Below are 57,671 nucleotides of genomic sequence, written 5' to 3' on the forward strand. Positions count from 1 at the left end.
ATTACTGCGACTTATTGCATTATACTCCAAAATTCCGTTTTCTAGTAATTAGTCTAGTTCCAATTTCTGGCAAAATTCCACAAAATTCAGGTAATCAACTGGTTCCCCCTTGAGGAAGTTCTTGATGGTTGACTCAGAACGCCCCATTTCTGTGGCGAAAGCTTTTTGGCTGGGATAGCCAGAACGCTGGAGAGATGATTTAACTTTTTGAATGTACTCTTGGGCAACTCTAAGCGATCGCGCCATCACTCATCATCGCAAAACTGCTTAGAGTATAGCGGGTTTTACACTAATGTAGAGTGCGAAGTGCGTAACCCAAAAGCACCAATGCACCCCAATACGGTACGGGAACGCCATGTTCATCCCTCAAAGATCCCCCCTAGCCCCCCTTAAAAAGGGGGGAAACTATACCAAATCCGGATCTAATACCCCCTTTATAATTTAGTCCGCGTAGGGGGACGAGCGTTTGTGTGCCCGTAAACTCCCCGATTACGAACATCGCCTGGGCTAAAAGGGGGTTAGAAAAGCGGATTTGGTATTAGCCCCCCTTTTTAAGGGGGGTTGGGGGGATCAAGTCTTATCCGAACCGTATTGCAACGCACTCTACAAAGACTAGCCATCCTGATCTCAACCTAAAATCAACGATAAGTCGTCTCATGCTGAACTGTTGCCCAACTCAGTACTCAACCAACGCCAAATTTCAATAAGAGTGTTGAGTTAAAAGTCCTCAAAATGAAACGCAACTTAGAAATTTGGCAATTTACCTTACCACTTTGTGCAGTGCTCATGTTTACCACAGGAGCTTATACTACCATTCACATGGTTGATGGTCGCTACCGCGTGGAAGTAGCAATCAATATGAAGGGACTGAGGATAAAAACTGATGTGGACAAAAAAGAATGCAAACCTGCGGAAGATAAGATTCAACCGCAGGAAAATCAGCATTCTCAACAGTGATGCAACGAAGTGCCTTAGCGTACCCGAAGGGGGCGCTTTGCGCTCAGCCTGTCCGTAGGGCATATAGCGGTTCTCGTTTGGATGTAGTACGCGTTGTTCACCCCACCCCGCTTTTGGCTTGCGCCAAAGTTCCCCTCCCCGCATGCGGGGAGGGGTTAGGGGCGGGGTTCTGACTGTATTGCAACCAAGAGAGAACCGCCAAGAACGCCAAGATATCTTTGCATCTTAGCGTCTTGGCGCGAAACTCCTACACTGCACAATTCAACGCGCCGGCTTTTTGCGAAAAGCGCGTATTCTCCCGGTAATCAACAGGACAATCTATCACTGCTGGAACATCCTGTGCTAAAGCCTCTTTCAGGATGGGAACAAAATCAGTAGCAGATTCAACGCGGTAGCCTTTGAGACCCATGCTTTCGGCAAATTTGACAAAATCAGGGTTGCCAAAATGCACAAAAGATGACCTCCCTTTGCCAAAGTAATTTTCTTGCTTCCACTCAACTAAGCCGTAGCCACCATCATTGAAAATGAGGGTAACAAAGGGTGTACCAACGCGCAAAGCTGTTTCTAATTCCTGGCAATTCATCATGAAGCCACCATCACCGGTTGCAGCAACAACTTTACGGTTGGGATGCACAAGTTTTGCCGCTACAGCACCAGGAATGGCAATACCCATTGCGGCGAAGCCATTGGAAATGATGCAAGTATTCGGGCTATGGCAGTGATAATGACGGGCAATCCACATTTTATGTGCGCCTACGTCTGAGATGACGATATCTTCTGGTCCCATCACCTGCCGCAAGTCATAAATTAACTTTTGTGGCTTAATCGGAAACCCGTCATCATTGGCATACTCTTCGTAGTCAGCACGGATATTTGTCCTTAAGTTGATAGCGTAAGGATTGGGCTTACCTTCGCGATCTGCAAATTTTAAGATTTCAGAGAGGGAATCAGTAATATCTCCGACAACTTCAACGTTAGGAATATAACTACTATCAATTTCCGCAGGAGTGACTCCAATATGAACAATGGGGATTCTCCCATCGGGATTCCATTTTTTTGGAGAAAACTCAATCAAATCATAGCCGATCGCAATCACTAAATCTGTGTTATCGAAGCCACAGGTGATAAAATCTCGCTGTTGCAATCCCACTGACCACAATGCTAAGGAATGAGTATAAGGAATCACGCCTTTGCCCATGAAAGTGTTGGCAACAGGAATATTCATCTGGTTGGCGAATTGTGTGACAGCATCGCTTGCGCGATCGCGGATAGCCCCATTACCAACTAAAATTATCGGGTTCACTGCTTGGGAAATTGCTGCTGCTGCTGCCCTGATACTGGCAAAAGAAGCGAAGGTTTTTTCAATGTTGTCCTTACGCAAGGGGTAGCCTTCTGCGGGCATGGCGGCAATATTTTCTGGTAAATCGATGTGAACTGCGCCTGGTTTTTCACTTTGTGCCCGTTTAAAGGCTTTGCGCACAAGTTCTGGTGTAATACTAGGGCGCACAATCTGTTTATTCCATTTTGTTACCGGGGCAAACATCGCCACCAAATCTAAATATTGATGCGATTCGATGTGCATTCTATCTGTGCCCACCTGCCCGGTAATTGCCACTAAAGGCGCACCATCGAGGTTAGCATCTGCTACCCCAGTCATCAAGTTCGTCGCGCCTGGACCAAGAGTTGAAAGACAAACTCCGGCTTTTCCTGTCAAACGTCCGTAGACATCTGCCATGAATGCCGCGCCTTGTTCGTGGCGTGTGGTAATAAATTGAATGGAAGAATGTTTCAGCGCTTCTAAAACATGCAGGTTTTCTTCCCCAGGGAGTCCGAAAACGTATTGCACTCCTTCATTTTCTAAGCACTGTACGAGTAATTCAGCTGTATTCATATTTACTATTCCTCTGGGTTGATTGCACCTGATGTGGTTAATTATTTTACCCACACAGTTTTAACATTGACGAACTCATGTATGCCCTGGATACTCAACTCCCTGCCATATCCAGAACGCTTGATACCGCCGAAGGGCAAGCGGGGGTCGGATTTGACCATACCGTTGATAAATACCGAACCTGCTTCGATTTCCTCTACGAGGCGATCGCGTTCTTCGGCGTTTGTTGTCCAAGCACTAGCACCTAAACCAAAAGGTGTAGCATTTGCTAGTTTTATCGCTGCGTCAATATCTGGTACACGGAATAACATCGCTACCGGACCAAAAAACTCTTCCTGTGCCACTGGATTGTCTGGCGAAATATCTGTGAGAATGGTTGGTGGATAAAAGTTTCCCGGACGATCTGATAAAGGATGTCCACCCGTCAAAACTCTTGCCCCACTCTTGACACCAGCTTGCACTTGCTGGTCTAAATCTTTAAGAATATCAGGAGTTGCTAGTGGTCCTAAATCAGTCTCGCTTTGCATCGGATCGCCAATTTTCAGCGCGTGGAATTTCTCTAGGAGTCGTTTTTCAAACTTGTCTGCTATTGTCTCAGCGACGATGAAGCGTTTCGCTGCAATACATGATTGCCCGTTATTCAACATTCTGGCTGTTGTTGCCGTGGTAACTGCTGCTTCTAAATCAGCACTTTCCAATACAATAAACGGGTCGCTTCCTCCCAATTCCAAGACAGTTTTTTTAATTTGTTTTCCCGATGCGGCGGCTAAACTTGCGCCTGCTGGTTCGCTTCCTGTCAACGTCGCTGCTTTGACGCGATCGTCACTCATCAAGTCAGCAACTTTTGCAGCACCTATCAATAGAGTTTGAAATACGCCTTTTGGAAAACCTGCTTTTTGTATAATTTCTTCTATTGCCAAAGCACACTGTGGCACGTTGGAAGCGTGTTTGAGCAATCCCACATTGCCTGCCATCAGCGCTGGTGCGACAAAACGGAACACTTGCCAAAAGGGAAAATTCCACGGCATGACTGCCAAGATTATACCTAATGGCTGGTATTTTACGAAACTTTGGCTTGCATCAGTTTTTACGGTCACATCAGCAAGGAATTCCGCAGCGTGTTCAGCGTAGTAACGACAGACGACAGCGCATTTTTCCACTTCCGCGATCGCCGCTTTAAAAGGTTTGCCCATTTCCAGCGTCATGATCTTGGCAAAATCTTCTTTTTCTTGCTCTAAAATGTCAGCAGCGTTTTGCATCCAGTGCGATCGCTCTGAAAAACTCGTTTTGTGGTACTTTTCAAAAGCCTGTTGTGCCAAATCTAGTTTTTCAGCGATTTCTGCATCGCTTAATGGTTCAAAAGTTTTCAGCAACTCCCCAGTTGCAGGATTAATTGTGGCGATCGCCATACCCTGACCTCCCCGTTAAAAAATTACCAGAGGTAGCATCCATATGTTATATACATCTATTGCGGAAGCTACTTCGCTCATTGTAGTCTTTCAAAAAATGCTAACTCTACTTATATTAAATTTTTGCAATCAAAATTGAAACAAAATATACATAAACCATATGTACTTATGCCTACAATCCCCCCTTGCAAAGTGTGCTTTTCATCAACTCTGCTTGATTTTAGCAGGATGTAGTTGTGTTATTAAAAATAAATTTTACAATTTGATATCTTTTTTTGACTTTTAATTATGAAATTACAGCAAAATCGCGCTTTTGTGTGGACTTATAACCTTCGGACGGCTGTTATCTTAGGTTTGTACACAAAAGCTTTGACTAGGAATGCCGGAGTGTAAGTGAGTCCACCGTGAATTTTGAACAGAGAATTTCCAGATTCCATGACACCCGTACCGAATCTCTCCTTAGTACAGCATTTCATTAATTCGTAATGTTTTTAAACGCACCAGGTAGCGGAGGAACGCGCAAAGGGACGCAGAGTATTGCCAACTTTAATGGTCTACCAGTTAATGAAATGCTTACTTAGTGCATTTTTGTCTGATAAACTTTGACTAATCGATTGATACCTTTGAAGCGATAATCTCCCATTTCTAGGAAGGATGAGGGTTGAGAAAGCATTTGATAAGTGGCTTCACTGACAACGCATTCCCCTGGAGGACAAATTGCTTCCATACGCGCAGCTAAATTAATAGTGGCTCCTAATGCGGTATAATCTACCCTTTGGGAACTGCCGACATCTCCAACGACAGCTTTACCACTGTTAATGGCAATTCGCAATTGCAATGGTTCGATCCAAAAATTTTTGGCGTTGAGAGTTTCCAGACGAGTTAACATACCCTTGGCAACAGTGACAGCGCGATCGGCATGATCCGGTTGTGGTTCAGGAGCGCCAAAAAATGCCATAATGCAATCGCCAATATACTTATCTAAAGTGCCACCACAGGCAAACACCTCTTGCAGCATCTCCTCAAATAAATTGTTAAGCAATTCCGCAACTTGAGTTGGCGTGAACCTTTCTGAAATTGCCGTAAAGCCAACCAAATCCGCAAATAAAATACTAATTTCAGTTTCTTGTGGAGGTAAACGTCCATTTGGCAATGCACCGACAGCAATCAACTGCTGTACAACTGCTGGGGAATGATAGCGTTCGAGTCTTTGGCGAATCACTTCTTCGCTTCTAAGTTTTTCGGCTAGCAGCCAACGTTGTACGCTAGAAGCTACAAGATTTGCTAAAGCCGAAAAAAAACTGAGTTCTTCCTCTCCTTTTTCTACCCAATGGTGAGAAGAGAAATGAGCATCAGCGTAGAGAACACCAACAACCTTATTTTCATCCCACAAAGGCACCGCCATTGCACTACGAATGTCTTTCACCAGAATACTGTTTTCTCCAGCAAACCTTTCATCATTTTGGGCATCAGCGGTTTGAATGGCAACTTTTTCGTCAAAGACTTTTTGGCAGATACTACGGCTAATCCAACTACCATCACTTGGGAGATGTTCTTGATCAGAGATCTTTCTCGTAGCAGCATTCAATAATTCCAGATTGCCACACCCAGAAACATCAATTAATAATGCTAAACGGTCAATACTGTTGAGGTAACGAAACACCACTTGCTGGACTTGGGAGAAAATCTCTTCTATGGAGGCTGCTGCGGAGAGATTCTTGGCTATGTCTACCAAGTCTTTCAGGCGAGCGATCGTTTTGTCTTTGATGCTGATATCACCATCGATGTTATCAGCGAAAATCCATTGCTCTTGCAATTGTTTAACATTGCGAAGAATTGTTTTTCCTGGAGAAACGACTCCTTGCTTAAACGTGGATGATTCAACAGGAGTCAACATGATAACCAGGCACATATCCCCCAGCCAAACAACATCACCGTCTTGCAACTCTTGGGGAGAGGAAATTAGGCGTTCGTTCAATTGAGTGCCGTTTTTGCTGCCCAAATCCTCAATAGTCCACAGACCCGAAGGAGTTTTCACAAGGCGGGCATGGTAACGTGAAACTCCCCCAGAAGGTAAGTATAAGTCGCATTGCGGCAAACGACCGATAGTGAAAACATCTTGATGCACCGTCACGGTTTTTTGGGAATTTCCTTCTTGTAGGCGCAGTTTCAGTTTAGTCATGACTTCTATAAATCCATTCGGGAAGCAGGGAGTGCCAGCATTGCTAACGTAAAGGATATGTTAAGGGTTAAGGCTTAATCCTTCACTGTTTCTTTATGGCACTGCTGATCCCATTCCGACAACTAGGAAAAAATAACATTTTAGCTAGATACAGATACGGAAGAAACATTAGCGGCGCTAGAGAGGCAGCAGCGAGCAGCATACAAGGGTGAAACCTCTGGATGGATGATAGGCACTCGTATTGCTGCTACTGACACAGTACAAGTAGACTGAATGCTGCCGATATGATTTAAATATGAAGTTATTGTCTTTGTTGCGATTTTTACGTTGTCATGGGTAGCTGCCATCACCTGATTGTTGTACATATATTTCTGTAGCAATTATTTCTACAGCAATCCGGGAAAAACTACTTTTTTTTGAAAAAGTCTATTGTGCTGAACATTTCACCTGAGGAAAGCTATACGATGATCGGTTCCTTACTAGACCAGCGTTACCAGGTGGTTGAACTCTTGGGTAAAGGCGGATTTGGTCATACTTACATAGCGCAAGATACTCGTCGTCCTGGGAATCCCACTTGCGTAGTCAAGCATCTCAAACCTGCGACTAACGACCCCGACTTTTTACAAACAGCGAGACGCTTGTTTAGTAGGGAAGCCGAAACCTTGGAAAAGCTAGGCAATCATGACCAAATTCCTCGGCTGTTAGCTTACTTTGAGGAAAACGAAGAATTCTTCTTGGTACAGGAGTTTATCGACGGACATCCGCTGTCTGCTGAGATGTTAAGCGGGAACCGTTGGGAAGAAAGCCAGGTCATTCAACTTCTATATGAAATTTTGCCTGTCCTAGACTTTATTCATAATAATAATGTTATCCATCGCGACCTCAAGCCCCAAAACATTATCCGCCGCCATTCCGACAACAAGCTGGTTCTGGTTGATTTCGGTGCTGTCAAACAGGTGCAGATGTACTCGCTGATGAGTCCAGAACAGCAGTTCAAAAACCAGACAATTGCTATTGGAACTCCAGGCTATATGCCAAGTGAGCAAGCACAAGGTAGACCTCGTCCTAATAGTGATATTTATGCTCTTGGCATGATTGCTATCCAAGCCCTCACAGGCTTGAGTCCCAAGCAACTGGCAGAAGACCCGACAAGCGGGGAAATTATCTGGCAACAATATGCTCAAGTCAGCGATCACTTGGCAGTTATCATCAGCAAAATGGTACGCCCATACTATAAATATCGCTTCCACTTCGCAGACGAAGCCCTGGAAGCACTCGCCTCAATCACCCATCCCAACACACCAACAGCTGTTGCTGGTACCGTCAAGCATGTCCTACGTAACTATTTACGAGAAGGGTATGTGTCAGCAAATAAAGTGATGCAATCACTCCAGAAACTAGCAAAACCTGGTTACACTCCACCAAATAACACAACAATTCCTGACGCCACTCTACCACCTGCATCCCCTGCACAGAGTACGGTGAGAATTGCTCCTGATTCACCCGCCTCACCAAACAGTTCTCCCTCAAGGCTTGGTTCTCTTGATAAATATCGTCGTAAACTGCCATTACTTATTGCCGCAGGCGGCGGTATTGTTTTAGTTGTGTTTAGCATAATTTCTGCAACTCCACCACAGCAGCAACAGCAGCAGCCCTCTCAAGAAACAGCAGATAATAAAATTCCAGAAACAATAGAAGAAAAAACTAAAGTCACAACACAGAACAATACAACTAATCAGAACACAACACAGAACAATACACCTGAAGAAAACAAAGAACAAAACAATTGTTTTGTTGTGACGCAACCTGCAAATCTACGCGCTGTTTCTGGGCGTAGGAGAACTGGAAAAGTTATAAAAGCTGGTACTCAGGTGACAGTTACTGGAAAACGCGATGGTGGCTGGATTGAAATTACTGCTCCCGAAGAGGGTTGGATTTGGGGGAGTCGGACAAAAAATACTTGCAAAGCAAAATGAGCAATTCAAAAGTCAAAAGTCAAAAATTATTCTCCCTCATCCCCCTGATCTCCCCCATCTCCCTCATCTCCCTCATCTCCCTCATCTGGGTTTATTCTGGTGGTAATTCTAAAGGAATTGGACCGAGTGAACCTTTACGAAAATCTGTGAGTAGTGTACGTGCAGTTTTTTCTACATCGCCTTTGTAACGATACTCTGCCAAAGCGTGCAAGTATGCTTCTCCTGTCAGAGGTGTGGGGTCGAGTGTGTAACGCGATCGCAAAGGATGTTCTGGTAAAAAATCAGGATCATTGGTCTGACCATCTTTGATTATATCTACTAATGCCGCTGCTACCTTTTGATTGTCGTAAGATGCTTCACCAATATCGTCACAAATGGCTAACTTCAATGCTGCTTCTTGATTTTCCAACTTAGCAGGGATGACACCTGGAGCATCCAGCAATTCCAGTTCCTCGGAAATTCGCACCCAACGCAATTGGCGAGTTACCCCAGGACGCGCTGCACTTTCCACTACTCGCCGTCCCAGCAAACGGTTGATTAAAGCTGATTTGCCAACATTCGGAAAGCCAATCACCACAGCACGGACTGCACGGGGTAACATCCCGCGACTTTTCCGACGTTCATTAATTGCCACCCCAGCAGCTTGTGCCGCTTTTGACACCGCAGCCACACCTTGACCTTGTTGAGCATTGGTAAAATAAGGCACTTCACCCTGACTCTTGAACCACTGTGTCCACACTTGTCGTACTTGCGGCAAAATTATATCTAATCGATTTACCACCAACACCCGTGTTTTGCTTCCCACCCACTCGCTCATTTTGGGGTGATGTGTTGCCAAGGGAATGCGGGCGTCGCGTACTTCCAATACGACATCGACAACTTTGAGATGTTCTTTTAGGTTTTTTTCAGCTTTAGCAATGTGTCCTGGATACCATTGAATGATGTTTAGTTTATAGTTTTGAGTTATTGACATTTGTTCTTTGTCCTTTGTCGTTTGTCCTTTGTCAAATGACTCAGGACTATTGATATTGTGTAGCGAACTGATAAAATAATATCTGTGGGCTGTGCTTGCAAATTGTAACCCAGCATTGGTAATGAGTAGGTTACAGTGCCCCTTTTGTCATTCCATTTCTTGCAAAAGTCATATAGAAATATTTAAAACCACAGATGCACACAGATTAACACAGATAAATCATCTGTGTGCATCTGTGTCCATCTGTGGTTTCATTTTCATTCTTCTTACAGCAGTTTTCACGTATTTGAACCACACTGTAAGGGCACAGCAATGCTGTGCCCCTACGGCAAATGTGGTCTATTTAAGTAAGTCGGCGCAAATAATCATCACTGGTTTGTAGTAGCGCTTTAGCGCTGTTCGCGCAGCGTGGCGTCAGCCATAGCGCTACTACGAGCCAAATACAGAAATTTTACTTTTCTTTACATAGTTTGGTTTTTTCTTGCCGACTTACTTACCCGAAAATAGCTGTAACTTTGGTAAGAGGCTTATTGTAGAACTTTAGCCATATAGTAGCGCAAACACACACCCTACTTTGATTGATGTAGAATTATCCGATTACCATCTGGGTCATAAGCGTATATTTCCCTACCGTGGGAAGCAGTGATAATTGCTCCTGGTGGCGGATAGCCCAATGCGGTAAGCTGAGCGATCGCACTTTCTAAGTTACTGACCTCTAAACACAAACTCATCTTACTTTTAGCCGAGTTTTCAAATTCCGAAAAGTCTGTCTGTTTTGGTTTAAAAATACCTAATTTCAAACTAGCAAATTGAAACTCAGCATAAACATTTGGGATGTAAGTAGTTGGCTCTATACTTAGGAAATGAGTATAGAAACCAACTAAGGTTTCAAGATGAAAAGTTGCCAGGGTAACGATAGCTTCAGTAAATTGAAAAGTCATCTGAACGATGAACTATGAATTAACGCTCTCAAATCATAACCATCAAAATCAAGTTATTTATCTTTTTCTGACAGCTGCCAGAGTTGGATTTCGTAACACAGATGCTGGTCAAAAATTGTGCGTGCTTCTAACCCCTCAACAATCAGCTTTTTAAGCCAGCGGTTAAACATCCAGCGCCCGATTGCATGCAACGGTGGGACAGCGATCGCCACCAAATCGGCAATATACTTGATAGTACTCAGCCCAAAAGTGCGGAAGGTTCCTATACCCAAGTCAATCGTTGGCGCAATCTGCGCTGAAATATCCTCAGCTTTAACTAAATTGAACCCAGCTTGCACCAATGCATCATGAAGAACACTGCCGACATGACAATTGGAAAAGATGCCCTCATGGTATTTGGCATCAACGCGGAGCATATCGGCAAGCAGCAGGTAGCCACCACGGTTAAGCAGACGAGCGGCACCTTGAGCAATGTCATCAGCAGCCATATACTGGCTACTTTCGCTGAAGAGGATGAGGTCGTAACAGTGGGTTCCCTGGAAATCTTCAAATCTCGTTAAGTGGAACGGTGCTTGACCGTTGGTCCGCTTCACAAACATCTCTTGCTGAAACGGATCGGGTGCCAATCCCTCAACAGTGAAGCCACGCTCTTGGAGGTAGGCAGCATTGCCACCAATGCCAGAGCCGACATCAAGCACGGTTTTTATTCCCTCTGGGATGAAACTTACAAGTTTGGCTGCATAAGCTTCCTGAGCGGTGCGTAGCTGCGCAATAGTCAGCTCCTCGCCAGAAGCAGGTACTGGCTCCCAATAGCCATAATGCAGATAGGGTGAACCTGAAAGTTCCAGATAATAATTGAGCGCAGCATTTTGGTAGCGCGTCGGTTTAGGAATATCAATTAACTTTGGTTGAGGCATGAGTGACTAGGGTGTGTTCAGCGGCAGACTCAAAACAGTGAACAGTTATCACTGATAACTGATAACTGGTTGAGCCAAGGTACGGGTATTAGCGTAGCATTTTGTTAGAAACGTCCACTAAATCTGCATTCCAATCGGACTGGAGCATACATCATGTTGATAGCAGTGTCATTGTACCCACCAGCAGGTGGCGGGTACAAAGGGGGGATGCGGACGCAGTGCCATAGTGGCACGGTACTAGTTTGTTGTGCTAACTGCTGTTGCCGGTTGATGTTGAATATCTCTGTCTGGATCACCCAACTCGCGCAAAGTGCTTGCAAACTCTAGCAGAATGCCATCAGGGTCGAAGAAATAAACAGAGGAAATAAATGTAGTTTCGTCAACTTCTGGAACATAACCACTCTTCACATCTGCGTGGTGTAAAATAGGTGTCACTTCGACACCTTTGGCAACGAGTTTTTCTCGGTACTCCTGAAGTTTTTCAAATGAAACTTTAAATGCCAAATGGTTTAATGAGCCGTGTGCTGTAGTTATATTACCAGTTCGCCAAGCATCTGGGCTAACGGACGCTATACCAGGAGCCGCTTGTGGTGCTTGTGGGAACCAGAAAAAAGCGATCGCCTCTCCATTGCCAATATCAAAGAAAAAGTGCTGTCCACCATCCGGTAGGGCGATCGTTTTGATTAACTTTAGACCTAGCGTATTGGTGTAAAAGTCCACAGTGCGTGCCATGTCCTTACACACCAAGGCAATATGATTTATTCCTTGCAGTTGAAACTCATTCATTGCTATCACCTGTTTTCAAAAAAGCTTATTCTTTCTAAACCAGTGTAGACATTGAACCGTTCCCCTCGCAAAAATCCAATTAAGGTAATCCCAAATTCCTTTGCTACAGACACTGCCAAACTGCTAGGCGCAGAAACAGAACAGACAATCGGAACACCCGCCGTTGTACACTTTTGCAAAATTTCAAAGCTTGAGCGCCCGCTGACCATCACTATATAATTACTTAATGGTAACTGCTCACTCAGCAAAGCGGAACCTATCAATTTATCTAAAGCATTGTGACGCCCTACATCCTCGTGTAAGTTCAGTAGGTGTCCTTGGCTGTCAAACAAAGCCGCTGCATGCAAACCCCCTGTAGCATGGAACACACCTTGATTCGCCCGAAGCTTATCTGGTAAGGTGTAAATCATCTCAGCAGTCACGATAAGTTCTGAAACAATAGCCGCACAACCCCCCAAACGCAAAGCTTCAAGACTCGCCTTACCACAAACTCCACAGGCACTACTGGTATAAAAGTGTCTTTCCAATGGCTGTAAATCTGGATTCAATCCCTCCCGAAGGCTAACATTTACAATGTTGTAGCGTTGCTCACCTTCTACCGACTTATCCACGCAGTAACTCATACGTTGGATATCTTCCCGGCAGCTAATAACTCCCTCACTGTAGAGAAAACCAGCAGCCAGTTCAAAATCTGCCCCTGGTGTGCGCATGGTAACGGCTATTGTCTTTTGGGAAGAGACAAGGCGAATTTCCAAGGGTTCCTCGGTAGTCAGTTGGTCTTGTCGAGAACGGATCTTGCCATTTTCCACCACCCAGGTGGTGGTTTTGGTTTTACTGCCAGTTCGCGTATTCATAAGCGGCGTCGCCCTTTAACTTGCATAAAATTTGAGAAACCCCTTGTGGAATGGGCCGCACAGCCCGTCCAGTTAGTGCAAATTAAATGCACATTAGCTTACTCCTATTAGGCATCTGCGAAAATTGCAAATTCTGGTTTCTGTGATCGTGCTGGCATTTCACGAGCCTAATATGCGTCAGTATACAGAGTTTGCAGCCAGTGGATAACACATCTGTGCTGTTACTCAAATAACACAGCACAGATGTTCTCAACGCTTAATTCCCTTAAACCGTTCTTTTGCTGACTCAAAGGCTTCTTGCATCACAGACTGAATTTTTTGGGGATCAGGTTTCTTGCCCCCCATTAAGTCACCAAAGTAAACACAGGACCCCTCGCCCAGTGCCCAGGTGTAGGCGGCTGCCCAGGAAGCAGCTATCACACTGCCGAAACCTGGCACGAATTTGAGTAATTCACGTCCGACTGCCCGTGCTAAGAAGCCACTGGCGATCGCACTGACAACACCCCCCGCCTGCGATGGAGTCAGCGTCTGTCCATACAATTTTCCCAGCACCCCTACCATCGAGACTTGCAATGCTGTGAGTGCTGGCATCGTTGCAAAGGGCAAGGGCACAGCTGCGAGCGTCGCTGATATGATGGCAAATACCAAAATGTAACGGCGTCCAACATCCCGGTAAAGATCACCGATTTGTCTGCCAGTGTCCTCATCTAATAACTGATAAATCGCCCGCGCTTCGGCTTCGGGGAGTAGATCTGCCAAGATATCCCTCAGCGCCTCTAAGCCATAAAACACAGGATTGTAGCCATCCTCTTCCAGGGTAAAGTCAATCAGGACAGAGCGATCGCACAGTCCTGCAAAAGCTTGCTGCATTGCAGCGAATGCTCGGTTGACTTCTTCATAATCTGGTGGATATGCCGGATGATCGGCTGTACCGGGAGGATACACCTCATGCAAGCAAGTCACTGCTAGCAGACAGGGAATATCTGGATATTTCTCACGCAGCCCAGCCGCAATTTGTCGCAGTGTGTCAGTCGCAAAATCATTAATTTTGACCGTCAGAATCAAGATTTTGGCGTGACGGTTCTTTTGTTGCAAATCGCCAACGAGTTCCTGAGTGATCACCTGAGTGTCCTGGTTCACATCTCCCAATCCAACCGTATCTGTAAAAATGAGTAACGGTAGGTCGCCCGAAGGGTAGGCGTAGCGCTGGGTGTGTTGTGTGTGGGGACGAAATCCCTGCCCCACAATCTCCGCAGAAACTCCTGTCAGTCCCCGCACAATTGAACTTTTTCCGGCTTGGGGCTTACCAATCAACAAAGCTTCTGTGGTTGGCAGTTCTGCTCGAACTCTCTCCAAAATCTCTGCAACCTGATCTTCGCTGACGCTAAACCATTTCACAACCGTCTGTGCCACTTGCTCTGTTGGTAGAAGTTGCGTCAAGCGTGCTGTTGCGTTATTCCAAACACCACCAATGCGGCTTGTCCAGGAATCATCGACCGACTTGAGCGTCACATCATCCGTCGGTTCACTAAACTCTTGAGAATCAGCCGACGATGAGTCAACATCACGTTGTTCAGTCATGGGCATCCAAAAGGTAGATCTTATTCTAACTAGACTTTGTCTATCATTCAGGACGTTTCATGGGGTTTACCATTGAGATTGTTATACCCAAAAGTTCCTCACACCCACGTCCCAAAGAACTTCCTATTCGCCAATCCCTTGACCAAGCATAAGCTTTCAAGCTCCTACACCGTCAGCTTATCTTTGGGCAACTTTTTGGCTCTACTCTCAAATTTTACCGCACGCTCCCTTCGGGTACGCCGAAGGGCGTAAGTTCCTCCGGAAGAGGTACGGACTTACAAACCAGGCTATGCCAACACAAATCAAATAGGATTGCTATACTCACTTACAAGAGCTATACAAAAAAATGCAAATTCCACTTTGAGCAAGTCTTGTTTGCTGAATATTTTGTTTATAACCTGAAAAAGGTAAGGCTATATCTTTACATTGGAAACTAATCCACGTTCCGCTGAAGTTTTGCCTAGAAGAATCCTGCTCAAACTCAAAAGTGAAACTTGAAAAGTCTTAAAAATCATTTATGATATTATGATAATAATATTATATTTTTTATATTTATTTTTCATAAAAGCTGGTACAAGCGAATGTATTTATTTGTTTATGAAGTGTATTTTTTTATGGAGAAAAGGAAAAGAAATACAACATTATTCAAGCAACCAAGTTCTATCTGTAGGGAAAATAGTTTTTAGTTATTCATTTTTAATTTTGAATTAAGCCTAAGCGCAAAGCGTGCCGCAGGCATACACGTAGCTTCTGCGTACGAGAAGGAACTTGAACGATAGGCATCAAGCGAGTCCTAAGCGAGTTGTGCTTACGCTACACTTCAGCTTTACTCTTGTGCAGGAGGCACGCAACGCTCCCGAATCAGAATTATTAAGAGAATTTGATATTAAGTGTGAGCAGTTACTTCTAAGTAGTTAAATTTTAGTAACATAATTTTACTTTCAGTTACAAAAACGAGTATATGGCAAAGATATATGTAAAAAAATGATGAGATTACAGAAGTCAAACGAGAGCAAAATTTAGGATCGATGCATTCATCCACCATTTCATGAAACCTACCTTGAAAATTAGAGCATTAGTCATCGGAATTTGCTTGAAGGGACCCTCGCTTATATGCCAGTAAAACAAACTGGGAGAGGAAAACAAAAGCTGGATATCAATTCACATCTTGCACGACCTTGCCAACAGATGCTACATTGAATAAGAAAATTTGTATGAGTGATTTGACTGAAAAAAGTGCCATTTTAATCGTTGATGACACTCCCACCAATTTAGAAATACTGTTCGATTTTTTAGCTGACTCTGGGTTTACAGTTTTAGTTGCAGAAGATGGCGAAAGTGCGATCGCACGAGCAGAATATGCGCCACCCGACCTGATTCTGTTGGATGTACTCATGCCGGGGATAGACGGTTTTGAAACTTGCCGGCGTCTGCAAGCTAATGACTCAACAAAAGATATTCCGATCATTTTCATGACCGCACTTTCGGAAACAGTGGATAAGGTCAAAGGCTTGAGTCTTGGTGCAGTCGATTACATCACCAAACCGCTTCAGCACGAAGAGGTTTTAGCCCGTATTGAACTCCATCTGAGGATTGCAAACCTAACTAAGACACTTCAACAGCAAAATCTGCGTTTGGAGGTGGAAATTTCGGAACGCACACGGGTAGAGGAGAAACTGCGCGAACAAGCTGCGCTACTCGATATCACGACAGATGCAATTATTGTTAAAGACTTGGACAACCGAATCCGTTTTTGGAACAAAGGGGCTGAAAATTTATACGGATGGAAGGCAATAGAGGCGATCGGCAAAAATATTAATCAGCTTCTGTATCCCAACCAAATATCTCAACTGCAAAATATCCAGGAAAGTTTAGCTGAGTGTGAATCGTGGCAAGGTGAGTTGACTCAGATACACAAGGAAGGTAAAGAGATTATTGTTGCCAGCCGGTGGACTTTGATGCGCGATACTGATGGGCAACCTCAATCAATTCTTACGGTCAACACTGACATTACAGAGAAAAAACAACTTGAAGCACAGTTTCTCCGGGCGCAGCGACTGGAGAGCATTGGCACACTTGCTGGCGGTATTGCACATGACCTGAACAATATACTGACTCCAATTCTGACGGCAGCGCAACTGCTGCAGCTAAAACTCCCCAATACTGATGAGCGGAGTCAGCACATGTTTCAGACAATAGAAACTAACGCTAAACGTGGGGCGGGTTTGGTCAAGCAAGTGCTACAGTTTGCACGCGGAGTCGAAGGTAAGCGCACGATTGTGCAAGTCAGTCACTTGTTCTCGGAAATTCAGCAGATTGTCCAAGAAACATTTCCCAAATCCATCGAATTTTCCACGAATATAAAGTCAGACCTTTGGGCTGTTGTTGGAGATGCCACACACTTACATCAGGTGCTGATGAATCTAGTCGTCAACGCTCGCGATGCCATGACAAGCGGCGGGACTCTAAGTATCTGTGCCGAAAACGTATTCATTGATGAACACTATGCCCGGATGAATCTTGAGGCAAGCGTCGGTCCTCATATCGTGATAACTGTTGCAGATACAGGAGTTGGTATGTCGCCAGAAATAGTGGATAGAATATTCGAGCCGTTTTTCACCACTAAAGATTTTGGCAAAGGTACAGGGCTTGGTCTTTCTACCGTGAGGGGCATCATCAAAAGCCACGGTGGTTTTGTAAACGTGTACAGCAAGTTCGGAAGAGGAACTGAATTTAAAGTATTCTTGCCAGCAGTGGAGGCAACAGCAACGCCGCTTGCAGAAAACCTCGAACTACCAACAGGAAATGGAGAATTGATTCTGGTTGTGGATGATGAAGCCCCAATTTTAGAGACGACCAAAATCTCGTTAGAAACTTACAATTACAAAGTGTTGACAGCCAGCGATGGTATTGAGGCGCTCGCACAGTATGCCCAACACAAAGATGAAATTAGCGTGGTGTTGGTGGATATGATGATGCCATCGTTGGATGGAGCAGCCACCATTAGCGCATTGCAAAAAATGAATTCGCGTGTGTTGATTATTGCTGTCAGCGGTTTGGTAGCCAGGGATAAACTGGCGGGGACTAGGGGAGTCAAAGCATTTCTTTCTAAGCCCTACATGACAAAGGAATTATTGCAAGCTTTACACAGCATTCTTTACCAGAAATCGAGAAACCCAGCAATTCATTAACAACTATTTGAACCAAAAAGTTGAGCGCAGTCCCCCGATGAGGATTTGTGAAAAAACAAGAACCCCGACTTCTTAAAGAAGTCGGGGTTCTGAATAAGGTCAATTTATGCGCTTACGCGCAGGCACTTTCACACAAATGAAATAGGATTCCTATAGAAGGATGGGGAATTTCGCGGAATTCAGTTAAAAATTTCATATTTCCGCGCAAAAATATGAAGAAATTGTAAAAACTTTGGATTTCGTCTAGGTATTGTTGAAAAATGTCATTTCCGTGATGTTAACATGACTTGACGCAATATTAGTTACTGCTTGATTGAGAGAAGTCGTTTCATTAGCTCTGGGGGTAGCAGTGTTTTTTTTAAAAAAAAAACTAAAAAAGTAAATATCAAACTCGGGCAGAAACTAAACTTAGAAAAGTTTAAAAGCTTATATTTTTCCAATATCAGAGGCGATGTTTTAGCAGGGATAACTGTGGCATTAGCGTTGATTCCAGAATCCCTGGCTTTTGCTGCGATCGCCAAAGTTGAGCCAATGGTAGCTTTGTATACTTCATTTTGTATAGCCGTCGTGATTTCCCTGTTTGGTGGACGACCGGCAATGATTTCTGCAGCTACTGGTTCGATGTCGTTACTGATGACATCATTAGTAGAAAAACATGGAGTTGAGTATTTATTTGCAGCCACAATCCTGACTGGAATCATTCAATTCCTGATGGGAGTTTTGAAATTAGGAAGATTTTTTACCTTCATTCCACAATCTGTAGTCGCGGGTTTTGTTAACGCCTTGGGTATCTTAATTTTTATGGCTCAAATCAGGCAAGTTGCTGGACAAGCCTGGCAAGCATACGTTATGGTAGCCGCTACATTGGCAATTGTTTATCTCCTGCCCCGTTTTACCAAGAGTGTACCATCACCCCTCGTTGCCATTATTTTGATGACGATTGTGGCAATGTCTACTGGCGTTAATATCACCAGAGTAGGAGATATTGGAAATATAACCGATACACTTCCATCCTTGCATCTGCCGCATATTGACCTTTCCCTAAAAAGCTTTTTCATTATTCTTCCTTACTCATTAACGCTCTCGATTGTCGGTCTTTTAGAATCTCTATTAACAGCACAACTGCTTGATGAGCTAACAGATACCAAGAGCCCTAAAAACCAGGAAGTGAAAGGTCAAGGTATTGCAAACATTGTCGCAGGCTTTTTTGGTGGCATGGCTGGCTGTGGCATGGTTGGACAGTCGATTATTAACATTAGATCCGGTGGAAAAGGGCGTTTGTCCACCTTTGTTTCGGGTGCTTTCTTGTTAATTCTGATTTTCGTTTTGAAAGATATTGTTAAGCAAATTCCTATGGCTGCCCTCAACGGCGTGATGATTATGGTGGCTTTTGAAACCTTTAATTGGAACTCATTAAAAGATTTACGCAAAATGCCGTTGACTGAGGCAATTGCCATGCCTGTGACGGCGGCGATCGCCCTTTGGACTCATGATCTTGCTCAAGGGGTTTTGGTTGGCGTGATCATGAGTACTTTAATTTTCGCTTGGAAAGCAACCCAAATCACAGCAGTAAAATCCATTGATGCTAGCGGAGCGAAACACTATACAATATCGGGACAACTTTTCTTTGGTTCAATCTCCAACTTTCTGGAGTTATTTAACTATGTTGACGATCCAGAAAAAGTTGTGATTGACTTCCATCATGCTCATGTGTGGGATCACGCTGCTGTCACTGCAATTTCTAAAGTGGTTGAGCGGTATCGGAAATTGGATAAGTATGTGGTTATGGTTGGATTAAACCAGGAAAGCCAGTCATTCATGCGTCAAGTTGGTGTTTTGGAAGGGGTTATCAACTAAACTTTGTCGGCGTTGCTGATTTGAAGTATGAATTTGATTTTGTCATGCTGAGTGTAGCAACGCGAAACGTAAGCGCAAAGCGTGCCGCTAGGCATACGCGCAGCGTGTCCCTTTGGGACTCAGCATCTATCGAGATTCTGAGCGCCAAGGGCGCACGCTACGCGAACACTCCAGTGCGTTGCGTGCCTCACTTCGTGAGGAGCTACGCTAACAGAATGACAATTCATACCCTGATTCAGCAACGCCACTTTGTCTTGGTGGTAACAAATTTTTCAAATTTTGTGGCACTTCATGTGCGTTTAAACCGTCTTAGCGGTAGCCTGCGGCACGCCAAGATGCGTCTACGTTAGACTTCTTACAAAAGTCGAAAAAAAGAATAATTAACCACAGATGGACAATCATGAGACACAGATGGAATCAAAGAGATACAATCTTGTCTATTAATAGGTAATTTTACGGCGTAATAGGGGTAGTTGGCACAAAGAAGCCAGCACCCATTTTTTTCTTGCCCCCAAGACCATTTGTTTCCAGCTTATTGGTTTGGTGCTTGTGTCATAAACCTATTGTGGGATGTAGAGGATGACACCGGACGGCCGCACTCTACATCCTACAAAAAAAATGTAAAAAACACCTAATATACTGTAAAAGAAAAATACTCCCATCAAATTTTTTACAGCTTCATTAGAAATAAATATAAGTATAAATTTTATTTGAAATACTGACCTTTTCTACGGAAATACACAAACTCACGACGAAAAGTTGAACAGGTATTAACAAATTTTGGTTTAAGCGCTTATACCAGCTTTTTCAAACAAGACAAACAGTGAAAATACTTATATTTAAAGTATTAACTTTGTGTTGTCAACCAAAACTCTGATGGCTAGTGGGTACTGTAGAGAAATTAACAAATACCTAAAACTCTCCGCATCCTTTGGTTCCCTATAAACGAACGGTGAGTAATCAGATGTAAAACGTAATATTGTTTTGTAGAGTACCAGATGATGATTACAGGCATTCTTTTCGTTGATCCATCTGTAAGCCACTACGAATTTTTACTGAAAAATGTTGTAGCAGGCATCAAGGCTATTGTTCTTGACTCTCAGCGAGATGGGGTAGCACAAATTACCGAGGTACTGTCCCTGTACCGTGAAGTGGAAAATGTCCACATTGTCTCTCACGGCTCTTCGGGAACCCTAACCCTTGGCAATAGCGAACTCAGCCTGAGCACCCTAGAACTTTACGCCGACCAATTAAAGAATTGGTTCTCCGCATATTCCCACCTTCCGGTCTCTCCAGTTCCCTCCCTTCTCCTCTACGGTTGCCATGTGGCTGCAGGTGATGCTGGGGTAGAATTCATCACCAAGCTACACCAACTAACGCAAGCAAATGTTGCCGCCTCCGCCAACCTCACTGGCAACGCTTTTCTGGGGGGTGATTGGAACCTGGAAGTCAACATTGGCAGCATTTCAAATCAACCACTGGCATTCAGCGCCGAAGTTCTCACAGCGTATCCATCTGTACTCAATGCTCCTATCCTCAATGACGCTAATCCGATCCTGGATGCCATTAACGAAGATGCAGTCGCACCCATAGGGGCAGTTGGTACGCCAATTTTCTCCTTAGTGACCCTTGGTGATCAGGTCATTGACCAGGACCCCGACGCAGTCACAGGTATTGCCATTACAAATGCTGACACTACCAACGGTAATTGGTTGTACACCACCAACAACGGCAGCAACTGGGCAGCCTTGGGGTCTACATCCGACAACAACGCTCGTCTATTGGCGGCTGATGCAATCACCCGCCTTTACTACCAGCCCAACGCCAACTTTAACGGCACTATCAGCAATGCTCTGACGTTCCGTGCGTGGGATCAAACCAGTGGTATCAACGGCGGCACTGCGGACACCAGCGCCAACGGTGGCATTAGTGCCTTTAGCACTGGGATTAACAGTGCCACACTGACAATCAACCCTGTTAACGATGCTCCTATCCTCACTGACACGAACCTTATCCTAACTGCCATTGACGAAGATGCAGGTGAACTCATAGAGCCAGTTGGTACCCTCGTTTCCTCCTTAGTTAGCCTTGGTAGTAATGTCACCGATCCAGATAACGATCCACTTACAGGTAATCCACCACTTACAGGTATTGCCATCACAAATGCTGACACTACCAACGGCAATTGGTTCTACAGCCTTGACGATGGCGGCAGTTTGGCACGTTTAGACTTGGTATCCAATACCAACGCTCGCCTATTGGCAGCTGATGGAACCACCCGCATTTACTTCCAGCCCAAAGCCAACTTCAATGGCTCCATCAACAATGCTCTGACGTTCCGTGCGTGGGATCAAACTACTGGTACCAACGGCGGCATTGCGAACACCACTATTAGTGGTGGCACTACTGCCTTTAGCACTACGACTGACACTGCCGCAATTACCATCAACTCCGTCAATGATGCTCCTACCCTCAGTGAAGCTAATATCACCCTAACTGCCATTAACCAAAATGTAGGCGCACCGATAGGAGCAGTTGGTACCCTCGTTTCCTCCTTAGCTCGCCTGAATGATAACGTCATCGACCCCGATAGTAATGCACTCACAGGTATTGCCATCACAAATGCTGACGCTACCAACGGCACTTGGTTCTACAGCACCAACAATGGCAGCAGCTGGATACCCATAGGAATTCTATCCGACACCAACGCTCGCCTATTGGGGGCTAATCCCAACACCCGCATTTACTTCCAGCCCAACGCCACCTTCAATGGCACCATTGACAATGCTCTGACCTTCCGTGCGTGGGATCAAACTACTGGTACCAACGGCAGCACTGCCGATACCACCCTCACTGGTGACGCTACTGCGTTTAGTATTCGGACTAACACTGCCGCACTTACCATCAACGCCGTCAATAATGCTCCTATCCTGCTTGACACCAACCTCTTGGTAAACACAGTTGAAGATCCAGGGGTACCAACTGGACCAGTTGGTACCCTTGTTTCCTCGTTAGTCAGTCTTGGTGTTAACGTTACCGACCCAGATAACAATGGAGTTACAGGTAATGGAGCTACAGATAATGCACTTACAGGTATTGCCATTACAAATACTGACACTACCAACGGCAGTTGGTTCTACAGTACCGATGATGGCAGTAGCTGGGCAGCTTTGGGGTCTGTATCCGATGCTAACGCCCGTGTGCTAGCGGCTGATGGAAGCACCCGCGTTTACTTCCAGCCCAACGCCAACTTCAATGGCTCTATCAGCAATGCCCTCACCTTCCGTGCATGGGACCAAACCAGTGGTACCAACGGCGGCACCGCGAACACCACCATTAGCGCTGGCGCAACTGCTTTTAGCATTGCGACTGACACTGTCGCAATAACCATTGATGCCGTCAATGATGCTCCTATCCTCGGTGACACCAACGTCACTCTAAATGCTATTGAAAAAGGTGCAGGCGCACCCATAGGGGCAGTTGGTACCCTTGTTTCCTCGTTGGTGACTTTGGGTGTTAATGGTAACGTCACCGACCCAGACACTAATCCACTGACAGGTGTTGCGATCGCAAACGCTGACACTACCAACGGCAGCTTCTTCTACAGCACCGACAATGGCACTAACTGGACACCTTTAGGATTTGTATCCGATACCAACGCCCGCTTACTCGCCGGTGATGCCAACACCCGCATTTACTTCCAGCCCAACGCCAACTTCAATGGCATCATCAGCAATGCTTTGACCTTCCGTGCATGGGACCAAACCAGTGGTACCAACGGCAGCACTGCGGATACCACCCTTAGCGGTGGCGCAACTGCCTTTAGCAGCGCGACTGACACTGCCGCAATTACCATTGGTGCTGTCACCAATCCTGTCACCAATCCTGTTACCAATCCTGTTACCAATCCTGTTACCAATCCCGTTACCAATCCTGTCAACGATGCTCCTATCCTGAAGCTCCTGTCTAACAATATTTTCCAGTTAGAAGGCAACAAACCAAAACTTGAAGCCACTCTCACCGGAGCCAGTTCTAATCAGGTGAATGAACTGGGAGTGTTTGTTGTTGACGATGACCAAGGAACAATTAATGGCATTGCTCCTGGTGCAGAAAATTATGCCCAAGTTGCGCTTTCAAGAACCAAGGCTATTTTCTCGGTGATTGCCGATACTCCCAATGGGTTTAATACTGACTTAACACGTCTACTTGAATTTAACTCAGGGGAACGCCTGCGATTCTTCTTGGTCAACAACAGTAGTATCGATGCTGTACAAGCTGGTTCAACTTCTCTGACAGACGTACTCTTTTCCAACCCCTCAACCCAAAAAGTCACAGACTTGGGTAATGGCGAGTTTACATTGTCTTTCAATGATGCATCAAATAACAACACTTCCGACTTCCAGGATCTGGTGGTGAAGATTAAGGCAACAAATCAACCGTTACCTCTAGGTGCTGGTCTTCAGGGAAATCCTTTTGGAGAACTTATTGATTTGCGTGATGTGTCAACTCAGGTCAAAGCAGAGTTTGTCTTAAACAGAGAAGCAACCAATGACAATTTCGTCGGCTTCTATCAAGTCGCTGATACCAATGGTGGTATTGATATCGATGGCAACGGGACGGTGGACTTGCGTCCTGGTGATGCAGGTTATGCTCAAGCTGCTGTGCAGCGACGTGTTCCAGGAATTGACTTGACAGTGGACAATCAAAGTACTGCTACATTCACAGCTAATCTTAGCCCCGGTTCAGTCTTGGCACCATTCATTATTGCTAATGGCAGACCGGAGGCAATTTTAGATGGGAATTCAAATAACGACCCCGCAGTGTATTTCTCCTTCTTAGGAGCTAACTCAGATAAAGTTGACCATATTCGTTTGTTGGGGAATAACACCTTTGGCTTTGAGGATTTAGCAAATGGCGGTGACAAAGATTACAACGATATGATTGTCAAAGTGAATCTAAGTGTTGGTTAACCCACTCAAAAACCCAGTTTCTTAAACAATACCTTAAGCAGCCCTCCGGTACATGCACCGGAGGGAAGCTTTCTTGTTATACCGATTCAAAAAATGTTTGCCACAGATACCCCACCCGCCTGATGGCACCCTCCCCGATGCCTTGGTCCGGGTTGGGGAGGGGTCTTGTCCATGTGTTGCATTCTTTTTTCAAATTGGTATTAGCTATTCATCACGATCAAGTTCCGACTGTATTGCAACAAAGTGAGAATGCTAGTTTTCCTCGTCTAGTCAAGAGGGGAGGAAGTAGGAAGTCTCACAGGCAACCTTAACAACTGCTAGCAACAACTGTTAGGCAGAGTGGGGAATGTCAATTCACAATAGAAATGGAATCCTTTACCCTAAATACAATTCATGCAATCTCCTTCCGCAGCCAGTCCCGAGCCAATTTTTACCGGTTTTCACGCTCTTAGCGATCCACTCAGGATTAGCGTTATCGAACTACTGCGAAATCAAGAGCTTTGTGTGTGTGACTTGTGCGAAGCTTTAGAGGTTAGCCAGTCAAAACTGTCTTTTCACCTGAAAACTCTTAAGGAAGCTGGTTTAGTTCGCTCTCGTCAGCAAGGACGCTGGATTTACTATAGCCTCAACATACCTCAATTTGCCGTCCTAGAGCAGTACCTCTGTGAGTTCCGCCGCCTGAGCCAAATTTTGCCTGCTCGTTTATGTAAAGAGCCATCATAATATATAAAATTTTTTTGATTAATTTATATGAAATGCACTCTTTTTTGGCTTGACTAATCAATTTTTTTTGAAATAATAGAGATATAGCAATCGTAAATGATTTGTGAAATTCTCTGTTGTCTCTTTTCTTGGCGTTCTAGCCATAGGCACGCCCTTCTCAATCGCCCAGATGCTGCCTTGCAATTCGTAAGTTCCTCCGGAACGAGGCACGGCTATGCCTGCGGCACGTCTTTTGACGTTAGCGAATGCGAGTGCGTGTGCATGATTGCACTCAGATCCTCATGCGCGGAGGCACGCACTCGCCTGCTGCGGGAAAGCCGTCATTCGCACCACAGTTGTGTTGGAGGATTTTCCTCCAACACAACTGCTCGCTGCCTCACCGCTCTTGCCTCTATCTAAGGCGTCTATGTCCTGCGAACACGCGATAAGCCGGAGGCTTGACGCAGAGCGTATCGCCCAAAGCGCTTCCTTCGGGTACGCGTTTGGCGGTTAATAATTTGCATAAATCAGATAAGACTGCTATGTACCCTAATTTGTGTTTGGTGCAGTTGTTGCGGCTTTGATTTAAGAATTGTAGCTATGCAAGAAAATTTATGCAGAAGAAGCGATGAAAAGAAAAAATCTTCTCAAGCAACTTTCATTTCTTGATCGCTTCCTAACCCTTTGGATTTTTTTAGCAATGGTTATTGGGGTTGGGTTCGGTTACTTTATTCCTGGAGTAGATACCTTTATTAACCAATTCCAAGTAGGAACCACTAATATACCCATTGCGATTGGCTTAATTTTGATGATGTATCCGCCTCTTGCCAAGGTGCGGTATGAAGAGTTGGGCGATGTGTTTCGTAATGGCAAAATTCTCGGTCTGTCGCTAGTTCAAAATTGGCTTATCGGACCAATTCTGATGTTTGCTCTAGCGATTATTTTCTTACATAATTACCCTCAATACATGGCGGGATTAATTCTAATTGGATTAGCCCGTTGTATTGCAATGGTCGTTGTATGGAGTGATTTAGCAAGAGGAGATACTGAATACACAGCGGGACTTGTAGCATTTAACAGTATATTTCAAGTTCTGTTTTACAGTGTTTACGCTTGGTTTTTTATGACTGTTTTGCCACCTTTATTCGGCTTGAAGGGAAGTGCAGTCAACATTAGTATTGGAGAAATTGCCCAAAGTGTCTTCATTTACCTAGGAATTCCCTTCCTGGCTGGATTCCTAACTCGCGTTCTTCTTGTCAGAGCAAAGGGAAAAAGATGGTATCACAATGAATTTGTTCCCAAAATTAGCCCAATCACCCTGATCGCTTTGTTGTTTACCATTCTGGTCATGTTTAGCTTGAAGGGCAATCTCATCGTTCAGATTCCATTGGATGTTGTCCGAATAGCAACTCCGCTGCTTATTTACTTCGTACTCATGTTTTTTGTCAGCTTCTACATGGCTTGGAAAATCAAAGCTGACTATGCGAAAGCAGCAAGCGTGGCATTTACGGCTGCTGGCAATAATTTTGAGTTAGCGATCGCTGTTGCTGTAGCTGTATTCGGAATTAACTCAGGTGCAGCCTTTGCTGCTGTGATTGGTCCATTGGTGGAAGTTCCTGTGCTAATCGGTTTGGTCAATGTAGCTTTCTGGTTAAGAAACCGGTTTTTCAAGGCAAATGAGCCAAAAGCTGTATAGTCAGCTAATTTTTCGACATTTATTTTATCTATTTCTATTCCAAAATTAACAATCAACAAATCCATGCAAAAAGTCATGTTTGTTTGCAAGAAAAATTCTCGTCGTTCTCAAATGGCAGAGGGATTTGCTCGCACTTTAGGAGAAGGTAAAATTGGCGTCACCAGTTCCGGTTTGGAAGAAAGTTATGTAGATCCGACAACTGTCCAAGTGATGTCAGAAATTGGCATTGATATCAGCAATCAAACTTCCAAGCCTTTAAGCGATTTCAAGGCGGAAGATTACAATGCCGTGATTTCTCTTTGTGGTTGTGGAGTGAATTTACCCGAAGAATGGGTGATAAGAGATGTGTTTGAAGATTGGCAACTTGAAGACCCAGAAGGGCAAGATATAGAAACCTTCCGCCGCGTTCGAGATGAAGTAAACGAACGAGTGGTGAAGTTGATTGAATCTTTGAGTTAATTTCTATCTCGCATTACACAGCAGTATCAACTTGACCGAAAAAGAAAAGGCTTCGCCGTGAGATCAGCCGAACGGATACAAGCCCCGAAATTTATTTCTGGAGAAGAAAAAATGCGGAGCAACTTTATTCAAGCCCCTGGATTCATCCGTGGGGTCTTCAATGCGTGAATGCGTGAATGCGTGAATGCGTGACTTCCCCGTAAGCGCAAAGCGCACGCACTCGCGTTCGCGCAGCGTCTCCGCTCTTGAGAAGGGGTGACCCCCTCATACCGGTGGCAGAATTCGAGCGTGCTGCCTTGTCCGAGCGTGATTTAATTGTACTGCGTGCGATCGCCGAACGTGACCCAGACAATCAAATCGGTGTGCGGTTGTTTGGGGCAGAATTGACCGACAAACTGGTTCGAGCGCTGTGGCGTAACAACATATCGCAGTGAACTACCTACACGCTCCCTTCGGTACAGTGTAGGCTTCCCAATTCATTGGGCATTGCCTCCGCCTTCGTAGATTTTTTACGTCCAGAAGACTTTGGTCTTACATCCCCTCGGTGGGCAGAAGCGCTAGTTCCTAACGCCCATAAGCGCAAACCTTCGTTTTTAATATTTATGGCAGCGTTGATGTCTCTATCATGCTGCTTCTGGCAGTGCGGACAGTCCACAAACCTAATCCCCAATGAATCATAACCATTTTGCAACATTGGAATTGGTAGTAGAGTTTGACTACAAAGTTGAGATGATGGGAAGAACCGACCAATTTCAAGATAGGTATGTCCAAAATCCTCAGCCTTGTATTTCAGCATGGTTAAAAACATTCCCCATCCTTGGTCACTGATAGATTTCGCCAAGTTAGGATTTTTAACCATGTTCTTAACTGCCAAGTCTTCTACACAAATTACTTGGTTTTCGTATGCCCGGACTGCGAGATAGCTTGTGCAGAAAATCCTCTCTGACTCTAGCTATAATGCTCGTGACTCTAGCCGCTAAGCGTTTAGCCTTGCGACGTTTATTAGAGGCTTTGTCTGTTTTTCTGGATAATTTCTTTTGTTTACGTTTTTTGTTCTTTTCTAATTTTGCTAATCTTTTTTTAGGCAAGTCGTACTTTGACCCATCAGAAGTTACAGCAAAATTCTTCAAACCTAAATCAATTCCAATAGCTTCATTAACAGCAACTACTGGGTTGTCTTCTTGATTAAACAGAATAGAAATATAATATCTACCATCTGTATTTCGTGATATTGTGACAGTTGTAAAATTTGCATCAGGTAGATCTCTGTGAAACACGGTTTTTACCATCCCCAGGTTGCCAGGAAACTTGATTACAGAATCCTTTGGCATTAATTTGACGTTTTGGGGATATTGAATTGATTGCTTACCATGCTTAGACTTGAAGTTTGGGTATTTAGCGCGTCCCTCGAAAAAATTGACAAACGCGCTAGAGAGATTAAATGTGACTCGTTGTAGAACCTGACTATAAGCAAGTCCTAACCATTCATATTCTTTCTTCAACCCAGGCAACAACTTGTCCATTGCAGCCGAAGATGCGACCTTTTCCAGTTTCTTTATATGCAGTAGTTGTGGCGTTAAGCATATAATTCCACAACCATCGAGTATTGCCGAAACATTGAGCTAGATAGGATTCTTGCTCATCGGTAGGGTAAATTCTAACTTTAACTGCTCTATACATGGTGAGTCCAGTTGGCGGTGTCGGCTTCCGTCCCGCCAAACTGGCGAACCCGGAGGGTATCGACCTATTACCGTGTTTATATATTTATGGTAACGTATAAATTTAAGAAATAGCAATATTTGCTCGTTTCCTCCATGTCCTCTTCCCTCGCTGTCGCATTGGTCAGAGGACTGTCGTCAACTCACAAAGCAATTCATCTCGACGCCTCCCTAACGGGTAGGCGTGAGCCTTCTTGCTGTTCCAGGGTAAATCGGAGTAAACCCCAAAATATACGATTGTTCGTCTGTTTCGCGGTCTGATTGACAGTAGCAACTGGTTCTGATGATCAACAAAGCACCAGTTCTCTTAGGACACCGTTTCTAGACCCTACCGCCTACGCCGTGGCGGTTTACCTTGCGGATGGTGCTTTTCATCTAACCATCCCATTGAGACGGCAGACTCCAAACTATGACCTAGCTCTGCAAGGAATAATGCAGTACGTTCTAGCAAGATTCTATGAATCTGTTCCTTCTTCATAAACCTAGTTATTTGAAGGTCAGACCCTCTAATCTTGATATTTGTCGCTGCATTTTGGTCAGCCTGCAATACCACCCCATCGAAGGTCAAGAATTGATCTCCCAGACGTTTTCCTAGTAACGTACCATTGCGATGATCAACCTGTGAGGTATATGCAGGATTGACTAATTTAACTACTCCACCCTTTCGGAGAGATATTTCATCTAATGCTTTTTGTAGTTCACCTTTGCTCCATTCATTTAACCTTCGGTTTACAGCTTTAGCTCTGTTTTTACCTTTTATATATTTACTTAAGTCTTCGGCTACTACTTCGCCATAAGAATCAAATATTTTATTAGTATCAGTGCGAATAAGCTGGGTGATGTAGTAACGTTTTTTACTATCTAGCTTACCCGCCTTTTTGCGCCCTAAGTTATTTTCTAAGATTCGTTGCCTCCGTGCAGGGTCAACTTTTCTTGAGATAGCAAATAACTTTTGACGTTTCTTATTTTTCTTGGTCCTTCTGTCAGAAGCATCATTAATAACGCTTCCTAAACCTTCAGCATAAGCTATGCCATCACTACCGTAAAAGCCTTCAGTAAACCCCTTATCAACTCCTAAGCTATCCTTGTTAGGGCTGACTTCAATCTTAGTTGTTTTAGGGTAATGAAGTTCTACAATTCCGGAGTTATTGATTAGAAAACGTAGGCGTCCTGCCTTGGGTGTAACCCTGCCAGTAAGGATGGGGATAGATATCCACGCTACTTTCTTTCCATCCATAAAACCAGGTATTTGGTAAGTAGTTACTTTTCCCTTGCGAGACACCTTACCTTTCATGGTATTACCAGTAGCGTTAATTACAATTTGGTTATCAACCCAAGTATGACCACGTTTGTAATATTGTCTAACCCAACGACTAATTAAAGGGTATTGTTGCCACTCCTGAGAATTGAGACTTTTGATAAGTTCATCTCTGAATGACGTTTCTAGATTATCTACTAATATTGTTTTCTTCCCTTTAACCACCTGTTTTTTTTCAGGTTTAAAGGTAGAGTATATTTTCCGAATAAAAAAGCACTTTAGCTGCTTCTTGAACTGCATGAATATCATCAATAACAGCTTGTACAGTTCTTTCCCATATCTCAGAGCTAAGATTGAACCTTTCTGCACCGTATAGTTTTTTTAGCTCTGGGGTATTCCGGATGTTCTTAATAATTGTATTTTTATCAATTCCCCAAGCTTGCAGCGACCCATATTTGTTCCATAACTCACAACGTAAGTCGCCTAAAGCCTGAGCCACCTTACTTAACTCGTCTGGTATGTCACCAACAGAGTAGGCAATCCTAGTAACTGTATATTCAGTTGTTTGGACTACTTTCTTTCGTACCATCGGTGTCGCCAACTACATTAACTACACTTTACTGCGTTTTACTCCAAATTCACTACCTCTTTTTCAATCTTTTTTTCATATTTACGTAAAAAGTACAGTCTTGAACTGAAGCAGTGCATGATACTCATGAAGTCTTGCATTAACTCTTGTTGAGGACTTAGTTCAGTATTGTTGAGAACAGTAATAGTGCAATCATGTAACTGACAGAACCACGATGCGGAGATCAAACCCAAATCTAGCTAATCTATCTTTGTGCGCGACAACTATTTCTTTAACCAACCCTTTGGTTACATCCTCCAATAGAGCTATGAACTTCTTCCTCTTAAAGTTCATCCCTGACCCAATTTCAGAAATACAAATACAGTTAGGGTAGTTTTTACCTAAATAAGTAATTTGGCTCTCAAGTTCTGGTTTTTGACCACTTGTTGAAATTCTGGCGTATAGAACTACTTTTCGGTTGTCAGTTCCGCCTTTAATGCCTTCTAAGGAAGCTTGGCTATAGCGTCTGTGACCACCAGGGGAACGTATATAGTCTATTTTTCCAGCCTCTGCTGGGGGCAGCTAGGGTTTTAGGGTGAAAGCCATATTGTTTGTAAACTTGTTGCGGTGATAGATACTGCATAATATGGAGTTAAATAATACGTTTCACTCCATTTTACTCCTAATTAAAACCACCGAAATCACACGGGGTGGCGATCGCCCAAAGTAGCCCACTGCTTTAGACAGGCGATCGCATCACCTAAAAACTCCGGGAGCGTGGAAGCTCTGTGTCTTTAAACCAGAGAGGAAACGCGACACGGTTAATTTATTAACCGTCAAGTCTACTATTAGGCAGACGCTTAATATAGTCTCGAACAACCTCCGATATTTGCCTATCGGTCGATTCAGCATATTCCTTCAACACTTCAAACTCTTTTTCAGACAGTCGAACTCTCAACATTTTTTCTCTTGGCATACACACAATGTAGCAATAAAAGTGCTACTATGATGATATGCCGAAATAGCGAAAGGCACTGTGGTTGGCACTCGCCGAAGGTTCAGCAGTAGGCAAGTGTTGGAGATGAACACGTAAACCGTAGCAATGGGGCTGTCCGGGAAATGTCTCGGTTGTAGAAGCAATATCAATCAGTTGGTATTGAGTAAGCCAGCCTGGAGGTTCGGGGAGTAGTGTTGCGAAACTTGCACAGGAATCCAACCGCTATTTTCTCAGGGCTACTGAAAATTCTCGCTCTGAACGTGGAACAAAGGCGAAAGCCCCCGCGCGTGACTCCGGGGGTAAGCTTACAGAGTAACATAATGATAAATTAGACAAAGCAGGGTATGGCAGCCAATCTAGAAAGCATCGACTCATTCCGAGCCTTAGCACTCCAGGTAACGTGTCACGCCGTCAACCAGGCAACTGACCGTCAGGAAGCCCGTTCTTTGATGCAAAATACTATCAACCGTTTGGCACAACAAATTGCTGCCAGCATTGCTTTCATCGGCTTCGACTGTCGTTTAATTGTTCTACCGGAATACTTCCTTACGGGCTTTCCAATGGGAGAGTCACTCGCAGTCTGGGCGGAAAAAGCTTGTCTAGAAATGGCGGGTGCTGAATATGAAGAACTTGGTAAAATTGCCCAAAAGCATAGTATATTTCTTGCTGGCAACGCCTACGAACTCGACCCTAACTTTCCTGGGTTGTACTTTCAAAGTTGCTTTGTTATCGATCCATCTGGGTCAGTTGTCTTGCGGTATCGGCGGTTAAATTCCATGTTTGCTCCGACACCGCATGATGTTTGGGATAAGTATCTTGATTGCTACGGATTGGAAGGCGTGTTTCCGGTTGCAAAGACTGCAATTGGTAATTTGGCAGCGATCGCATCAGAAGAAATATTGTATCCGGAAGTGACACGGTGTCTAGCAATACGTGGAGCAGAGATTTTTCTGCACTCAACCTCAGAAGTATATGGCAAAGAACGCGCTCCCAAAGAAGCGGCAAAAATCTGCCGCGCTGTGGAAAATATTGCATACGTAGTCTCAAGCAATACGGCAGGTATCGCTAATATCCCCATTCCTGTGGCTTCTGCTGATGGTGGCTCTAAAATCATTGACTATCGAGGACTGGTTTTAGCGGAGACAGGTGAGGGGGAGAGCATGGCAGCTTTTGCTGAGATAGATTTGGCTGCTTTACGCCGCTACCGCCGCCGACCGGGGTTAAATAATTTACTTTCACGACAGCGGTTTGAACTCTACACAGAAAGTTATCGTCACTCGCATTTTTACCCAGCTAACACTATGCTGGAAAAAGAAGTAGACCGTAAACACTTCATCCAAAAACAGCAAGAAACGATAGAGCGCCTAGCTAAACTAGGGGTGATTTGAGCCATGTCCAAACCAATAGAAGTCCGCAACCCCCGGACTGGAAAATTTGATTATGTCATTATACCTCCACCCTCAAAGTTGATAGCACAGCAGTGCAACCGCTCACGGAGAGCGCAAAAAAGCTGGCAGCAGCTTGGTTTAGAAGGGAGAATCGAAGCTTTACAGCAGTGGAAGCAAGCTATATTATCCGGGCGCGATAAACTGACTGAAGGTTTAGTAAATGATACGGGCAGATTATCAATCTCGGTATTGGAAATTGACTCATTCCTCTCCAGCATTGACCGTTGGTGTAAATTAGCAAGAGAACTGCTGCAAGAATCTAAAAAAGACACGGCAATTTCTTTTATCGAACTGCAACAAACAGCGGTTCCTTATCCTCTGGTTGGGGTAATTAGCCCGTGGAATTTTCCCCTGTTGCTCTCAACAATTGATACAATTCCAGCATTGCTGGCTGGTTGTGCCGTCATCGTCAAACCCAGTGAGATTGCTCCTCGCTTTGTGGCACCGCTGTTAACAGCACTCAACGCCGTCCCAAAATTACGCGACGTATTAACTTTTGTGGAGGGAGCAGGTGAAACGGGAGCTACTCTGATCGAATGTGTAGATTTGGTGTGCTTTACTGGGAGTGTGGCGACGGGGCGAAAAGTTGCACAAGCCGCAGCTAAACGCTTCATTCCTGCTTTTTTAGAATTGGGAGGGAAAGACCCAGCTATTGTCCTGCCATCAGCCGATTTGGACTTAGCAACATCAGCAATTTTGTGGGGTTCTGTCGTCAATACTGGACAGTCATGCCTCTCCATTGAACGGATCTACGTTGCTGAATCTATTTTTGAACAGTTTGTCGAAAAACTGGTAGCCAAAGCGCAACGGCTTCAGTTAGCCTACCCTACGGTGGAAAGTGGGGAAATTGGTCCTATTATTGCAGAGAGACAAGCAGCAATTATCAGCGACCATTTGCTAGATGCAGTGGAACAGGGAGCAGTTGTTCACTGTGGCGGTGAAGTTGAGAATTATGGAGGAGGTTGGTGGTGTAATCCTACAGTTCTCACTTCTGTTAACCATTCTATGAAGGTGATGAGCGAAGAGACATTTGGTCCTATTATGCCAGTGATGCCTTTTTCCACAGTTGAAGAAGCGGTGAACTTGGCAAATGACTCAATTTATGGATTGAGTGCAGCGGTTTTTGCCTCCTCGGAAGCAGAAGCATTGGAAGTGGCACGCCACGTAGATGCGGGTGGTATCAGTATCAACGATGCTGCTCTCACCGCCCTTATGCACGAGGGAGAAAAAAATGCTTTCAAATTTTCTGGTATGGGTGGATCGCGCATGGGACCTGCGGCGCTGACACGTTTTATGCGAAAAAAAGCTTTTTTGGTGAAAACAAAGCCGATTGCCGATCCTTGGTGGTTTGATAGTAAAGGGGATTAGGGATTAGGGATTAGCGATTAGGGATTAAAGTAAATATTAAGTAGGGTGTGTTACGGCTATGTAAGGACTTGAGAGTTTGAGAGAGTGAGATAAGAGCCGTAACGCACCGCATTTGGTGGTGCCGTACTCTCGTTAATGCACCCTACAATTTAACGTTTAGTTTATAAATCATCTCTGACTGTGCGTAATACCAATTCTGTATGAAGATGCCCTTATGCATAAGAAATCAAATACATAAGAAATCAAAACGAACCACAAAGGACACGTAGACGCGCAGCGGCGTGCCGTAGGCTAGAACACGAAGAGAGGAGATATACAGAAAATTTGGCGCAGCTTCACAAAGAAACGGTATAAGTCTTATTATCTTAAGGTGTTCCACATTTAATTTGCATTATCTGGGCGGGCAAGATGCCGACCCCACAAAAATGTGAAATAATTTAAAGCAAGCAAACTAAATGTGCTTTAGCTTATTTCTTTTTTAAGATTGCCATTCAAGTCGTTTCCCCAGCCAGTGTAGAGACATTTCAAAACCATAAGAATTTTAAGAGAAGCCGGGGAGTTTCTATGCAATGAGTTTCTCCAGGCATTGTGGAGATTATATTGCACAGCTATTTTCAGCTAATTGAACCACAGATTTTTGTAGGGGCAGAGGCTAGCCGTGTCCCTACCCCGTGGTTTATTTACTTGAAAAGCGCTGTAAGCTTATAAGGCTTTATCCCACTCTAACTGATGAGCTAAACCATACTTGATAAAATCTTCAACTTTCGCTTTATCACTTTTACCAAAAACACCTAAACTGTAAGGATTATCTTGCATACGTTCTGTGACTTGCTCTTTTTCAAATCGTATCAATTCGTCTCTAGGCTTATCCGGTTTAAAAAAGTCTACAACCAAGACAGTTCTGTCATAATTAGTGTAATTATGCGGACAGTGCGGATAGCTGTGATCTAAAACCATAACTTCTCCTTCATGCCAATAAAGCTCCTCATGGCATATTTTCATAGCTATATCCCCTGGTGGCACAATCAATCCTAGATAGCCACGATTCATATGAGGGTTATAGTTCACATGTAGCTTGATATCCAAGCCTGGATGGAATGTACCAAAATACGCATTTCTGATGATATTATCATCGTTCAAGTTGACTTTTTCTATCACCTTAGCCAAATTTGGGAAATATTTCTCTCTTAATGCAAGTGCTTTTTCTGATGCATCATTTGGTCGATAATCTGGGTATTGTATTTGATGGAATTGAATATATTCTTCAATAAAAAGACCTTGAAACAAAATCCCAAAAGCAGTGTATTTGGAATTACCCTTGGTTTTAATGGTTTTACTTTTAGGCCCTAAAACATTATAAGTAAATTTTAAATCATCATCAGATGCGTGCTTAATAAAGTGTGTAAACTCATCTCTAATAACTTGCCAATTATCTTGGAAACTTTTGAGAAAAGGAAATTCCTTTGGGTCTAGATGATACTCATTAAAACTTTCCATTATCTTTTCTCCTGAAGATGATTGAATAAAAAACGTTACATGGTGAGGAAATTGGGTCTATGTCCCGGTACGATATTGGAATTCCTGACTAAACTAGAGTATTTATCGATGACTAGTTAAAAGACCATGCCCAGAGTTGGTTGCGAACTTATACAACGGTTGAATGGAATAATAAGTAGCTTTGTGGAATTAAAATAAACCATCGTAAGATGGGAAGCGCGATGACACGGAGTGTCCGCCATAGGCGATGCTCCCAAAGGGAGCCGCCCAAGGGGCGATCGCGTAACCCATGCTGTTCAAGCAATTGATGCCCTGCGGCTACGCCTAACACATCCTACGTTTAATTATGTCCGCTTACTTATCGTGTGTGTTGATATTGTTAAACTTTTGGGTTCTGTACTCATTTTAATGTGAGGTCAACTGTGTCTCAAGCTCCGGTATTAGATTTAATTATCAAAAATGTGCGGGTAGTTCGTCCCCATCATGATGCTGTCGAACTACTTGATTTAGGAATTAAGGATGGAAAATTTGCTACTATTGCTCCTAATATTAGCCCAGACACAGGCAAAGAGGTATTGAATGGCAAAAACCTGCTGGGCTTTCCTGGGGTTGTGGATGCCCATATGCACATCGGTATCTATCAACCCCTCGACAAAGATGCTGTGACTGAAACCAAAGCAGCCGCAATGGGGGGAGTCACAACTAGTCTCAATTACATTCGTACAGGGCAGTATTATCTCAACAAAGGCGGTTCCTACCGCGATTTTTTTCCAGAAGTACTAGCGTTATCCGCAGGTCATTTTTTTGTTGATTATGGGTATCACGTCGCACCTATAGCTAGCCAGCATATCGACGAAATACCTCTACTGTTTGAAGAACATGGTGTATCTTCGTTTAAAATCTTCATGTTTTATGGCGGCTATGGGTTGCATGGTTTGTCAGACCAGCAAAATCTCTTTTTGATGATTAATAAAGAGGAACGCTACGACTTCGCTCATTTTGAATTTATTATGCGCCGTCTCACTCGCTTGATGGAAGAACATCCAGAAGCGCGAGATACTATCAGCCTAAGTTTGCACTGCGAAGTTGCAGAAATTCTCAACGCCTATACCAAAATAGTTGAAAATGATTCTAGTCTTAGCGGACTGCACGCCTACAGTGCGGCACGTCCCCCTCATTCTGAAGGATTAGCAATTTGCATTGCTTCCTATTTGGCACATGAGACTCAGTGTGCAAATATCAATTTGTTGCATCTGAGTTCGCGTAAGGCTATGGAAGCAGCTTTGACTATGCAAACTGCTTTTCCCCATATCAACTTTCGGCGAGAAGTTACCGTCGGACATTTGCTATTAGATGTTGATACCCCTGCGGCTACTTGGGCAAAAGTAAACCCCCCTATTCGTCCCCGTGCCGATGTGGAATACTTATGGCAAGCAGTACTCAACCATCAGGTAGATTGGATAGTGAGTGACCATGCTTGCTGTTCTGCCGAACAAAAAAGAAGTGCTAAAGACCCAAATAATATTTGGTTGGCAAAGTCTGGTTTTGGTGGTACAGAATATTTACTTTCTGGCGTATTTAGTGAAGGTCGTAAGCGGGGAATGTCCTACAACCACATGGCTAAGTTGCTATCTTGGAATCCGTCGCGGCGCTTTGGTTTGTTACAAAAAGGGGATATTGCGATTGGCTACGATGCTGATTTAGTATTGGTAGATCCAAATGAAACCTTTGTGGTACGTGCTGCTGAATCCGAGTCACAACAAGGTTACACACCCTTTGAAGGGGTAGAGTTAACGGGACGGGTGAAAAGTACCTTTTTACGTGGAAATCTTATCTACAATAATGGACAGGTTCTAGGTTCACCCACTGGACGTTATTTAAAAAGATGTTAGAGGAATCTCCACAGAAATTTTGTTGCTTAAAATCTTAATTACTATCTACCAAGAAAAGGAATTGTGCTATGTCTGCCATTCGAGAGGAAATGCCTGTACTTACCCGCCATGAAGGAGATTGGGTTGGTACTTATATACTGGTTGATACAAAAGGAAATATCCTTGACAAACATGACTCTCACTTAACTTGCCAGTTCCCAGAAGACGGTTCCTACTCCTACTACCAAATTAATCGCTATAAATGGTCTGATGGCAAACAGGAGGAACACCAATTTCCGGGAAACTATCGGGACAAGAAAATATGGTTTGATACAGAGCGCATTGAAGGAAAAGCCTGGGAAGTAGATGATGCAACAATTATTTTGTGGTTTTCCTACAAGACTATGCCAGGTATGTACTTGTATGAAATGATTAATCTCAGTCCTTGCAATAACTATCGTTCACGTACTTGGCACTGGTTTAAAAATCATCAACTCTTCCAGCGCACGCTAATTCAAGAAGAACGTCTACGATAAAATGTTGAGCGATCGCCCAAAGGGCAGACGCTGCTAGGCGTATCGCAGATGATTTATAAAGTGGATCTTCAGGGTGCGTTCACCGAGAGTACGGCACCATAGTTATATAATGCGTTACTGGTTAGTGGTTAGTCGTTAGTAGAAAATCCGACTAACCCTTCGGGTTCCCCAGTCGCCTGCTGTCGGGAAACCCTCCCGCAGCGCTGGCTCACCACTAACAATTCCCAATCTAAAATCTAAAATTAGCAAGAAAAAAGCATGGCAAAAGCTGACAAAATAAATTTTTCTACAGCGAGTGGTTTTCCAGAATTTCTTCCTGGCGAAAAGCGCTTGGAATTATATTTATTAGATACTATCCGTAAAGTTTTTGAAAGCTATGGATTTACACCTATCGAAACTCCCGCAGTAGAACGCTTGGAAGTTTTGCAAGCGAAGGGCAATCAAGGCGACAACATTATCTATGGTCTTAATCCCATTCTGCCACCAAATCGCCAAGCAGAAAAGGATAAGGCAGGTGAAACAGGTTCAGAAGCAAGAGCTTTAAAATTTGACCAAACAGTTCCTTTGGCGGCGTATATTGCCCGTCACCTCAATGAATTAACCTTTCCCTTTGCTCGCTACCAGATGGATGTGGTGTTTCGCGGAGAAAGGGCAAAAGATGGACGTTACCGCCAGTTCCGTCAGTGCGATATTGATGTTGTCGCCCGTCGCGAACTCAGCTTGCTCTACGACGCTCAGATGCCTGCTATTATCACCGAGATATTTGATGCAGTTAATATCGGTAATTTTCTGATTCGCATCAACAATCGTAAAATTCTCACTGGTTTCTTTAAGTCAGTGGGGATTGAAGAAACCAAAATTAAATCTTGCATTGGCATTATTGATACACTGGAAAAAGTCGGTGAGAAAAAGGTAAAACAGGAGTTAGAAAAAGAAGGTATTTTAGCAGAGCAAACTCAAAAAATTATCGATTTTGTTCATATTAATGGCACAGTTGATGAGGTACTAGATAAGCTCAAGTACCTGGCTCAAACAACACCAGAAGCCGAGGAATTTAGTCTGGGAGTGACGGAGTTAGAAACAGTTATTACTGGAGTTCGCAATCTTGGAGTTCCGGAAAATCGTTTCTGTATTGACTTATCCATTGCTCGCGGTCTTAATTATTATACGGGTACAGTGTACGAAACAACCCTTATAGGACATGAAGCTTTGGGCAGCATTTGTTCTGGCGGTAGGTATGAAGAATTAGTCGGGATGTTTTTGGATGAAAAAATGCCGGGAGTGGGCATTTCTATTGGCTTAACTCGCTTAATTAGTCGGTTGATCAAAGCTGGTATTCTCAATACCTTAGCTGCCACACCAGCCCAAGTGATGGTAGTGAATATGCAAGATGATTTGATGCCTGTTTATTTGAATGTCTCGCAAAAGCTGCGTAAGGCTGGAATTAATGTTATTACTAATTTTGACCAACGTGCTGTGGGCAAACAATTTCAACTGGCTGAAAAACAAGGAATTCCATTTTGCGTGATTATTGGTTCTCAGGAAGCAGCAGCGCAAAAGGCTTCTTTCAAAGATTTGAGAACACGTGAACAAGTGGAGGTAGCGCTGGAAGATTTGGCGGAGGAAATTAAAAGAAGACTGGCGTAATTAATTGAGATAAAGTAATTCATTCCTAAAGATAGGACTTACACATCAAAAGACTGGATTATTTGCAACTACCTAAAAATACCCGTGTTTTCTCGAAAACACCTTGTCCAGGATTTAATTGGACAGATATTGTCCAAATTAAACCCTAAGAGCCGGACATAAGTGTTCGGCTTCAACTACGTTGAATTTGGACACTAATTACTCGGGTAATATGTAGTCAGTACGCAGAGAACCATCGCTGCGGAAGAAGACTAGCGCACCAGTGGCACTAGCGTACGGTCCATGCGGGATATGTGCTGGTCGCCAGAAGTAGCAACCTTGTGTCATCGTCCCGCACAAGCTCGTCAATCCTCCCAACACGACGTAGGCTTCTTCAATGACGGGGTGGATCTCGGCGCGATAGTCGCGCCACTGGGGCAATACACCAAGCAACCAGGTACTCGCACCCGTATCTGGGTCTGTGCGTAGGGTTTTACGCATCGCACCAGGTGGGAAGCCTGGTGTAATGGTCCCAGCCCAGGGCAGGGCTGAGGAGTCGATACTAGGAATGTAGCGCTCAAGGCGGTTACCTGGCGCGTGTTCGCTAGCAGCGATAAACTGAGGGCTTGCCGATGGCATCCAGAGGGCGTTAGTGACTTTCTGCGCCTCCCAAGGACCGCTACAGACTCCAGCAGGAATGTAAGCGTAAGAGTGTTGTTTAAGGCGGTACGAGCCTATTTGCAGGTGTCCGTCGAGGACGAAGACCTCGATATCAGTGGAAAAGTATCCAGTCGGTGCAGACCAGCCCGCAGGAAAATTTACCAACTCAGTCGCCGCGCCGTTGCCTGGGTCTCGGCTTAGCGTCCGCGCTTGGGCTTTAGCGGCTATGCCGGATATCTGCCACACGTCTGATTCTACCTCGCTTGACTGGATAAACTCGATATGTGGGCGACCCATAGGGCGATCGCCTTGACGATACGTAGGGTTAGTTTCTATTGAATTAGTTTCCCCAGTGAGTGGGGACATTGTAAGGCGGCTGTCCATAATTCAATCTTAAGTAGAGTTTAATTTTTCATTCAATTAAGCGTAGTAGGTTGGGTTGAACAATGGTGAAACTTAACAAATACAGATTAGGTTTTCTGGTATTCAATCCAACTCTGATTAAAATGATATCTTTTAAAAAACTTGGCATAAAACTGAGTCAAGCTTTGACATTAATGCATGGTCTGGCGACAGTGTTGCGTTAAGTGCTGCAAGCAAGACCCAATCGATTTAGTATATTTTTGAACAGAAACAAGTATGAGACAGCACAAATTATTTAGGATTTTTTTTGGATTGGCGGTGTTATTCTGTGCATTACCCCTCGCTTCCTTTGCACAGGTTGACAAAGCGACAGTTCCTAGAGAAACGAATTAGACTAGCCCTCTACCCAAGACAGTCGTCGCCCGCATTTAGCACGGCAGAACCCTAACTTCTAAAGCAGACGAGTAATATGCTTATCTTAAAGAAACTGGTATCAAGAAAATTGAGTCTATTCCGGGCAACTTGGGAGCGCAAGTGCTTGATCGTACCGACGGTAAGACCACGGAGTTTACTGTTATATCCTACTGGGAGTCAGGGGACGCCATTCGTAAATTTGCAAGCGATGACATTGAAAAGACACGATATCTTCCCAAAGACCGCGAGTATCTGCTGGAACTCGAACCAAAAGTCAAACATTTCGATGTCCTGCTTGATGATCGCAAATGAGTCGAAGAACCTATCGAAAGCCGAATGCAAAACAGCTTAGCCAAGTTTTTGTGGACATCTCCTATGCCTGAAATTATATAAACTTAGTTTATACACTACAAAGGGTGACGATGGCACAAGAGTCAGAGAATACTTTAACAGTTGCTCATCAAGCATTTGAACACTTCCAGCATGGATTGGCAACAGGCGAGTGGAACCAGTTCTTAGATATGCTCACAGAAGATTTTAGCTTTTGGTTTCCAATGGGAGAATTCCACGGGTTGAATCAGGGAAAAGAGAAAGCGAGAGAATTTTTCCAATATGTTTCTGAAGCTTTTAGTTCTGGACTAAAGCTGACTTCGCTAGATCACGTTACTAGTAATGAGACAACAGTTGTTTTTGAGTTCCGCGATGAGGGACTGTTGTTTGGACAACCTTACAAAAATCGGGTTGCGGTTTCGTTTGATGTACGTGGAAACAAAATTTGCGGCTATCGGGAGTACTTTGGCAGCGATGGCAAATCGAATTAAAGTAGTTCTACTTTAGTTTGTGTCAGCATTTTTTTGATTGAGTTCTCTGCACTTAGCCTCGGCTGCTTGATAAGCTTCCTGGTAACTTTTATCACCCAACATGACGTTCCCGTAATACTCGTAAGGTGGGTCACCATAGATTGGCAGTGGGTCGTCTTCTGGATAATCTTCTTTAGATTCTTCTATGATTGCTTTCAGTTCTTTTACGGTTAAAGTTTGTGCTGGAAAGTACCAGATTTCTTGAGCATTCTTGTTCAAGTACGGTAGTGTTGGATCGACAATGCTATTTTCCAGTTCAATCCAACCGTGTTCGATGGGTTTGTATGGCTTGCCAGCAAACGCTAAAAAGCCCTGTACATAAACTGCTCCCTGCGTCGCCAATGCTGCTCTGTAAGCATTCTGAAACTGGGTTTTAGGCTTGCTTTTTACGCGTTGGGCAACTTCAACAGAAAGCGCTTCATCCAATGGTTTGTTCATCGACAGTGAGGATTAAGCAGCAACTACAACATACTAGCATCTGTACCCGCCGTCAACGGTTACATCATTCCTCGTTCATTTCAAAGTTGACACCTTCGTAAATGTCACTCAATTGAATTTGGAACTCGAAGGCAGAGAGTGGTAATACGGAATCGGCTGATTCATAATCAGTTAATAGCCATTTTCCATCGGGTGTTTTAGCAAAATGCTGAACATGAAATTTGTATTGATTAATTAAGACATATTCTCTAAAGTTGGGGATTGACCGATAATAATCAAACTTATCCCCTTGGTCATAATTTTTAGTACTTTTTGATAGTACCTCAGCAATCATCAAAGGATTGGTTATCGTGTCTGTGCGATTTTCGTGTAGAACTGGCTCTCCCGAAATCACCATCACATCTGGGTAAGTGTAAATTCGATAACTGGGTATCCACACACGGACATCGCTTGTAAATAACTCATACCCTTTACCTCTCAAAGCAAATTTTAAAAAAGCCGCAAAATTAACAATAATGCGGTTGTGGTTGATTGAACCTCCGGTCATTGGTACTATCTCGCCATCTATATATTCACTTTTATATTCAGCAGCTTCCTCTAGTTCTAAATACTCTTGTGGCGAGTAGTAGCGTTTTTTTGTCTGTGTTTGCATGGCTGATACAATTTTGGTTTACTGATTGTAGATTTTTAATTATTGTTTGATTTTACGGGTTGCTACTAAGTAGCTCGACCTGAATAAATGTAGGATGGGTTAGCGAAGCGTAACCCATGCTGTCCTTTGCGATTGATGCTGTACTCAAAGGCACCCATCTTACTAGCACGATACAGTGATGCGTTACGCCAAGGCTAACGCATCCTACTGGCTCTACAACTCAAGGGTTAAGCAATTTCTTCAATTCTGCATCTGTAAACGGATTCTTGCCAGCCCGTAAATCCTTCACCCAACGTTGCACTTTTGATTTCCATTCCTTATCATCAGCCTGGGCAATATATGCCTCAAAATCCTCAATTGCGCCTTGAGTGTTATTTGTCAGCGCCCTTGCAAGTCCACGGCTAGCCCGCCACCCTCCCTTATTCTTCTCAGGTGCAAGTTGTACGGTTTTTTCACAGGCAAACATGACATCAGCAGCACGACGATGCAAGCTACCGTACCAGCAGAGTGATGCCCAAGAATCAGCGTCAATTTCTACTTTTGGATCTAGCTGTTGGGCTTGTGTGTAAGCTGTTATGGCTTCTTTTACTTTACCCTCTTCTACAAACTTCTTTCCTTTCTCAACCAAAGCTTTAGCTACCAGTTGCCCAGCTTTTGCCTTTGGATCAAAGCCTAAATTAGGATCTAGTTTTAAGGCTTGTTGGAACTTAGCAACTGCACCGTCAAAATCACCTGCTTGTGCTAGTTCCTCTCCTTGTGCAACCAAACGTTCAGCTTGTCCTTTGATAGCAAGCTCTTGTGCTTTTGCCTGTGGGTCAAATTTTAAACGAGAATCCCACGTTTGTGCCTTGTGGAACTTAGCAACCGCACCCTCAACATTGTTTTCATTTCTCGCCAACTTCTCACCTTGCATAACCAGCACTGAAGCAGCTTGCACCAAAATAGATGGATTTTTTTGGCATTCCTCTAGTTCTGCCAATGTCTCAGGATGGGCAACCAGGTAATGATTGAGCAAGTGACAACCATCACTCACCAACTGATTGAGATCCAAATTCCATAAAATCACTGTCTTGTCCCTACTGCCAGAAGCAATCGTCTTGCCATCGCTACTGAATGCCACGCTTAAGACTTCACTGCTATGCCCCTTAAGAGTATTGAGTAGTTTGCCGCTTGCCACATCCCACAGTTTGATGGTGTTGTCCGAACTGCCAGAAGCAATCGTCTTGCGATCGCTACTGAAGGCAACGCTCGAGACATTACTGCTATGCCCTTCTAAAGTGTTAACCTCAATAACTTTATTTTCTTTTGGCTGTTTGTACACTGCTTGCTGCAAGGTTGCTACAGTCCGCATCCGGGTATCTGCCTTTGCCCAATCTGTCTTTCTCAGTTTTCCTCCTGCTTTGATACCGTCTATTAGGGCATCTAAAGTTTGCTCAGAGTTAGAAAATGCTTCTGAAGAATTCGTCAGTGCTTTGATTTCGTTGATTTCAGCTTGCTTTCTTTGCTCCTCTGCCCGCTGTGCTGCATCCCACGCGGTACCTGCTAGCACAGCTAACACTAATCCTGCTGCAACTGAACCTGCAAGTGCTACTCTCAGAAAACGATTGAACTTTTGTTCACTCAGCTTTCTTTGCTTTCTTTCCCTTTCCAACTCCGCCATCACTTGGCTTAACTTCGGTTCTTGTTGCTGGCGGATAAACTCAGCTAAATAGTCATGCACCAACTGATAACGGTTTGCCGGATTTTCTTTTAACAAAACAACTAAGCCAGATTCCACAAAAATCTCTAAAACCAAATCTAACTTGCTGAGATCCCCCCAACCCCCCTTGAGAAGGGGGGCTATCTTCCCCCCTTTGTAAGGGGGGCTAGGGGGGATCTGCGCGGGTTGAACATCGTTAACCGAAATAAATTGCTGCAAATCCCGTTCTAGTTCAGCACGAGTCTTCAACGGGCGAGTCCCCTTTTCATCCGTCAGCAAATACAACACAAATTCTGCCGTTTGCTGATTTTCTGTGCCGCAGTCCTCAACGACTGCATTTAGGTAGCGTTTAACCAGTTCTTCCTTTGTGCCACACTCGCGATATTTTGCCAAAGTTGTGATGTCTTCCGTTTGCAGTTGCGCCCCCACCACCTGCAACTCAATCGGGCGCACTTCCCCCAGTTCCTGCGACAAATCTCGCACCAATTCGTTAATTAAAGCAGGTTCTAAGTGAAAGTTAGCACGCTCTGTTAATTGCTGAATAATTGACCTTGCATCATCACGCGAGAAGTTACCCAACTCGTAAAGAACATTCTCACTCAGAATATCAATCTGAATCATCGAATTGTCGCGGAAGCGATTAAACTTGAGCAAGTAATGTAAGTAATCTTCTCGCAACGACAATACTATCTTCACCGATAAGATGTTAAGGCAATCTCTTAAAAAATGAAAAAATAACCACCTTTGCTGTGGTTCAATATCAACAAAGAAAAACTCCTCAAATTGGTCAAAAATCATCACCGGACGCAGATTATCCGTCTCACACTGTCGTAATAGTTTTAACAAGCTAGTTCGGGAGTGAGGCGTTTCAACTTCTGAGACTGGCGCTTGAGTGTTTGATACTCGCGCTTGAGTGTTTGATACTCGCCGTTGAGTATCTGAGACTGGTACTTCAGTATCTGAAGCTGAAGTTTGCGTGTCATCAACCGATCTCCCCATTTCTCTCAACGCTTCTTGTATCTGACATCCCAACTCATCCAGCCAGTTCGTGTAAACTCGCACTACGATAACTAAATTATCTTGAATGCCGATCGCTTTGTTTTTCAAAGCTGGCACAAGTCCTGCATTCACGAGCGAACTTTTGCCAACTCCTGATTGTCCATGAATCACTATCAATTTATAGTCATGGCGACCGATGCGTTCAATCAAACGTTCTACATCCAGCAAACGACCAGAGGCGCTAATTTCTGGGGCGACTTCCTGTAGAGACGCGCCACCTCTCGTCTCTACAATTGGGGATAAATTTGCTTGTCGTGTTGCTTGTAACCTACCCGCGCCGATAAACGCCCGCAAGCCAAATTGTTGTTCTATCGAAAGCCTTTCTTGCTTAATTTTAAAAGCTTGTAGATATTCCTTTTGTTTTAAATATAAGCTTCGTAAATTTATTAATATATTGATATAAAGCTGCGGAGCATTATCAGAAACACCAATCTTTATGGCTGCTTCTAAATGACTGATAGCCGCTTGTTGGTCGCCTAGCTTTTGTTCTGCTTGCGCGAGAATTAATAAAAATCCCTGGCGATTAGAAATCGCGGCTACCCCCCTTTCGTCCCCCCTTAGCAAGGGGGGATACAGGGGGGTTCCCTGCGCGGACTTATTAGCCGTAGATAAAACTTCTAATGCTTTTTCAGCTAATTTTTTGGCATCTTGCCATTTCTCATTTGCCAGAGCAACTTCAGCTAAAAAGCCATAATCCTGAGATATCTTGAGCAAATTTCCTTCAGATTCATGAACTGGCAAAGCTTGCTCAGCCAAAGCTTTTAACTTAACCCAATCTTGTAAATCACGCAGAATAACGCCAAATTTGTCAAGTAAATTAGCAACTAAATCTGGACGTTGAGCAGCTTCCAAGACTTTTATAGATTGCTGAAGATAATTTCTCGTTTCTTGCCAATCAGGATGCTCCGTGTTGTTATGTTGTAGAGACGTTGCATCTCTTGGTTCTACAGTCTGAGGAGAATTTGTTTTATGTTGCCTAGCTTTTTCGTAATAACATAAAGTGATATCGCTCAGGACTTTGCTTTGCCGTACTAAATCATAAACTTGCTGCCAAAAAGCCAAACTTAGTTTATAATATTCCAGAGCATTATCAAAGTTCTTATCAACATATTCTGTTAATCCCAACAAATATTCAATTTTCGCTATTGCTTCTGGCTCTAGAACTTGTCCAGAATTTTGCAAATCTTGCCAAGCTAATTTAATCTCGGAACATTTTTCTAAAGTCAAGCTGTCATCACCAGTCAACAATTGCTCTGCTGTTTCTTGCAAAAACGCAATCAATTCATCAGCAGCAATTGTAAAATTCCTAGTCGTTGCCCAACTCTCCAAATCAGGAGCAAACTGCATCAGTTGCTTGTGGACTTCATCATTAATCCACAACACTACAGGGAAAGGAAAATGATTACGAAACTCCTCCCGCACCTGATTTGCAGAAATCAGCATTTGGTCGAGATTACGCACTGATTCTAAACCCAAAACCATTAAGGCTTGTACATTCTCCCCGAATTCCTCACGAATTGCTGTGTAGAGAGTTCTGTCAGATTCTTTAAGAACCAAGACGCGAATTTCAACCTTGGAGATTTCACGTAACCGTTCTACCAACCGCTTGCGCGAACTAGCATAATTGCACCGTGCCAGAATCAGCTTAAAGTGTCCAACAGAAGCCTCAATCGCCCAACTCAGTTGTTGCAATGAGCGCTCATTATTGACACGGACATCTTCTGATTTGCCATTTGTCATTTTGTCATATCGTGTCTGTTTGATGAACAAAACGCGCCGCAGAACCCCACCCCTAACCCCTCCCCGCAAGCGGGGAGGGGAACTTTGGCGTTAGCTAAAAGCGGGGTGGGGTTCTTTGATTGTGGGCAATGAGACGGACATATTATCATGAATCATTATTTTCTCCCCCCAACTCTCCACTCACCCGTTCAACTCCCTCGCCTCTGCCAAAATGGGATTAACATCAAACCAAGACTCACCGCGATGGCACGGAGTGCCCGCCGTAGGCGATCGCGATATTCAAAAACAAACCGACTGCGGATCAGCTTTTGATATCCGTGATCATCGCTCACTTTTTTCCTTTGCTTGACTTGACGTAGCAATTCCCACTCATCATCAGAAATGGGTAGAGTCATTTCATTGCGACGCGCACGAATCACATTGTCCAAAGTATCACGAGTCAGAGGAAGTGACATTTCCTCCATAATCCATGTATTCAGCAGCCTCAGCAAGTCGCGCACATGACCACCACTCATTCTACATAAGCGCTCAAGTGTTGCTTTGCGGTCAAAAATAAAGGTAATATTACTGAGACGCTGGTCTGGTTGCAAGTCAGGAAAGGCTCTTGCCAGTACCATCTGTTGTATGAGCGCCATTCCTTCTTCATGAATACTGGCATCTGACCATTGTACGGGTACCATCGGCAACACTCTAGGGTCTTCCAAAAATCGCTGTGTGAGCGTTCCATAGTCATTGGAAAACTTCAGGGGAAGTGGCATTGTATACACCATATGACAATTCAACTTGGTCAGATACTCACCCTGATCCACAAACAAGTATTCCTGTTGCGGACGCCCCCAAGGCTTCGGGCGATTATCAATTCTGTCAAGATTATCTACAATTACCACGAGACCTTTTTTGCCCTGCTGTTTCAGTTTGGCTATAGCAGGTTCTAGCAATTCCTTATTAATCGCGTCCAGCAGCTTAATTTTTTGTGGTCCGAGATACTGGTTAAGTTTTTCGCGCAGCGTTGAATCACTCTTAGTTTTAGCAGTGATTTCCCCAATACCAAAAGCCAGAGTAAACTTTTCTTTTTCAGAAGTGACACCAAAATCACCAACATTGGGAACTTTGAGTTTTAGCCCTGTCACCTCGGCGTTTAAAACCCTCACTGCACCTTGGAGTAACTCCTTAAGCCTGCTGGGTTCCTCAAGGTTGAGTTTCTCTAAACTTTGACTGACACGACGGGCGATGTCTAACGACAAGCCGCTCCGCGTCTACGCTAGCAGCACATCAGCAATATCCACATCATTGACACTCCCCACGGCTAAAAGCCGGGGGATTCTTGGCTCAACGTCGGAACTTGCACATGCCTGGGTTGCCCCAAGTAGCGTAGAGATTCCGACTCCCCAAGCGTTACTTCCCGGATGCCCTCCGGTAGACTTTGCTTTACACAAAATATTGATAGCTGCGTTTACATCTCGTTGCAACACCGTCCCACAATGTGGACAGTCGTGAGTTCTTGTAGACAGTCCTTTTTTAACAGTTTGTCCACAATTACTACACTTTTGCGATGTGTAATGAGGTGCAACAGCAACCACTTTAGTATTAAACTTCAAAGCAAAGTATTCCAACCAACGACGAAAAGAAGTCCAAGCAACATCGCTAATCGACTTGGATAGGTGGCGATTCTTTACCAGTCCTTTCACATTCAAGTCTTCGTAGGCGACAAAGCTGTTAAGCTTGCACACGCAACGCGCCAGTCTCTTGGCGTGTTCTTCACGTTGCCTACTTACTCTTAAATGCTTCCGGGCATATCGACGGATTGCTTTTCGTCTGTTGTTCTTGCCTTTCTCTTTCTTATAAATCCGACGTTGAGCGTGTTTGATGACTTTCTCTGCCTTCCGCAAGAATCGGGGATTTTCTTGATGATGTCCGTTGGAATCAGAGTAAAAGTACTCTAATCCAACATCTAACCCAATCTCACCATCCTCACTTCTAGGTTCAGTTGTCACATCAGCCTTGACGCAAAATTGGACGTAGTAGCCATCAGCACGGCGAACAATCCGAACTCGTTTGATTAAGCCTACAGGGTACGTGTGAATGTCCCACTTGCCTAATAACTTAAGTTCTCCAATCCCCTTTTTGTCTGAGAAAGTTATTCGACGTTTAGATGGATGCAGTTTCCAACCCGACACCTTGTATTCGACACAACGGCTATCTTTTTTAAAACGCGGATAGCCTTTCTTGACGGGGGAATGCCTGGAAAAATGAGCGGAACCTTCATGGTTGATCGTCTTGGCATCACGGTTATTCGTGGGGTTACTAAGGTTCGGCTCATTTTTTTGTCCCAATGCGACGCCTTGTTTATTGTTCTTGCAGTTGTCGAAGAATCGTGAAATAGCCCGCTCTACGTTCTCAACGGACGCTTGACAAGCATGACTGTTTAAATCTTTGACAAATGCGTATTCAGCACGCAACTGAGTGTTGTACTGGTACAATTCTTTCTTTCCGACGCCACGATTATCCATCCAGTATCTCAGGACTTTATTTCGTACAAACTGACTTGTCCGAATCGCTTCATCTATTGCTATTGCTTGAGACGAACGAACTACTGCTTTGTATTCCAGTACCAACACTCTTGAATCACCTCCTTGTTTGTTACTATAAGTCTGATAGACCTATAGTAAAAGAGAAAAGTTCCTTATGGCAAGAAAATATGCAGCTAAAAAATTAACTGTTCGACTAAGTGAACAAGAATGGGAAATAGTTCAACAAATATCTGAATCCGAGGGTATTGACTACAATGATGTGATTCGTGACGCTGTACGGAGGTTAGGACGGGGATTAAAATCCCCTACGGGCTTATCCCCATAAATAGAATTTAGGGGCTTGCGCCCTTCGATTTTCGGTCATTTCCAAATCTTCACTAGACTCAAAATAGACCACATGAAAGCCATCCGCTTCCAGTTCTAATTTCAGCCTCAGCAATTCTGTAGATTTCCCACAGCCAATATGCCCAGTAAATAGAGTGCAGGTTGGGTCATGTGGCTTAAAAAACGTAATTTTCTGCTTCAGTTTGCCGATGATATCTCCGCCGCGCACCGAGGAAAAGTCAATGTAATACTTCTTATCCTGCGCGTTGTTAACAACCAGAGTCCGGCTGGGGTCTGTTGCTTCAAAAAATTTTCGTAAATCTACTGCCATAAAGCTTGTAATCTAAATATTTTTTATATCCTTGCTTCCAAAGATATACGTAATTACAGCGTTTATGCTTGCTTTTCCGGTGATGTTAATATCTTAAGTTATTTATTAGTGGTTTGTAGTAAGCGCTGTCTTCGCTAAAGCGCCAACTACGAACCCCTTAAATGATATCCGGATCTACACCCATCGCCCGCAACTCTTGTCTCCCTCATCCCCCTCATCTCCCTCATCTCCCTCATCTATTTTGCATCGCACTTAGGAGACGTCTGCCAAGAACTATGGGGCGTAACGGTGGGCGCATGGGCAATCAGGACGACCTCTCCTTTAGCATTTACCACCCACCCAGTAGCTTCAACGATGGGTTCTGGTGTGGCGGTAGTTGTGCTGGTAACATTTGCATTCTTTCGGTTTTCACGCTCAGGTTTGAGAGTCACCAAATCTACTTGTACAGCGTCAGGTGTCAACATTTCCAAAGGACTGGGCGGTAATCCGCCACGCCCGGTGATAATAAATTGGTTCTGCTGTTGAGTTCCACCCGCTTGACAACCCTGTGCCAGCCGAGTATCATCTGGCGGGGCTTCTGGTAAATTGACTAACCCACTGCTGGGGTCAATACCAGGCGTGTTGATTTCTACGACACCATCTAACCCACGTTCAGAATTGGCGGTGATGTCACTATCAGGCGAAAGAAAGAGTCCTTGAGTATTGATGCGGATATTTCCGCCGTTCCCCTCGAAAGCATTGGCAGTGATGTCGCTATTCTTTGCAGACACTAATACGTCAGTGTCGATCTTAATATTGCCGCCATTCCCACCTGCTTGTGCAGTACCAGCGCTGGCAGTGATGTTGCTGTTGTTACGTAGTACGATATCTCTAGCCTTGAGAGTGATATTCCCACCTTCGCCCGATTTCGTCTCAGTTGTGATGGTTCCTTGGTTGTCAAGACGGATCGAGCGAGCGTTAACTTCTATGTTGCCAGCATTAGCAGTTGCGTTACCTGTAACGCGAGCAAACAAGCCACTGTTAGGACTATCATTATCAATTAATCGTACACCAAATTGGTTAAGCCGAACCGCAAAGGTAGGATTGCTACCAGAGATACTAACCCTGTCAGTGGCGTTGACAGTGATGTTACCTGCATTTCCACTGCTGAAGGCGCTGGTAAGGAGTTGTCCACCACCAGTAAGCTCAAGGGTATTCGTGTTAACAGTGATATTGCCTCCATTACCAGCGCTCGTACTTCGCGCACTCACAACCGCTCCATCTGATACGCGCAAGCTACCAGTAGTGACACTGATATTACCGCCCTGACCAGTAGCATTTCCCTCATTGCTACTAATCAACCCACTAATCAAATTTTCTTTAGCTGGATTGACCCCAGAAATAGTGACAGATTCGGATGCATTGATTTGAATATTGCCCCCCTTTCCTTCTCCAAGGGTTCTGGACAATAGTTCAGCACCTTTAGTTAAAGATAACACTCTAGCGTTGATATTGATGACGCCACCATTCCCCGATCCAAAAGCATCGTTGGATATGAAGCTATTGTCAACATAGACAGTATTGCGAGCATCAATCATCACGTTCCCAGCACGCCCTTCTGTATAAGTACTGCTTTCTAGGAGAGTGCCATCGGTTAAAGAGACTGCTTCCGCTTGGATGTTGATGTCACCACTATTGCCAGTGCCTATTTTTTCTGCTTTGGTAATGAAGATACTGTTTGCAATATCAACAGAATTATTAGCCTGCACAAATACCCCTTTAGCGTTTCCCTGTCCAAAGGTACTGGCACTCAGGGTAGCGCCATCAGTTAAGGAGAGCGACCCAGCCTTGATATGAACGCCACCAGTATTGCCCTCGGCTGCAACTTCCACATTGCTAAAGAAAAAACTATTAGCAATAGAGACAGAATCATTAGCATACACAAATATCCCTCCAGCATTCCCCTTTCCATAGGTGCTGGCTCTGAGGTCAGCATTGTTTAACGATAGTGACCCTGCCTTGATATCGATACTGCCAGTATTACCGATGGTTTGAGGATTCTCATCACCCACATTATTAAAGATAGAGCTATTTGCAATAATCATCCTGTCTGTAGCATTGAGCATGATATCTCCCGCCTGAGTGCCAACTGAGTTTATCCCAGCTCTAAGGGAACTTCCTCCCGAAATCCCTAGATTCCGGGCATTGACTGCAATACTACCCCCACCTTCAGCGGTTACATCAATAACAGCTTTATTACTGAGTGATACATCGGCTCGCGCCAGCCTATCAGGAAAACTCAAACGCAAATTGTTGCCATCCACATTAAGTCCTATCGTTCCCGCTCCAGCCACTCCTCCCAACTCGACTCGACCACCCAAGGCATTCAACTTCCCGCCATCCAAGCTCACATCACCGCCCACTAGCGCCAAAGTATTCCCTTGCTGCACCTGTAGACCAACGGGTTGACCATTATTATCAGTTACTTGAGATCGATTTCGGATGCTTGCCCCATTCCCCCCAAATTGCAAACCAATGGGAACACTGATAGTTAGTAAGGGCACACTTTGGGGCAACTTTGCACTAAACTCTGTACCATCAGCAAATTTTACAGCACTGGCAGTACTTGCTAAGAAAGACCCGCCAATGTTCAAAGAGGCATTAGGACCAAATATAATCCCCGACGGATTAATCAGAAACAGGTTAGCTGCACCATTGGCGCGAATTAACCCATCAATGTTAGAGACTGACCCACCCGTTACCCGACTAATGATGTTTTGAATATCCGTAGCATTATTGAAGAAAGCTGTGGAACCAGTGGGAACAGAAAACTCCCCAAAGCTGTGGAATAAATTGCCACCCGCTCTGGTTCCTCCTTCAATAATTCTGGTGTTCCCCTCTAGTTTGACGCTGGAATTATTGGGTAGGGTTGCATCCGGCACGATTTGAGTTTCTTGAGCCTGAGTAGAGTCTATTGTGGTTAAACAGCAGAAGCTAATTCCGCTAATAAAAAAGAAGCGGAGAATGTACTGTCTCATGATGCTGCTTGCCTCAAATGTTACAGTTATTATTGCCCTGAACAATGTTGCACAATTGTGTAACAATTTAACTGTCGTAACTGTGTCTCATGATGCTGCTTGCTTCAAGTGTTACAGTTATTGCTACCCTCAACGGGATTGCACAATTGCGTAATGATTTAACGGTCGTAGGTAAGGCATAACCCCACCCAAAAAGTTTCAAATGCTACATACAGTTACCACTACTCGATGTAATTTGGTAGTTTATCGTGTAGTTTGCACCGTTTTGTGTGTCTCTAATTTCTATGGATCGCGACGAGTTAAATGTAATCATTCGCTCACCAATAATCTGTTGAGGACTGGTTGGGCTAACCTGATAATAAAGTTGAACGGTGACTGTATTGCCAAAACAGCCAAAGGTATTAAGTGTAACTGGATTTCCAGCATTAAGAGCGTACGGACCTGAATTGACTCCTGTTTCTTTGATTTTTACATTTACGTTGCTAGCCGGGACGTCAGATGTTAAAGACGTTAAGCGCAATAAGTTTACCCAGTCGGGGTGATAATAACCCGAGCTTTCTAGAAATTCTTGCGTGTTCTCAGCTAAAACGTAGTTTCCACAAAAGACGGCACTTGTAGCTACAGCGATTCCTAGCCCTAATTTCAAACTCCAACTTTTCCAGCTTTGAGTCATATCAGAAATTCCCTCTTCCAAAGCAACAGGAGTTAAGCTCACTCTCGGTAATTGCTGATGAAAATCAACACTAACCAAATGGTCAGAAGTTTACCCACCATAGGGAGAAAGACACTTTACTGTATGAAAGTTGTCAGCCCCTATTTATTCATCAGGAGAATATTCCGCTTTTCTGCAATATCCAGATTTTTTTTACAAAACTTTACGCCAAGGTCGAAGGTTATGTCCTGCTGGCAAATGATACTAAGTTGCGATCGCTCGGTTGACTGACACGGGGAGACGGGGAAAAATTCACCCCCTCATCCTCCTCATCTCCCCCATCCCCCTCATCCCCCTCATCCCCCACTCCCCACCTATGGCACAATAAAAACGGTAATAAGAAAAATATAGATAAGGTAATAAGCGTGAGTCCAACTGCTCAAGCTACCGCAAGTGCGCGTCGCGTGGTATTTCCATTTACAGCAATTGTGGGTCAGGAAGAAATGAAACTGGCTCTACTATTAAACGTGATTGACCCGAAAATTGGCGGTGTGATGATTATGGGCGATCGCGGTACCGGAAAATCCACGACTATCCGGGCGCTGGCTGATTTGCTCCCAGAAATCCCCGTCGTTGCTAATGACGCCTTCAATAGCGACCCCAGCGATCCCGACTTGATGAGCGATGAAGTCCGCCAACAGCTAGAGCAAGGGGCGGATATTCCCGTAGTTCAGAAAAAAGTCCAAATGGTAGATTTGCCGCTGGGAGCGACAGAAGACCGAGTTTGCGGCACAATTGACATCGAAAAAGCTTTATCAGAAGGTGTCAAAGCCTTTGAACCGGGACTACTGGCAAAAGCTAACCGGGGTATCCTTTATGTGGATGAAGTAAACTTGCTAGATGACCATTTAGTAGACGTGCTTCTTGACTCCGCCGCAAGTGGTTGGAACACGGTAGAACGGGAAGGTATTTCTATCCGTCACCCAGCGCGTTTCGTTCTCGTGGGTTCCGGTAACCCAGAAGAAGGAGAACTACGCCCCCAACTCTTAGATAGATTTGGAATGCACGCGGAAATCCATACAGTTAAGGAACCAGCTTTGCGCGTGCAAATCGTTGAGCAAAGGTCAGAATTCGACCAAAATCCGCCAGCATTTCTGGAAAACTACAAACAACAGCAGGAAGCACTACAACAGAAAATTGTCAACGCTCAAAAGTTGTTACCTTCTGTGACAATTGATTACGACTTGCGAGTCAAAATTTCCGAAGTTTGCTCGGAACTTGACGTGGATGGGTTGCGGGGAGACATTGTAAGTAACCGCGCCGCCAAAGCCTTAACTGCATTTGAAGGACGTACCGAAGTCACACTTGATGACATCCGCCGTGTCATTACTTTATGTCTGCGTCACAGATTACGCAAAGACCCCTTAGAGTCAATTGATTCTGGATATAAAGTAGAAAAAGTTTTTAGCCGCGTCTTTGGTGTAGAACTACCAGAAGAGACAACACAAAAAAATGGTACAGGACAAAAGTTAGGAGTTAAAAGTTAAGAATGAAGAGTGAAGAAAGAAGATAAAAGAAATTCTTTTATCTTCTTTCTTTTATCTTCTTTCTTCTTTATTTTTCAGCACTTACCAGTTAATTATGAGATTTTGGCACTTTTGGTTCAACAGTTTTGTTTTATCCAGCCAATACAATCCGCCTCGGTTTGTAGAGATGCTGATGGTACTGCTAGCAATTGCAATGCTGATTGTTTGGAATTTTACGCTAGCGATACCTTATATGATACTTGGCTGGAGCTTTGTGGTTGGGGCATCTATTTCAATCTTGGTACGAGAAGCCATTGCTCCCTCACCTGATATGCGAGTGAACCAATTAGCAGCAGTATTTTTTCTCAGCATCAGTCTTTATGGTTTTGTCTATGTATTTCAAACTCTCTAACGAGTGAAAAGATAGAAGATAGAAGATTAAAAGTAGAAGATGAAAAATCAAATAATTTCTTCACTCTTGTGTATTTACTCTTCTCTTTTTGCTTACCATCCTTGCATTTCCACCAGTTCCATACATAATTCATTTATTTGCTCTAAATCCGGTCTATCACGCAAGGATGAGTCTTCGTACACCTTTTCCATTTCAGCAACTAAGTCATCTGCCATTTTCATCACTTGTTCATAAGAATAATCGCCCTTGAGGATAGCTTTCAAGTCTTCTGCATCACCAGCCACCCTTCTATCTACAATCACTTCTCCTGTTCGCAATATTTCTAGTCCACTACGTAATAACCTAACGCAGTGCATCCCATGCTTAAGGTCAAAACCTGATTTTCTCTCCATTTCTGCCCTAGCCGGGTTTCTGTTTTCCTGCCATGATAAATATGCTTTCCATTCTCTTAAAGCTATTTGATAAGTTTGACTTTTTTTCAGTAGGCGAATAAAATCTTTTCGACTATTTGTTAATTCTTGTGTGTATTCTAAAGTTTCATTAGGTAAAGGATACTGTTTAAGCACCCCCTTAAAATCTATATCCGCTGTAAGCAACTTATATAATTGCTCTGCTTCTTCTAAAAACTCAATTTTTCCTCTAATTAAGTGATAAAGATATTCTAGGAAAGCATTGAGTTCATCTTTTGTAAGTGGTGCTTCATCTTCTATATCAAAATCAGATGGAATTGGTTTCTTTTGCGGTGGATTTAACAACCACTTACG

Annotated in this window: 44 protein-coding genes and 3 pseudogenes (1 of these 47 running past the window's edge); 20 read left to right on the forward strand and 27 right to left on the reverse strand. The window is 44.0% G+C overall.

What is annotated here, in order from left to right:
- Nucleotides 1-48: 48 nt before the first annotated feature.
- The gene (locus tag AACT52_RS29350) at nt 49-246 is read right to left on the reverse strand and encodes a hypothetical protein (protein ID WP_096549419.1); all 198 of its coding nucleotides are present in this window, start codon (nt 244-246) and stop codon (nt 49-51) included.
- Nucleotides 247-732: 486 nt separating this feature from the next.
- On the opposite strand from AACT52_RS29350, the gene AACT52_RS29355 reads away from it, so the two are divergent.
- Nucleotides 733-957: a hypothetical protein gene (locus AACT52_RS29355; RefSeq protein WP_073634349.1), complete on the forward strand. Its 225-nt coding sequence runs from the start codon at nt 733-735 to the stop codon at nt 955-957.
- A 247-nt stretch (nt 958-1,204) separates the two neighbouring features.
- Here the strand turns inward: AACT52_RS29355 and AACT52_RS29360 are convergent, their stop codons facing one another.
- The 4 genes from AACT52_RS29360 to AACT52_RS29375 form a co-directional block, all read right to left on the reverse strand.
- On the reverse strand, nt 1,205-2,848 hold the full coding sequence (locus tag AACT52_RS29360; protein ID WP_073634350.1) for an acetolactate synthase large subunit: 1,644 nt from the start codon (nt 2,846-2,848) through the stop codon (nt 1,205-1,207).
- Between the two features lie 41 nt (nt 2,849-2,889).
- Nucleotides 2,890-4,257 (reverse strand): NAD-dependent succinate-semialdehyde dehydrogenase, encoded by a 1,368-nt coding sequence (locus AACT52_RS29365; protein WP_073634351.1) that lies wholly within the window; start codon nt 4,255-4,257, stop codon nt 2,890-2,892.
- 577 nt (nt 4,258-4,834) lie between these two features.
- Complete coding sequence (locus tag AACT52_RS29370) at nt 4,835-6,439, reverse strand: adenylate/guanylate cyclase domain-containing protein (RefSeq protein WP_073634352.1); 1,605 nt, start codon at nt 6,437-6,439, stop codon at nt 4,835-4,837.
- A gap of 140 nt (nt 6,440-6,579) precedes the next feature.
- Nucleotides 6,580-6,804 carry a hypothetical protein gene (locus AACT52_RS29375; RefSeq protein WP_143172908.1) on the reverse strand — a complete coding sequence of 75 codons (225 nt, stop codon included), beginning with the start codon at nt 6,802-6,804 and terminating at the stop codon, nt 6,580-6,582.
- Between the two features lie 99 nt (nt 6,805-6,903).
- On the opposite strand from AACT52_RS29375, the gene AACT52_RS29380 reads away from it, so the two are divergent.
- A complete protein-coding gene (locus tag AACT52_RS29380) occupies nt 6,904-8,415 on the forward strand; it encodes a serine/threonine protein kinase (protein WP_073634353.1) in 1,512 nt (503 codons plus the stop codon).
- Nucleotides 8,416-8,506: 91 nt separating this feature from the next.
- Here the strand turns inward: AACT52_RS29380 and ylqF are convergent, their stop codons facing one another.
- The 6 genes from ylqF to AACT52_RS29410 form a co-directional block, all read right to left on the reverse strand.
- Nucleotides 8,507-9,388: a ribosome biogenesis GTPase YlqF gene (gene ylqF, locus AACT52_RS29385; RefSeq protein WP_073634354.1), complete on the reverse strand. Its 882-nt coding sequence runs from the start codon at nt 9,386-9,388 to the stop codon at nt 8,507-8,509.
- A 569-nt stretch (nt 9,389-9,957) separates the two neighbouring features.
- Nucleotides 9,958-10,329 (reverse strand): glyoxalase, encoded by a 372-nt coding sequence (locus AACT52_RS29390; RefSeq protein ID WP_073634355.1) that lies wholly within the window; start codon nt 10,327-10,329, stop codon nt 9,958-9,960.
- Nucleotides 10,330-10,382: 53 nt separating this feature from the next.
- Nucleotides 10,383-11,246: a class I SAM-dependent methyltransferase gene (locus AACT52_RS29395; RefSeq protein ID WP_073634356.1), complete on the reverse strand. Its 864-nt coding sequence runs from the start codon at nt 11,244-11,246 to the stop codon at nt 10,383-10,385.
- 237 nt (nt 11,247-11,483) lie between these two features.
- Nucleotides 11,484-12,032 carry a VOC family protein gene (locus AACT52_RS29400; RefSeq protein WP_073634357.1) on the reverse strand — a complete coding sequence of 183 codons (549 nt, stop codon included), beginning with the start codon at nt 12,030-12,032 and terminating at the stop codon, nt 11,484-11,486.
- A 5-nt stretch (nt 12,033-12,037) separates the two neighbouring features.
- Nucleotides 12,038-12,886: a formate dehydrogenase accessory sulfurtransferase FdhD gene (fdhD, locus tag AACT52_RS29405; protein WP_073634358.1), complete on the reverse strand. Its 849-nt coding sequence runs from the start codon at nt 12,884-12,886 to the stop codon at nt 12,038-12,040.
- A 249-nt stretch (nt 12,887-13,135) separates the two neighbouring features.
- Nucleotides 13,136-14,467: a YcjF family protein gene (locus AACT52_RS29410; protein ID WP_073634359.1), complete on the reverse strand. Its 1,332-nt coding sequence runs from the start codon at nt 14,465-14,467 to the stop codon at nt 13,136-13,138.
- A gap of 1,214 nt (nt 14,468-15,681) precedes the next feature.
- Between AACT52_RS29410 and AACT52_RS29415 the strand changes: the two genes are divergently transcribed.
- The 7 genes and pseudogenes from AACT52_RS29415 to AACT52_RS29445 form a co-directional block, all read left to right on the forward strand.
- Nucleotides 15,682-17,658, forward strand: a complete 1,977-nt coding sequence (locus AACT52_RS29415) for an ATP-binding response regulator (protein ID WP_073634360.1) — start codon at nt 15,682-15,684, stop codon at nt 17,656-17,658.
- Nucleotides 17,659-17,967: 309 nt separating this feature from the next.
- Entirely contained in the window at nt 17,968-19,515 is a 1,548-nt protein-coding gene (locus AACT52_RS29420) for a SulP family inorganic anion transporter (RefSeq protein WP_443216675.1), read from the forward strand.
- Between the two features lie 998 nt (nt 19,516-20,513).
- Entirely contained in the window at nt 20,514-24,485 is a 3,972-nt protein-coding gene (locus AACT52_RS29425) for a DUF4347 domain-containing protein (RefSeq protein WP_073634361.1), read from the forward strand.
- A 393-nt stretch (nt 24,486-24,878) separates the two neighbouring features.
- Nucleotides 24,879-25,208 (forward strand): ArsR/SmtB family transcription factor, encoded by a 330-nt coding sequence (locus AACT52_RS29430; RefSeq protein ID WP_073634362.1) that lies wholly within the window; start codon nt 24,879-24,881, stop codon nt 25,206-25,208.
- A gap of 607 nt (nt 25,209-25,815) precedes the next feature.
- Nucleotides 25,816-26,883, forward strand: coding sequence for an ACR3 family arsenite efflux transporter (arsB, locus tag AACT52_RS29435; RefSeq protein WP_073634363.1), 1,068 nt, complete (start codon nt 25,816-25,818; stop codon nt 26,881-26,883).
- A gap of 63 nt (nt 26,884-26,946) precedes the next feature.
- Entirely contained in the window at nt 26,947-27,342 is a 396-nt protein-coding gene (gene arsC, locus AACT52_RS29440) for an arsenate reductase, glutathione/glutaredoxin type (RefSeq protein ID WP_233154105.1), read from the forward strand.
- A 263-nt stretch (nt 27,343-27,605) separates the two neighbouring features.
- Nucleotides 27,606-27,776, forward strand: a pseudogene (locus AACT52_RS29445) (red chlorophyll catabolite reductase); the annotation flags it as partial.
- 5 nt (nt 27,777-27,781) lie between these two features.
- Here AACT52_RS29445 and AACT52_RS29450 read toward each other — a convergent pair.
- The 5 genes and pseudogenes from AACT52_RS29450 to AACT52_RS29465 all read right to left on the reverse strand — a co-directional run bounded on the left by AACT52_RS29450 (nt 27,782) and on the right by AACT52_RS29465 (nt 32,102).
- Nucleotides 27,782-29,022: pseudogene (locus AACT52_RS29450) on the reverse strand (RNA-guided endonuclease InsQ/TnpB family protein).
- A gap of 366 nt (nt 29,023-29,388) precedes the next feature.
- Nucleotides 29,389-30,618, reverse strand: a complete 1,230-nt coding sequence (locus tag AACT52_RS29455; RefSeq protein ID WP_073634364.1) for an IS200/IS605 family element transposase accessory protein TnpB — start codon at nt 30,616-30,618, stop codon at nt 29,389-29,391.
- A complete protein-coding gene (locus AACT52_RS29460) occupies nt 30,560-30,907 on the reverse strand; it encodes a hypothetical protein (protein ID WP_073634365.1) in 348 nt (115 codons plus the stop codon). The genes AACT52_RS29455 and AACT52_RS29460 overlap by 59 nt, the downstream gene beginning before the upstream one ends.
- Nucleotides 30,908-31,099: 192 nt before the next feature.
- The gene (locus tag AACT52_RS41565) at nt 31,100-31,468 is read right to left on the reverse strand and encodes a recombinase family protein (RefSeq protein ID WP_198941015.1); all 369 of its coding nucleotides are present in this window, start codon (nt 31,466-31,468) and stop codon (nt 31,100-31,102) included.
- 421 nt (nt 31,469-31,889) lie between these two features.
- A complete protein-coding gene (locus AACT52_RS29465) occupies nt 31,890-32,102 on the reverse strand; it encodes a hypothetical protein (RefSeq protein WP_143172909.1) in 213 nt (70 codons plus the stop codon).
- A gap of 125 nt (nt 32,103-32,227) precedes the next feature.
- Between AACT52_RS29465 and AACT52_RS29470 the strand changes: the two genes are divergently transcribed.
- Complete coding sequence (locus tag AACT52_RS29470; protein WP_073634367.1) at nt 32,228-33,271, forward strand: nitrilase-related carbon-nitrogen hydrolase; 1,044 nt, start codon at nt 32,228-32,230, stop codon at nt 33,269-33,271.
- A 3-nt stretch (nt 33,272-33,274) separates the two neighbouring features.
- Entirely contained in the window at nt 33,275-34,699 is a 1,425-nt protein-coding gene (locus AACT52_RS29475; protein ID WP_073634368.1) for an aldehyde dehydrogenase family protein, read from the forward strand.
- Nucleotides 34,700-35,401: 702 nt separating this feature from the next.
- Here the strand turns inward: AACT52_RS29475 and AACT52_RS29480 are convergent.
- Nucleotides 35,402-36,196: an aspartyl/asparaginyl beta-hydroxylase domain-containing protein gene (locus AACT52_RS29480; protein WP_073634369.1), complete on the reverse strand. Its 795-nt coding sequence runs from the start codon at nt 36,194-36,196 to the stop codon at nt 35,402-35,404.
- Nucleotides 36,197-36,427: 231 nt separating this feature from the next.
- On the opposite strand from AACT52_RS29480, the gene AACT52_RS29485 reads away from it, so the two are divergent.
- From AACT52_RS29485 to hisS, 4 genes are all read left to right on the forward strand, one after another.
- Nucleotides 36,428-36,610, forward strand: coding sequence for a hypothetical protein (locus AACT52_RS29485; protein WP_143172910.1), 183 nt, complete (start codon nt 36,428-36,430; stop codon nt 36,608-36,610).
- Nucleotides 36,611-36,618: 8 nt separating this feature from the next.
- Complete coding sequence (locus tag AACT52_RS29490; RefSeq protein WP_073634370.1) at nt 36,619-38,088, forward strand: amidohydrolase family protein; 1,470 nt, start codon at nt 36,619-36,621, stop codon at nt 38,086-38,088.
- A gap of 68 nt (nt 38,089-38,156) precedes the next feature.
- Nucleotides 38,157-38,603 (forward strand): DUF3598 family protein, encoded by a 447-nt coding sequence (locus tag AACT52_RS29495; protein WP_073634371.1) that lies wholly within the window; start codon nt 38,157-38,159, stop codon nt 38,601-38,603.
- A 258-nt stretch (nt 38,604-38,861) separates the two neighbouring features.
- Nucleotides 38,862-40,250, forward strand: a complete 1,389-nt coding sequence (gene hisS, locus AACT52_RS29500) for a histidine--tRNA ligase (protein ID WP_073634372.1) — start codon at nt 38,862-38,864, stop codon at nt 40,248-40,250.
- Nucleotides 40,251-40,448: 198 nt separating this feature from the next.
- Here the strand turns inward: hisS and AACT52_RS29505 are convergent, their stop codons facing one another.
- The gene (locus AACT52_RS29505; protein ID WP_233154106.1) at nt 40,449-41,273 is read right to left on the reverse strand and encodes a DUF4437 domain-containing protein; all 825 of its coding nucleotides are present in this window, start codon (nt 41,271-41,273) and stop codon (nt 40,449-40,451) included.
- Nucleotides 41,274-41,762: 489 nt separating this feature from the next.
- Between AACT52_RS29505 and AACT52_RS29510 the strand changes: the two genes are divergently transcribed.
- Entirely contained in the window at nt 41,763-41,978 is a 216-nt protein-coding gene (locus tag AACT52_RS29510; protein WP_272937124.1) for an antibiotic biosynthesis monooxygenase family protein, read from the forward strand.
- Between the two features lie 110 nt (nt 41,979-42,088).
- The gene (locus AACT52_RS29515) at nt 42,089-42,487 is read left to right on the forward strand and encodes a nuclear transport factor 2 family protein (protein ID WP_073634373.1); all 399 of its coding nucleotides are present in this window, start codon (nt 42,089-42,091) and stop codon (nt 42,485-42,487) included.
- A gap of 12 nt (nt 42,488-42,499) precedes the next feature.
- Here AACT52_RS29515 and AACT52_RS29520 read toward each other — a convergent pair whose 3' ends face one another.
- The 5 genes from AACT52_RS29520 to AACT52_RS29540 all read right to left on the reverse strand — a co-directional run bounded on the left by AACT52_RS29520 (nt 42,500) and on the right by AACT52_RS29540 (nt 50,732).
- The gene (locus tag AACT52_RS29520) at nt 42,500-42,964 is read right to left on the reverse strand and encodes a hypothetical protein (protein WP_073634374.1); all 465 of its coding nucleotides are present in this window, start codon (nt 42,962-42,964) and stop codon (nt 42,500-42,502) included.
- A 64-nt stretch (nt 42,965-43,028) separates the two neighbouring features.
- On the reverse strand, nt 43,029-43,616 hold the full coding sequence (locus AACT52_RS29525; RefSeq protein ID WP_073634375.1) for a Uma2 family endonuclease: 588 nt from the start codon (nt 43,614-43,616) through the stop codon (nt 43,029-43,031).
- A gap of 220 nt (nt 43,617-43,836) precedes the next feature.
- Nucleotides 43,837-48,114: an nSTAND1 domain-containing NTPase gene (locus AACT52_RS29530; RefSeq protein ID WP_073634376.1), complete on the reverse strand. Its 4,278-nt coding sequence runs from the start codon at nt 48,112-48,114 to the stop codon at nt 43,837-43,839.
- A 188-nt stretch (nt 48,115-48,302) separates the two neighbouring features.
- On the reverse strand, nt 48,303-49,358 hold the full coding sequence (locus tag AACT52_RS29535) for an ATP-binding protein (protein WP_233154108.1): 1,056 nt from the start codon (nt 49,356-49,358) through the stop codon (nt 48,303-48,305).
- 12 nt (nt 49,359-49,370) lie between these two features.
- On the reverse strand, nt 49,371-50,732 hold the full coding sequence (locus AACT52_RS29540; protein WP_233154109.1) for an RNA-guided endonuclease InsQ/TnpB family protein: 1,362 nt from the start codon (nt 50,730-50,732) through the stop codon (nt 49,371-49,373).
- A gap of 67 nt (nt 50,733-50,799) precedes the next feature.
- On the opposite strand from AACT52_RS29540, the gene AACT52_RS29545 reads away from it, so the two are divergent.
- Nucleotides 50,800-50,970 (forward strand): CopG family transcriptional regulator, encoded by a 171-nt coding sequence (locus AACT52_RS29545; RefSeq protein WP_096549420.1) that lies wholly within the window; start codon nt 50,800-50,802, stop codon nt 50,968-50,970.
- 30 nt (nt 50,971-51,000) lie between these two features.
- Here the strand turns inward: AACT52_RS29545 and AACT52_RS29550 are convergent.
- The 3 genes and pseudogenes from AACT52_RS29550 to AACT52_RS29560 all read right to left on the reverse strand — a co-directional run.
- Nucleotides 51,001-51,300, reverse strand: a pseudogene (locus AACT52_RS29550) (ATP-binding protein); the annotation flags it as partial.
- Nucleotides 51,301-51,536: 236 nt separating this feature from the next.
- Nucleotides 51,537-54,317 (reverse strand): two-partner secretion domain-containing protein, encoded by a 2,781-nt coding sequence (locus AACT52_RS29555; protein ID WP_073634377.1) that lies wholly within the window; start codon nt 54,315-54,317, stop codon nt 51,537-51,539.
- A 205-nt stretch (nt 54,318-54,522) separates the two neighbouring features.
- Complete coding sequence (locus tag AACT52_RS29560; RefSeq protein ID WP_073634378.1) at nt 54,523-55,032, reverse strand: hypothetical protein; 510 nt, start codon at nt 55,030-55,032, stop codon at nt 54,523-54,525.
- A gap of 362 nt (nt 55,033-55,394) precedes the next feature.
- Here AACT52_RS29560 and bchI point away from each other — a divergent pair, with 362 nt between their 5' ends.
- The gene (bchI, locus tag AACT52_RS29565) at nt 55,395-56,516 is read left to right on the forward strand and encodes a magnesium chelatase ATPase subunit I (RefSeq protein WP_073634379.1); all 1,122 of its coding nucleotides are present in this window, start codon (nt 55,395-55,397) and stop codon (nt 56,514-56,516) included.
- A gap of 94 nt (nt 56,517-56,610) precedes the next feature.
- Complete coding sequence (locus tag AACT52_RS29570) at nt 56,611-56,907, forward strand: hypothetical protein (protein ID WP_073634380.1); 297 nt, start codon at nt 56,611-56,613, stop codon at nt 56,905-56,907.
- Nucleotides 56,908-56,999: 92 nt separating this feature from the next.
- Here the strand turns inward: AACT52_RS29570 and AACT52_RS29575 are convergent, their stop codons facing one another.
- Nucleotides 57,000-57,671: the 3' portion of a nucleotidyltransferase domain-containing protein gene (locus AACT52_RS29575; protein WP_073634381.1), read on the reverse strand. It continues 417 nt past the right edge of the window; 672 of the gene's 1,089 nt are visible here — the last part of the coding sequence; its start codon lies off the right edge, out of view; its stop codon occupies nt 57,000-57,002.

This window comes from Scytonema sp. HK-05 (assembly GCF_963872035.1).
GTDB lineage: Bacteria > Cyanobacteriota > Cyanobacteriia > Cyanobacteriales > Nostocaceae > Kalymmatonema.

Coding starts and splice junctions, on each gene's coding strand:
- AACT52_RS29415 (WP_073634360.1), top strand. CDS start 15,682: ATGAGTGATTTGACTGAAAAAAGTGCCATTTTAATCGTTGATGACACT.
- ylqF (WP_073634354.1), bottom strand. CDS start 9,388: ATGTCAATAACTCAAAACTATAAACTAAACATCATTCAATGGTATCCA.
- AACT52_RS29530 (WP_073634376.1), bottom strand. CDS start 48,114: ATGACAAATGGCAAATCAGAAGATGTCCGTGTCAATAATGAGCGCTCA.
- AACT52_RS29370 (WP_073634352.1), bottom strand. CDS start 6,439: ATGACTAAACTGAAACTGCGCCTACAAGAAGGAAATTCCCAAAAAACC.
- AACT52_RS29495 (WP_073634371.1), top strand. CDS start 38,157: ATGTCTGCCATTCGAGAGGAAATGCCTGTACTTACCCGCCATGAAGGA.
- AACT52_RS29505 (WP_233154106.1), bottom strand. CDS start 41,273: ATGGACAGCCGCCTTACAATGTCCCCACTCACTGGGGAAACTAATTCA.
- AACT52_RS29555 (WP_073634377.1), bottom strand. CDS start 54,317: ATGAGACAGTACATTCTCCGCTTCTTTTTTATTAGCGGAATTAGCTTC.
- AACT52_RS29350 (WP_096549419.1), bottom strand. CDS start 246: ATGGCGCGATCGCTTAGAGTTGCCCAAGAGTACATTCAAAAAGTTAAA.
- AACT52_RS29410 (WP_073634359.1), bottom strand. CDS start 14,467: ATGACTGAACAACGTGATGTTGACTCATCGTCGGCTGATTCTCAAGAG.
- AACT52_RS29455 (WP_073634364.1), bottom strand. CDS start 30,618: ATGCAGTTCAAGAAGCAGCTAAAGTGCTTTTTTATTCGGAAAATATAC.
- AACT52_RS29515 (WP_073634373.1), top strand. CDS start 42,089: ATGGCACAAGAGTCAGAGAATACTTTAACAGTTGCTCATCAAGCATTT.
- AACT52_RS29570 (WP_073634380.1), top strand. CDS start 56,611: ATGAGATTTTGGCACTTTTGGTTCAACAGTTTTGTTTTATCCAGCCAA.
- AACT52_RS29375 (WP_143172908.1), bottom strand. CDS start 6,804: ATGTACAACAATCAGGTGATGGCAGCTACCCATGACAACGTAAAAATC.
- arsC (WP_233154105.1), top strand. CDS start 26,947: ATGCAAAAAGTCATGTTTGTTTGCAAGAAAAATTCTCGTCGTTCTCAA.
- AACT52_RS29460 (WP_073634365.1), bottom strand. CDS start 30,907: ATGGTACGAAAGAAAGTAGTCCAAACAACTGAATATACAGTTACTAGG.
- fdhD (WP_073634358.1), bottom strand. CDS start 12,886: ATGAATACGCGAACTGGCAGTAAAACCAAAACCACCACCTGGGTGGTG.
- AACT52_RS29525 (WP_073634375.1), bottom strand. CDS start 43,616: ATGCAAACACAGACAAAAAAACGCTACTACTCGCCACAAGAGTATTTA.
- AACT52_RS29400 (WP_073634357.1), bottom strand. CDS start 12,032: ATGAATGAGTTTCAACTGCAAGGAATAAATCATATTGCCTTGGTGTGT.
- AACT52_RS29475 (WP_073634368.1), top strand. CDS start 33,275: ATGTCCAAACCAATAGAAGTCCGCAACCCCCGGACTGGAAAATTTGAT.
- AACT52_RS29425 (WP_073634361.1), top strand. CDS start 20,514: ATGATGATTACAGGCATTCTTTTCGTTGATCCATCTGTAAGCCACTAC.
- AACT52_RS29470 (WP_073634367.1), top strand. CDS start 32,228: ATGGCAGCCAATCTAGAAAGCATCGACTCATTCCGAGCCTTAGCACTC.
- AACT52_RS29430 (WP_073634362.1), top strand. CDS start 24,879: ATGCAATCTCCTTCCGCAGCCAGTCCCGAGCCAATTTTTACCGGTTTT.
- AACT52_RS29395 (WP_073634356.1), bottom strand. CDS start 11,246: ATGCCTCAACCAAAGTTAATTGATATTCCTAAACCGACGCGCTACCAA.
- AACT52_RS29520 (WP_073634374.1), bottom strand. CDS start 42,964: ATGAACAAACCATTGGATGAAGCGCTTTCTGTTGAAGTTGCCCAACGC.
- AACT52_RS29365 (WP_073634351.1), bottom strand. CDS start 4,257: ATGGCGATCGCCACAATTAATCCTGCAACTGGGGAGTTGCTGAAAACT.
- AACT52_RS29380 (WP_073634353.1), top strand. CDS start 6,904: ATGATCGGTTCCTTACTAGACCAGCGTTACCAGGTGGTTGAACTCTTG.
- arsB (WP_073634363.1), top strand. CDS start 25,816: ATGAAAAGAAAAAATCTTCTCAAGCAACTTTCATTTCTTGATCGCTTC.
- AACT52_RS29355 (WP_073634349.1), top strand. CDS start 733: ATGAAACGCAACTTAGAAATTTGGCAATTTACCTTACCACTTTGTGCA.
- hisS (WP_073634372.1), top strand. CDS start 38,862: ATGGCAAAAGCTGACAAAATAAATTTTTCTACAGCGAGTGGTTTTCCA.
- AACT52_RS29360 (WP_073634350.1), bottom strand. CDS start 2,848: ATGAATACAGCTGAATTACTCGTACAGTGCTTAGAAAATGAAGGAGTG.
- AACT52_RS29390 (WP_073634355.1), bottom strand. CDS start 10,329: ATGACTTTTCAATTTACTGAAGCTATCGTTACCCTGGCAACTTTTCAT.
- AACT52_RS29480 (WP_073634369.1), bottom strand. CDS start 36,196: ATGGAAAGTTTTAATGAGTATCATCTAGACCCAAAGGAATTTCCTTTT.
- AACT52_RS29545 (WP_096549420.1), top strand. CDS start 50,800: ATGGCAAGAAAATATGCAGCTAAAAAATTAACTGTTCGACTAAGTGAA.